Origin of the sequence: Solimonas marina (genome assembly GCF_012241385.1) — a bacterium.
GTDB lineage: Bacteria > Pseudomonadota > Gammaproteobacteria > Nevskiales > Nevskiaceae > Solimonas > Solimonas marina.
The window spans coordinates 287,457-344,290 of record NZ_JAAVXB010000004.1; the positions used below are offsets into that span (position 1 = coordinate 287,457).

53 protein-coding genes (2 of these 53 cut by a window edge) are annotated in these 56,834 nt (G+C 66.2%); 23 read left to right on the top strand and 30 right to left on the bottom strand.

Going from position 1 to position 56,834, the window contains the following annotated elements; translation table 11 throughout:
* On the bottom strand, positions 1–168 hold the 5' portion of the coding sequence (locus G7Y82_RS09630) for an efflux RND transporter periplasmic adaptor subunit (RefSeq protein WP_168147826.1). 987 nt of this gene lie to the left of the window's left edge; the window shows 168 of its 1,155 coding nt (coding positions 1–168); its start codon is at positions 166–168; the stop codon falls past the left edge of the window.
* Positions 165–1,514 (bottom strand): TolC family protein, encoded by a 1,350-nt coding sequence (locus G7Y82_RS09635; protein ID WP_168147827.1) that lies wholly within the window; start codon positions 1,512–1,514, stop codon positions 165–167. The genes G7Y82_RS09630 and G7Y82_RS09635 overlap by 4 nt, the downstream gene beginning before the upstream one ends.
* Positions 1,515–1,754: 240 nt before the next feature.
* Between G7Y82_RS09635 and dnaX the strand changes: the two genes are divergently transcribed.
* On the top strand, positions 1,755–3,482 hold the full coding sequence (gene dnaX, locus G7Y82_RS09640) for a DNA polymerase III subunit gamma/tau (RefSeq protein ID WP_168147828.1): 1,728 nt from the start codon (positions 1,755–1,757) through the stop codon (positions 3,480–3,482).
* A gap of 56 nt (positions 3,483–3,538) precedes the next feature.
* Entirely contained in the window at positions 3,539–3,865 is a 327-nt protein-coding gene (locus G7Y82_RS09645; protein WP_168147829.1) for a YbaB/EbfC family nucleoid-associated protein, read from the top strand.
* Between the two features lie 34 nt (positions 3,866–3,899).
* On the opposite strand, the gene G7Y82_RS09650 is transcribed toward G7Y82_RS09645, so the two are convergent.
* From G7Y82_RS09650 to G7Y82_RS09670, 5 genes are read right to left on the bottom strand one after another with little or no spacing between them, the layout of a single operon-like run.
* Positions 3,900–4,832, bottom strand: coding sequence for a two-component system response regulator (locus G7Y82_RS09650; protein ID WP_206370525.1), 933 nt, complete (start codon positions 4,830–4,832; stop codon positions 3,900–3,902).
* Positions 4,829–5,413, bottom strand: coding sequence for a chemotaxis protein CheB (locus G7Y82_RS09655; RefSeq protein WP_168147830.1), 585 nt, complete (start codon positions 5,411–5,413; stop codon positions 4,829–4,831). Before G7Y82_RS09655 ends, G7Y82_RS09650 begins: the two co-directional genes overlap by 4 nt.
* A complete protein-coding gene (locus G7Y82_RS09660) occupies positions 5,397–6,236 on the bottom strand; it encodes a CheR family methyltransferase (RefSeq protein ID WP_168147831.1) in 840 nt (279 codons plus the stop codon). The genes G7Y82_RS09655 and G7Y82_RS09660 overlap by 17 nt, the downstream gene beginning before the upstream one ends.
* Positions 6,237–6,250: 14 nt before the next feature.
* Complete coding sequence (locus G7Y82_RS09665) at positions 6,251–9,940, bottom strand: response regulator (protein WP_168147832.1); 3,690 nt, start codon at positions 9,938–9,940, stop codon at positions 6,251–6,253.
* A 10-nt stretch (positions 9,941–9,950) separates the two neighbouring features.
* Entirely contained in the window at positions 9,951–11,582 is a 1,632-nt protein-coding gene (locus G7Y82_RS09670; RefSeq protein ID WP_168147833.1) for an alpha-D-glucose phosphate-specific phosphoglucomutase, read from the bottom strand.
* A 55-nt stretch (positions 11,583–11,637) separates the two neighbouring features.
* Here G7Y82_RS09670 and G7Y82_RS09675 point away from each other — a divergent pair, with 55 nt between their 5' ends.
* A complete protein-coding gene (locus G7Y82_RS09675) occupies positions 11,638–12,120 on the top strand; it encodes a DUF1249 domain-containing protein (RefSeq protein ID WP_240954200.1) in 483 nt (160 codons plus the stop codon).
* A gap of 28 nt (positions 12,121–12,148) precedes the next feature.
* Here G7Y82_RS09675 and G7Y82_RS09680 read toward each other — a convergent pair whose 3' ends face one another.
* From G7Y82_RS09680 to G7Y82_RS09705, 6 genes are all read right to left on the bottom strand, one after another.
* Complete coding sequence (locus tag G7Y82_RS09680; RefSeq protein ID WP_168147834.1) at positions 12,149–12,646, bottom strand: SixA phosphatase family protein; 498 nt, start codon at positions 12,644–12,646, stop codon at positions 12,149–12,151.
* 94 nt (positions 12,647–12,740) lie between these two features.
* Entirely contained in the window at positions 12,741–13,448 is a 708-nt protein-coding gene (locus G7Y82_RS09685) for a class I SAM-dependent methyltransferase (RefSeq protein WP_168147835.1), read from the bottom strand.
* Positions 13,432–13,746 carry an SCP2 sterol-binding domain-containing protein gene (locus tag G7Y82_RS09690; protein ID WP_168147836.1) on the bottom strand — a complete coding sequence of 105 codons (315 nt, stop codon included), beginning with the start codon at positions 13,744–13,746 and terminating at the stop codon, positions 13,432–13,434. Before G7Y82_RS09690 ends, G7Y82_RS09685 begins: the two co-directional genes overlap by 17 nt.
* An 89-nt stretch (positions 13,747–13,835) precedes the next feature.
* Positions 13,836–14,111: a hypothetical protein gene (locus tag G7Y82_RS09695; protein WP_168147837.1), complete on the bottom strand. Its 276-nt coding sequence runs from the start codon at positions 14,109–14,111 to the stop codon at positions 13,836–13,838.
* Positions 14,108–14,551, bottom strand: a complete 444-nt coding sequence (locus G7Y82_RS09700) for a PaaI family thioesterase (protein ID WP_168147838.1) — start codon at positions 14,549–14,551, stop codon at positions 14,108–14,110. Before G7Y82_RS09700 ends, G7Y82_RS09695 begins: the two co-directional genes overlap by 4 nt.
* On the bottom strand, positions 14,548–15,024 hold the full coding sequence (locus G7Y82_RS09705; protein WP_168147839.1) for a PaaI family thioesterase: 477 nt from the start codon (positions 15,022–15,024) through the stop codon (positions 14,548–14,550). Before G7Y82_RS09705 ends, G7Y82_RS09700 begins: the two co-directional genes overlap by 4 nt.
* A 48-nt stretch (positions 15,025–15,072) precedes the next feature.
* Here G7Y82_RS09705 and G7Y82_RS09710 point away from each other — a divergent pair, with 48 nt between their 5' ends.
* From G7Y82_RS09710 to G7Y82_RS09730, 5 genes are all read left to right on the top strand, one after another.
* Positions 15,073–15,738, top strand: coding sequence for a CoA pyrophosphatase (locus G7Y82_RS09710; protein ID WP_168147840.1), 666 nt, complete (start codon positions 15,073–15,075; stop codon positions 15,736–15,738).
* On the top strand, positions 15,735–16,115 hold the full coding sequence (locus G7Y82_RS09715; protein WP_168147841.1) for a MazG nucleotide pyrophosphohydrolase domain-containing protein: 381 nt from the start codon (positions 15,735–15,737) through the stop codon (positions 16,113–16,115). Before G7Y82_RS09710 ends, G7Y82_RS09715 begins: the two co-directional genes overlap by 4 nt.
* A 54-nt stretch (positions 16,116–16,169) precedes the next feature.
* Entirely contained in the window at positions 16,170–17,114 is a 945-nt protein-coding gene (locus G7Y82_RS09720) for a DegV family protein (RefSeq protein WP_168147972.1), read from the top strand.
* Between the two features lie 100 nt (positions 17,115–17,214).
* A complete protein-coding gene (gene dapB / locus G7Y82_RS09725) occupies positions 17,215–18,006 on the top strand; it encodes a 4-hydroxy-tetrahydrodipicolinate reductase (protein WP_168147842.1) in 792 nt (263 codons plus the stop codon).
* Positions 18,003–18,488, top strand: coding sequence for a GNAT family N-acetyltransferase (locus G7Y82_RS09730; protein ID WP_168147843.1), 486 nt, complete (start codon positions 18,003–18,005; stop codon positions 18,486–18,488). The genes dapB and G7Y82_RS09730 overlap by 4 nt, the downstream gene beginning before the upstream one ends.
* Positions 18,489–18,501: 13 nt before the next feature.
* Here G7Y82_RS09730 and G7Y82_RS09735 read toward each other — a convergent pair whose 3' ends face one another.
* The gene (locus G7Y82_RS09735; protein ID WP_168147844.1) at positions 18,502–19,815 is read right to left on the bottom strand and encodes a cytosine permease; all 1,314 of its coding nucleotides are present in this window, start codon (positions 19,813–19,815) and stop codon (positions 18,502–18,504) included.
* Positions 19,816–20,137: 322 nt separating this feature from the next.
* Between G7Y82_RS09735 and G7Y82_RS09740 the strand changes: the two genes are divergently transcribed.
* From G7Y82_RS09740 to G7Y82_RS09785, 10 genes are all read left to right on the top strand, one after another.
* Complete coding sequence (locus G7Y82_RS09740) at positions 20,138–22,282, top strand: TonB-dependent receptor (RefSeq protein WP_168147845.1); 2,145 nt, start codon at positions 20,138–20,140, stop codon at positions 22,280–22,282.
* A gap of 112 nt (positions 22,283–22,394) precedes the next feature.
* Complete coding sequence (locus G7Y82_RS09745; protein ID WP_168147846.1) at positions 22,395–24,434, top strand: hydantoinase/oxoprolinase family protein; 2,040 nt, start codon at positions 22,395–22,397, stop codon at positions 24,432–24,434.
* Entirely contained in the window at positions 24,431–26,140 is a 1,710-nt protein-coding gene (locus tag G7Y82_RS09750) for a hydantoinase B/oxoprolinase family protein (RefSeq protein ID WP_168147847.1), read from the top strand. The genes G7Y82_RS09745 and G7Y82_RS09750 overlap by 4 nt, the downstream gene beginning before the upstream one ends.
* Positions 26,137–27,303, top strand: a complete 1,167-nt coding sequence (locus G7Y82_RS09755; protein ID WP_168147848.1) for a M14 family metallopeptidase — start codon at positions 26,137–26,139, stop codon at positions 27,301–27,303. The genes G7Y82_RS09750 and G7Y82_RS09755 overlap by 4 nt, the downstream gene beginning before the upstream one ends.
* Positions 27,304–27,313: 10 nt before the next feature.
* Complete coding sequence (locus tag G7Y82_RS09760; protein WP_168147849.1) at positions 27,314–28,006, top strand: cysteine hydrolase family protein; 693 nt, start codon at positions 27,314–27,316, stop codon at positions 28,004–28,006.
* A 27-nt stretch (positions 28,007–28,033) separates the two neighbouring features.
* Positions 28,034–29,533 carry a peptide MFS transporter gene (locus tag G7Y82_RS09765; protein WP_168147850.1) on the top strand — a complete coding sequence of 500 codons (1,500 nt, stop codon included), beginning with the start codon at positions 28,034–28,036 and terminating at the stop codon, positions 29,531–29,533.
* A gap of 338 nt (positions 29,534–29,871) precedes the next feature.
* Positions 29,872–31,197 carry an amidohydrolase family protein gene (locus G7Y82_RS09770; RefSeq protein WP_206370528.1) on the top strand — a complete coding sequence of 442 codons (1,326 nt, stop codon included), beginning with the start codon at positions 29,872–29,874 and terminating at the stop codon, positions 31,195–31,197.
* Between the two features lie 61 nt (positions 31,198–31,258).
* On the top strand, positions 31,259–31,750 hold the full coding sequence (locus G7Y82_RS09775; protein WP_206370530.1) for a hypothetical protein: 492 nt from the start codon (positions 31,259–31,261) through the stop codon (positions 31,748–31,750).
* A 73-nt stretch (positions 31,751–31,823) separates the two neighbouring features.
* Positions 31,824–34,133, top strand: coding sequence for a TonB-dependent receptor (locus G7Y82_RS09780; protein WP_168147851.1), 2,310 nt, complete (start codon positions 31,824–31,826; stop codon positions 34,131–34,133).
* 90 nt (positions 34,134–34,223) lie between these two features.
* Positions 34,224–36,035, top strand: coding sequence for a DUF885 domain-containing protein (locus G7Y82_RS09785; protein ID WP_168147852.1), 1,812 nt, complete (start codon positions 34,224–34,226; stop codon positions 36,033–36,035).
* A gap of 11 nt (positions 36,036–36,046) precedes the next feature.
* On the opposite strand, the gene G7Y82_RS21705 is transcribed toward G7Y82_RS09785, so the two are convergent.
* The 16 genes from G7Y82_RS21705 to andAc all read right to left on the bottom strand — a co-directional run bounded on the left by G7Y82_RS21705 (position 36,047) and on the right by andAc (position 51,394).
* The gene (locus G7Y82_RS21705) at positions 36,047–36,565 is read right to left on the bottom strand and encodes a GFA family protein (protein ID WP_168147853.1); all 519 of its coding nucleotides are present in this window, start codon (positions 36,563–36,565) and stop codon (positions 36,047–36,049) included.
* Entirely contained in the window at positions 36,562–37,080 is a 519-nt protein-coding gene (locus G7Y82_RS09795) for an arsinothricin resistance N-acetyltransferase ArsN1 family B (RefSeq protein WP_168147854.1), read from the bottom strand. The genes G7Y82_RS21705 and G7Y82_RS09795 overlap by 4 nt, the downstream gene beginning before the upstream one ends.
* Before the next feature lie 5 nt (positions 37,081–37,085).
* On the bottom strand, positions 37,086–38,243 hold the full coding sequence (locus tag G7Y82_RS09800) for a PLP-dependent cysteine synthase family protein (RefSeq protein WP_168147855.1): 1,158 nt from the start codon (positions 38,241–38,243) through the stop codon (positions 37,086–37,088).
* Positions 38,244–38,268: 25 nt separating this feature from the next.
* The gene (locus tag G7Y82_RS09805; protein WP_168147856.1) at positions 38,269–39,063 is read right to left on the bottom strand and encodes a hypothetical protein; all 795 of its coding nucleotides are present in this window, start codon (positions 39,061–39,063) and stop codon (positions 38,269–38,271) included.
* Positions 39,064–39,232: 169 nt separating this feature from the next.
* Complete coding sequence (gene ald, locus G7Y82_RS09810; protein WP_168147857.1) at positions 39,233–40,351, bottom strand: alanine dehydrogenase; 1,119 nt, start codon at positions 40,349–40,351, stop codon at positions 39,233–39,235.
* Between the two features lie 70 nt (positions 40,352–40,421).
* Positions 40,422–41,783 (bottom strand): sodium-dependent transporter, encoded by a 1,362-nt coding sequence (locus G7Y82_RS09815; RefSeq protein ID WP_168147858.1) that lies wholly within the window; start codon positions 41,781–41,783, stop codon positions 40,422–40,424.
* Positions 41,784–41,818: 35 nt separating this feature from the next.
* A complete protein-coding gene (locus G7Y82_RS09820; RefSeq protein ID WP_206370531.1) occupies positions 41,819–43,240 on the bottom strand; it encodes an aldo/keto reductase in 1,422 nt (473 codons plus the stop codon).
* 218 nt (positions 43,241–43,458) lie between these two features.
* On the bottom strand, positions 43,459–44,394 hold the full coding sequence (locus G7Y82_RS09830) for a LysR family transcriptional regulator (RefSeq protein WP_168147859.1): 936 nt from the start codon (positions 44,392–44,394) through the stop codon (positions 43,459–43,461).
* Between the two features lie 141 nt (positions 44,395–44,535).
* Positions 44,536–45,768 carry a kynureninase gene (kynU, locus tag G7Y82_RS09835; RefSeq protein WP_168147860.1) on the bottom strand — a complete coding sequence of 411 codons (1,233 nt, stop codon included), beginning with the start codon at positions 45,766–45,768 and terminating at the stop codon, positions 44,536–44,538.
* A gap of 16 nt (positions 45,769–45,784) precedes the next feature.
* Positions 45,785–46,417 (bottom strand): arylformamidase, encoded by a 633-nt coding sequence (kynB, locus tag G7Y82_RS09840; RefSeq protein WP_168147861.1) that lies wholly within the window; start codon positions 46,415–46,417, stop codon positions 45,785–45,787.
* Positions 46,418–46,430: 13 nt separating this feature from the next.
* Positions 46,431–47,408, bottom strand: coding sequence for a quinone oxidoreductase family protein (locus tag G7Y82_RS09845; RefSeq protein WP_168147862.1), 978 nt, complete (start codon positions 47,406–47,408; stop codon positions 46,431–46,433).
* Positions 47,405–48,253 carry a tryptophan 2,3-dioxygenase gene (gene kynA, locus G7Y82_RS09850; RefSeq protein WP_168147863.1) on the bottom strand — a complete coding sequence of 283 codons (849 nt, stop codon included), beginning with the start codon at positions 48,251–48,253 and terminating at the stop codon, positions 47,405–47,407. The genes G7Y82_RS09845 and kynA overlap by 4 nt, the downstream gene beginning before the upstream one ends.
* Before the next feature lie 15 nt (positions 48,254–48,268).
* Positions 48,269–49,291: a CDP-6-deoxy-delta-3,4-glucoseen reductase gene (locus G7Y82_RS09855; RefSeq protein WP_168147864.1), complete on the bottom strand. Its 1,023-nt coding sequence runs from the start codon at positions 49,289–49,291 to the stop codon at positions 48,269–48,271.
* Positions 49,288–49,602 (bottom strand): anthranilate 1,2-dioxygenase ferredoxin subunit AndAb, encoded by a 315-nt coding sequence (gene andAb, locus G7Y82_RS09860; protein WP_168147865.1) that lies wholly within the window; start codon positions 49,600–49,602, stop codon positions 49,288–49,290. Before andAb ends, G7Y82_RS09855 begins: the two co-directional genes overlap by 4 nt.
* A gap of 6 nt (positions 49,603–49,608) precedes the next feature.
* On the bottom strand, positions 49,609–50,112 hold the full coding sequence (gene andAd, locus G7Y82_RS09865) for an anthranilate 1,2-dioxygenase small subunit AndAd (protein WP_168147866.1): 504 nt from the start codon (positions 50,110–50,112) through the stop codon (positions 49,609–49,611).
* Positions 50,113–50,125: 13 nt separating this feature from the next.
* Positions 50,126–51,394: an anthranilate 1,2-dioxygenase large subunit AndAc gene (andAc, locus tag G7Y82_RS09870; RefSeq protein WP_168147867.1), complete on the bottom strand. Its 1,269-nt coding sequence runs from the start codon at positions 51,392–51,394 to the stop codon at positions 50,126–50,128.
* A gap of 226 nt (positions 51,395–51,620) precedes the next feature.
* Here andAc and G7Y82_RS09875 point away from each other — a divergent pair, with 226 nt between their 5' ends.
* From G7Y82_RS09875 to carB, 5 genes are all read left to right on the top strand, one after another.
* Positions 51,621–52,727, top strand: a complete 1,107-nt coding sequence (locus G7Y82_RS09875) for a PA0069 family radical SAM protein (protein ID WP_168147868.1) — start codon at positions 51,621–51,623, stop codon at positions 52,725–52,727.
* Between the two features lie 43 nt (positions 52,728–52,770).
* Positions 52,771–54,249: a pyridoxal-phosphate dependent enzyme gene (locus G7Y82_RS09880; protein WP_168147869.1), complete on the top strand. Its 1,479-nt coding sequence runs from the start codon at positions 52,771–52,773 to the stop codon at positions 54,247–54,249.
* 116 nt (positions 54,250–54,365) lie between these two features.
* Positions 54,366–55,502, top strand: coding sequence for a glutamine-hydrolyzing carbamoyl-phosphate synthase small subunit (gene carA, locus G7Y82_RS09885; protein ID WP_168147870.1), 1,137 nt, complete (start codon positions 54,366–54,368; stop codon positions 55,500–55,502).
* Between the two features lie 4 nt (positions 55,503–55,506).
* Positions 55,507–56,154, top strand: a complete 648-nt coding sequence (gene leuE, locus G7Y82_RS09890) for a leucine efflux protein LeuE (RefSeq protein ID WP_168147871.1) — start codon at positions 55,507–55,509, stop codon at positions 56,152–56,154.
* A 15-nt stretch (positions 56,155–56,169) separates the two neighbouring features.
* Positions 56,170–56,834, top strand: the beginning of a protein-coding gene (gene carB, locus G7Y82_RS09895) for a carbamoyl-phosphate synthase large subunit (protein WP_168147872.1). It continues 2,566 nt past the right edge of the window; only the first 665 of its 3,231 coding nucleotides appear in the window; its start codon is at positions 56,170–56,172; its stop codon lies beyond the right edge, outside the window.

Consider the following 56,834-nt stretch of genomic DNA (forward strand, 5'->3'; position numbering starts at 1 on the left):
GACCGCCGACAGTTCGACCGGTGCCGGGCCGGCGCGAACCTGGGTCAGCTCGACCGGCGTCGGGCGACGACCGATGTCGGTCTTCGGTTGGTTGTCATGCTTGCGCCAGGCGATGAACGCGATGACGAGCACGAAAGCGGCAATCAGTGCCAGTCGGCGAACGCTCACGGGGTAACTCCGGGGGTAGCGGGTGGGGCGGTGGGGCCGTCGGGGTTCGCGCCGGGCAGACCGCCGGCATCGTGGGCAAGGGTAGCGAGCGCCAGATACCAGTTCAGGTAAGACTGAATGCGGGCGACACGGGCCTGGGCCAGCGCCGATTCGGTGGTCAGCACCTCGAGGATGCTCGACAGACCGCTCTTGTAGCGTGCGCGGATCGCGTCGGCGGCGCGCTGCGCCGATTCGAGCTGGACCTGGCTGGCGTCGACGTTGCCGTAGGCGGTCTGCAGATTCTGATAGGCGGTCCAGACCTGCTGCTCGACGTCGAGGCGCAGGCTGTCGGTGCTGGCGTGAGCGTTGTCGAGCGCGGCACGGGCGCCCTGGATCGCCGAGCGCAGGGCAAAACCCTGGAACAGTGGCATGCTCAGCGTCGCGCCGAGGCTGAACGGGTCGCCCGTGCCCCGCGAGGCAACGGTCGTTCGACCGATCGAGCCGGTCATCGTCAGCGCCGGCAAGGCTTTGCCGCGCGCTTCGCGCACCGCGCCGGCCGCTGCCTGCTCGCTGGCCTGTGCGGCCAGCAGCTCGGGGCGTGCCTCACGGGCGCGCGCCAACAGCTGGTCGAGCGACAGTGTCGGCATCTCGATCTCGCTGGCCTGCGGGTCCCAGTCGGCCAGCTGCAGCTTCATGTCCGGCTGGTAGCCGGCCGAGGTCGCCAGCGCCCCGCGGGCGACACGCAGCTGACCCTGCGATTGCTGCAGCGTCAGTTGTGCCGAGGCCTGGGCACTCTGCGCCTGATAGACGTCGGCAATGGTCGCGAGGCCGGCGGTGTGGCGGATCTGCGCGGCATCGAGATTGGCTTTGGCCTCGTCGAGCGCCTGCTGATTGGCGTCGACCAGCGCCGCGTTGCCGATCACCGTGTAGTAATTCGACTCGACGGTCAGCGCCAGGTCCTGCAGCGTCTGATTGAGGTTGTACTGCGACGCCAGCGTCTGTGCCGCGACCTGGTCGATGGCGCCGCCGCGCGAACCGAAGTCGAGCAGCAGATAGCTGAGACTGAGGCTGGGGCCGTAGCGCTTCTGGATGGTGGTTTCCTGCCCGGACGACGACAGCGAGCGCGAGCGCTGTGCGCTGTAGTTCAGCGTCAGCGTCGGCCACCACGCGGCGCGCGCGATGCGCTCGGCAGCCTGCGACTGTGCGATCGCACTCCAGGCCGCCGTCGTCTGCGGATTGTTGTGCATCGCCAGCGCCGTCAGCTCTGGCAGGGTCATTGGCTGCACAGGCGGCGACGTCGCGGCCCAGGCATGGGAGCCGAGCACGACGCCGGTGATGCCGGCCAGCCATGAAGCAACAGGTTTCACGGTAAGTGGAGCGGAATCCGGAGCGGAAAGTGTGAAGATGTATCTATAAGTATCGTTTGCGCGGACGATAGCATCCCCGTCCATGGGCGCTTTCATGCTGGCAGAAGTTTCATGTAACGCGTGGGCGGCGCCGAACGGAAACGGCGGTCGCGCTGGCATGCAGCGGCGCGATCCCGGACAATCGCCGACAGCGCGCCGCCAGACGGCCCGCTCCATACGTTTTCGCCAGACCCGATCCGCATGAGCTATCTCGCCCTCGCACGAAAATACCGCCCTCGCACGTTCGCCGACGTGATGGGGCAGGGGCATGTGGTCAAGGCGTTGTCGCACGCGCTCGACGGCGACCGCCTGCACCCGGCCATTTTGCTGACCGGCACGCGTGGTGTCGGCAAGACCACGCTGGCGCGCATCGTCGCAAAATGCCTGAACTGCGAGACCGGCGTCAGCGCCAATCCCTGCGGCGTCTGCACGGCCTGCAAGGAAGTCGACGAGGGTCGTTTCGTCGATCTGCTGGAAATCGACGCGGCATCCAATACCGGCGTCGATGACGTCCGTCAGCTGATCGAAAACGCGCAGTACGCGCCGGCGCGCGGACGCTACAAGGTCTATCTGATCGACGAAGTCCACATGCTGTCGAAGAGTGCCTTCAACGCGCTGCTGAAGACGCTCGAAGAGCCGCCGCCGCACGTCAAGTTCATCCTTGCGACCACCGATCCGCAGAAACTGCTGGTGACGGTGTTGTCGCGCTGCCTGCAGTTCAATCTCAAGCGCCTGCCGGTGTCGGTGATCCGCGACCAGCTGGCCAAGGTGCTCGATCACGAGGGCGTCGCCTACGAATTGCCGGCGCTGGCCGAGGTTGCGCGCGCCGCCGATGGGTCGATGCGCGACGGCCTGTCGCTGGTCGACCAGGCCATCGCGTTTTCCGGTGGCGCGCCGCTGGCGCGCGGACCGATCGAGGACATGCTCGGCACCAGCGGCCACGAAGTATTGCTGGAGCTGTTGCGGGCGCTGGCGGTGGCCGATCACGACGCGCTGCTGGTCAGCTTGCAGAAGCTCGAAGCGCAGGCGCCGGACTACGCGGCGCTGCTCAACGATCTGGCCACCGGCCTGCAGCGCATTGCCGTGCTGCAGTTGTTGCCGGGTGCGCGCAGCGACGAGGACGAGGAAGCGCTGGTTGCGCTCAAGGACCAGTTCACGCCGGAAGACGTGCAGCTGTGCTACCAGATCGCCGTGCACGGCCGCCGCGATCTGCCGTGGGCGCCGGAACCGCGCCTGGGGTTCGAGATGACGGTGCTGCGCATGGCCGCGTTCCGGCCCGATGACGGCGCGACGCCGGCGCCGGCGCCCGGTGGCGGCTCGACGCGTGCGCGTGGCACGGCCTCCTCGCCGCCAGCCGCCGCTGCAGCATCGGCCGCGTCGTCGTCGGCAGCACCTGCGGCGCGAAGCGCGCCAAGTGTGAAACCGGTGCCACGCGAGCTGCCGGTGACGGTTGTCCCGACGCCCGAGCCAACGCCAGAGCCGGCACCCGTGTTGACGGCCAGTCCGCCGCCGCCGCCCGCGCCTCCGGCGGTCACGTTCGACGCCAATAGCTGGAGCGAGCTGGTCGAAACGCTGAGCCTGGAAGGCTTCACGCGACAGATTGCGCGCAACAGCGCCTGGCGCGGCCGCGACGGCGAGGTGGTACGCCTGTCGCTCGATGCCAAGGCCAAGCATCTGCTCAGCGACGAGCGCTGCAAGGCGCTCGAACAGGCGCTGGCGGCGCATCTCGATGTGTCGGCGCTGAAGCTCGATATCGAGGTCGGCCTCGACGACAGCGCGCTGTCGCCGGCGCAGCTCGCGCAGCAGCGCGAGGTTCAGCGTCAGCAGGATGCGGAGAGTGCGATCTTTGCCGACCCGGTCGTGCGTGCGTTTCGCGAGCAGTTCGACGCGACGCTGAAACCGGGCTCGATCCATCCGCTCGATTCGTAGTACTTCGCAAGATCCCGGGCGCGCCCGACGTGGCACGCCGTTACCTGGAGACCCCAATGATGAAAGGTGGAATGGGCAATCTGATGCGCCAGGCGCAGCAGATGCAGGAGAACATGCAGCGCGCGCAGGCCGAGATTGCCGCGATGGAAGTGACCGGTGAATCCGGCGCCGGCATGGTCAAGGTGACGCTGACCGGCCAGCATCAGGCGCGCAAGGTCGAGATCAGCGCCGATGCGCTGCAGGAAGACAAGGAATTCGTCGAGGACCTGGTCGCTGCGGCGATCAATGACGCGGCACAGAAGCTCGATGAGGCGTCCAAGGCCAAGATGGCCAAGGTCACGGCCGGCATGCAGCTGCCGCCAGGCATGAACCTCGGTTTTTAGCGAACCGCGGCGGCCGCGTATCGGCGCGCGCCGCTCAGGCGCGCGCTTTTTTTCGCGTATACATCTGCTCGTCGGCCTGCGCGATCAGCGCATCCTCGGTGCCGCCGTCTTCCGGGAACAGCGCGACGCCGACGCTGGCGCCGACCTGCACTTCGATCGGCTGTGGCTGATCCGGCAACTGCAGCGAGAATGGCTGATGCATGGCGATGCGCATCAGTTCCGCCAGCGACTGCGCGTCCTCGCGGCTGGCGACGTTTTCGAGTATCGCCGCGAATTCGTCGCCGCCGAGGCGCGCGACGGTGTCGGATTCGCGCAGCAAACGCTGCAGTCGTCCGGCGATCGCCTTGAGCAGCAAATCGCCGGCGGCGTGACCGTGGCGATCGTTGACCGGCTTGAAGTGATCGACATCGAGATAGACCAGTGCCAGCTTGCTGCTGTCGCGGCGCGCGCGTGACAGGCCGTTGCCGAGCCGGTCGGTGAACAGCAGGCGGTTCGGCAGATCGGTCAGCGCATCGTGCGTTGCGCGGTGGCGGGCTGCGGCTTCGGCCGTTTTCAGCGCTGCGCGGCTACGGTACAGATCGAGGAAGACCTTGACCTTCGACAGCAGGATGAACTCGTTGATCGGTTTGGCGATGTAGTCGACAGCACCGACTTCGTAGCCATTGAGCCGGTTCAGGTCGTCCTTGTACGCGGCGGTGACGAAGATGATCGGCGCGTTCTTGCAGTCTGGGGTTTCGGCCAGCAGCGAGGCGACCTCGAAGCCATCCATCTCGGGCATCTGCACATCGAGCAGGATCAGCGCGAACTCGCGATCGAGGCAGGCCGCCAGCGCGTCGTTGCCGTTGTCGGCTTCGACGATGTCACAGTCCATCTTCGCCAACAGACGGCGCATCGCGACGAGATTGGCCGGCGTGTCGTCGACAACGAGGACCGCGGGGCGCGAGGCCTGCACTTCGAACATGGTCATCTTGCTTTGAAAGTGTTGAATTCGGTCATCAGCCGGGCCGCAATCGCGGCAACCGGCAGCGAGGTGGCGGCGGCTTTGGCCAGCGCTGCCGCCGGCATCGCCGCCTCTTCGGCTTCGCTAGGGTCTTGTACGAGGCATAGACCGCCTTGGATGCCAATCGTTTCGAGTCCGCGTGCACCGTCATCGTTGGTGCCGGTCAGCACCACGCCGATGACGCCGGCGCCATAGGCTTCCGCCGCTGATTCGAACAGCACGTCGGCCGACGGCCGGACATAGCGCACCCGCGCATCGAGCGACAGCGAGAAGCTGTGGTCACGCTCGATCAGCAAATGATAGCCGCCGGGCGCGACATGGACGGCGGACGGCGTGATGTCGCCGCCACTGATCGCTTCGCGCACGGGCAGTCGCGAGGTCGCCTGCAGTACCTCGATCAGGCCCTCGATATTGCTGTCGCCGATATGCAGGACGATGACGATCGGCCAGCTGAAGCGGGTATCGATCCCGGCGAGCAGCGCACGCAGGGCCGCGACGCCGCCCGCCGAGGCACCGACCACGACGATGCGTTCAGTCGTGGGTGCCATGATCGAGCAGGCGGTAAAGCGCATTGCGGCCGCTGACCACCCCGAAGCTTGCCGCGCAGCCGGTGAATGTCAGCGACTCCTTGGTGCCGAGGCACAGGTGGCCGCCGCGCACGAGGCTGGTTCGGAACAACTCGACGGCGCGGCGTTGCAGGTCCGGCTTGAAGTAGATCAGCACATTGCGACACAGGATCAGGTGCGCTTCGCAGAACACGCCGTCGGCAGCGAGATTGTGCTGGGCGAAGACGATATTGCGGTTCAGCGATTCGTCGAGCTTGAGATGGCCGTAGCGCGAATGAAAGTAGTCGGACAAGGTCCGCTGGCCGCCGGCGCGCAGATAGTTGGCCGCCCACTGTTGCAGATGGCGCGCGGCGTAAATGCCGTCCTTGGCCGTTTCCAGTGCCTGGGCGCTGATGTCGGTGGCGTAGATCTGCGCGCGTTCGTAGAGGCCGGCTTCCTGCAGCAGGATCGCCATCGAATAGATTTCCTCGCCGTGCGCGCAGCCCGCATGCCAGATGTTGAAATGCGGATAGCTGGCGAGCACCGGAAAGATGTCGCGGCGCAGGCATTCGAACACTTCCGGGTCACGAAACATCTCCGAGACCGGTACCGACAATTGCGCGATGACTTCGGGGATGAGCGCCGTATCGTGCAGTACGCGTTCGGTCATTTGCGCGATGTTCGCGCAGCCGAAGTGCATGGCCAGGTTCTGCACACGGCGCTTGAACGATGCGTGCGCGTACTGCGAGAAATCGTAGCCGTAGCGCATGCGCAGGGCCTGCACGAACAACTCGATTTCGATTTCCTCGCGACGTGCGGCGTCCATGGCTCGCGATCCGTCTACTTCGGCGGCAACCAGGCTCGCATCATCGACAACAGCTTGTCGACATCGATCGGCTTGGTCAGGTAGTCGTTGGCGCCGGCCGCCAGGCACTTCTCGCGATCGCCCTTCATCGCCTTGGCCGTGACGGCGATGACCGGCAACTCACGCCACTGCGGCTGCTTGCGAATCTCGCGCGTCGCTTCGTAACCATCCATGCCGGGCATCATCACGTCCATCAGCACGCATTCGATTTCCGGATGCTGTTCGAGCTGCAGCAGCGCCTTGTGACCGTCCTGGGCGACGTGCACTTTCAAGCCCTGGCCCCGCAGCGTCTTCGACAATGCGAAGACATTACGCATGTCGTCATCGACGACCAACACCGTGCGCTCGGCCAGATCCGACGGCGTCTGCGCGGTCGACGTCGGACTCGACGGCTTCTTCACGGCGTGCAGGAACAGCGACACCTCGTCGAGCAGGCGCCCCGGCGTCTGCGCGCCCTTGATGACGATGCTGTCGGTGTATTCGCGCAGGCGCAGGTCTTCCTCGCGGGTCAGCTCGCGCGCCGAATAAATCACCACCGGCGGCACCGGGCCGCGCTGCGCCAGGCGCTCGAGGAACTCGAAACCGCTGGCGTCGGGCAGCGTCAGGTCGAGAATGATGCAGTCGTAGGCTTGCGTGCTGATACGGTCCAGCCCGTCGGCGGCGGTGTCCGCTTCGTGCAGGTCGATCGGCTGTTTCGACAGCAGGTGGCTGACGGCGCGGCGCGCGACCGGGTCGTCTTCGACGACCAGCACCTTGCGACGCGTCCCTTCGCTGCTGCCGAGTACGCGCTGGAACGCGGCGTCCAGTGACTCGCGCGTCGCCGGCTTGGTGACGAAACCGACCGCACCCATCGCCATGCCACGCGAGACATCGTCGTTGGCGGAAACGAAGTGCACCGGAATCTGCCGCGTCGCCGCGTCGGCCTTGAGCTGTTCCATCACCGTCCAGCCGCTCATCACGGGCAGGTCGACGTCGAGCAGGATGCCGGTCGGCCGATAATGCCGAGCCAGTGCCAGACCGCTCTGGCCGTCGGTGGCGACGAGCACGCGATAACCCTTGCGCCGTGTCATGTCGGCGAGCACGCGCGCGAACGCGCCGTCGTCCTCGACCACCAGGATGCAGGTATCGCCCGGCTGCAGCTGTTCGCGGTCGTCCGGAATCTGCGCGACGCGCGGCACTTCGGTGGCCGGCACTTCGGCCACGGTTGCGGGCTCGGCAGCCGGCATCGGCACTTCGATGACCGGCAGCGCAGTGGCCAGGGCGGTGTGTGCCGGCGCGACGTCCGTATCGTCGCCGTTGACGGCATGGTCGACCGCGCCGTCGTCGGGCAGCAGCAGCGTGAAGCGCGAGCCCTGTCCTGGCGTACTGCCGACCACGATGTCGCCACCGAGCAGGTGGGCGAGGGCGCGGCTGATCGACAGGCCCAATCCGGTACCGCCGTAGCGACGGCTTGTGGTTCCGTCGCCTTGTTCAAACGGTTGGAACAGGCGCGCGAGCTTTTCCGCGGCAATGCCGATGCCGGAATCCTGCACGGTGAGCGCCACGGTGCGTTCCCGCTGCAGCGCGCCGGGCAATACTGGCAGTGCGTCGTCGTCGGCGCGCGCGATCGTCAGCCGTACTTCGCCTTGATGCGTGAACTTGAATGCATTGCCGAGCAGGTTGGTCAGAATCTGCGCGATGCGCGAGCCGTCGCTGTGAATTTTCGGCGGCAGCCCGGCGGCAATGTCGACCGTGAACCGCAGCCCGCGATCCTGCGCGACGCGGCGAAAGTTGCGCTCGGCGTTGGCGGTGATCGCCTGCAGCTCGACCGTCTCCCACTGCACGTCCATGCGCCCGGCTTCAATCTTCGACAGGTCGAGAATATCGTTGATCAGATTCAGCAGATTGCGGCCGCTGTCGTAGACGATCTGCGCCGATTCGACCTGCTCGCCGGTGAGGTTGCCGGTGCCGTTGTCGGCCAGGTCCTTGGCGAGGATCAGCAGACTGTTGAGCGGCGTGCGCAGCTCATGCGACATATTGGCGAGGAATTCCGATTTGTAGCGGCTCGCCTGTTCAAGGTCGCGGTTCTTGACCTCCAGCTCCTGCTGGAAGGCCAGCAGCCGATCGTTGAATGCATTGAGCTCGCGACTCTTTTCGCCCAGCGATTCGTTGGTGGTGCGCAGCTCTTCGGTCTGTGCGCGCAGTTCCTCCTCGGACGCGCGCAGGCGCAGCCCCTGTTCCTCCAGCGCCTCGTTCTTGGTGTTGAGCGCCTCGTTGGCGGTGCGCAGCTCTTCCTGCTGGACGCGTAGCGCTTCCTCGGACGCCTGCAACTCCTCGGACTGCGCGCGCGACTCCTCCAGCAGTTCGCGCGTGCGCAAGGCGTTGCCGAGCGCTTCGAGCATCAGGCCGAGCATCGCCGTGGCTTCGGTTACCAGCTCCGTGGTGCGCTCGTCGAACTCGGCGAAGCTGGCAAGCTCCAGAACGCCGATGGTGGTCGTCGCCCCGCGCAGCGGCCAGAACTGCACGATGCGCGGCGCTGCATTGCCCAGGCTCGATGTGATGCGCACATAGTCGTCCGGCACTGGCTTCAGGGTGACTGGCTGACCGCGGCGCAGGCACTCGGCGGTCAGGCCGTCGCGCGTCACGCGCGCCTGGCCGCGGCGCTCGGTATAGCCGTAGCCGCCGATCGCCTGCAGGGCGCCGTCCTCGTGGGCGTGCAGCAGCACGCCATAGCCGGCGCCGAGCAGCGGACACAGATAGCTGAGCACGGCTTGGCCGAACTCGTTGTACTCGCGAGGTTTGGAGGCGTGCGCGCCGAGCTGTGTGAGATGGTTCTTCAGCCATTCCCGGTTGCGGACCTGTAGCGCGGCATCTCGAAGCGATTCGATGGCGCGTGCGATTGCCCCGATTTCGTCGCCACGTCGACCGTAGGGCACATCGAGATCGAGGTCGCCGTCGCTGAGGCGGCCGGTCAGCTCGGTCAGGCGACGCATGGGCGTCGCCAGCGTGCGTTCGGCGACGAGCAGCGAGAGCACGCAGAAAACGAAGCCGAGCACCAACGCGGCGATCGCCAGTTCGTGCGTGTTGTCGAGCTGATCGCTGAGCGCGCCGTTGCGGATCTTCAGCAGCGCGCTTTCGGTATCGGCGGCCTGATTGATCTGCATGTGGATGGCGTCGGTCATGGTCCGCCCGCGACCAGTCGCGACCATCGCTCTTGCTTCGTCGCCACGTGGGCTGCTCTGCACGAAGGCGACTTCCGGGTGTGCCACCTCGTCTCGCCACTGCTGCATCATGTCGGCGATGCGGTGATAGCGTGCCTGCTGCTCGGCATTGTCGACCGTCAGTTTCAGCAGCGCCGCGACATCGCTATCGAAGCTCTGCTCGGCCGCCTGGTAGGGCGCCAGAAATGCCTCCTGGTGGGTCAGTAGATACCCGCGCAGATTGCTTTCCTGACGCAGCAGCTGGACGAGCAGATCGGCCGTGCGGTCGAGCACGACATTGGTGTGATCGGCCAGCTGTCGCGCATCGTTGATCTCGCGCTGGTTGCCGAGGAATGACGACGCAGTCAGCACGAACAGGCCCATGGTCAGGCCCAGCATCCAGATCACCTTGGTGCGGATGCTGCTGTTGGCGATCATCGTCCCGGTACCGCTCAAGCTCAGTCGCGAATGCCGTTGTTCGGCCATGTGCCTGGACTCAGGTGACGACGTCGGGGGTTTGGCGACCGGTCAGCTCGGCGATGCGGGCGACGCGCGCGATCGCAGCCGCCAGCGGCGCGACGGCGTCGTCCGTCTTCCAGTGCAGGCTCGAGCTGTCACGCGCGTAGCGCTCCAGATAAACGCGCAGTGTCGCACCCTTGGTGCCGGTGCCTGACAGGCGCAGCACGACGCGAGCGTCGTCGCCGCAGACGATGCGCAGGCCCTGCGCCGTGGCGAGGCTGCCGTCGGTCTTGTCGCGATAGCTGAATTCGTCGGCCAGCGTCACCGCATGGCCCGCAAAGTCCTGGCCCGGCAGCGACGGCAGCGCGCCGGCCACGGCTTGCATGACGGCCTCGGCCTGCGCTGCGCCGAGCTCCTCGTAGTCATGGCGCGCAAAGTAGTGACGGCCGAATTGCGCCCAATGCGCATCGGCGATTTCGCGCACGGACTTGCCGGTGGCGGCCAGGACATTGGCCCAGGCCAGCACCGCCCAGACGCCATCCTTCTCGCGCGTGTGTGCGGAGCTGGTGCCGAAGCTTTCCTCGCCGCAGATCGTTACTTCGCCGGCGTCGAGCAGGTTGCAGAAGAATTTCCAGCCGGTCGGCGTTTCGTACAGCGGTACGTTCAGCGCCTTGGCGACCTGGTCGGCGGCGCGACAGGTCGGCATCGAGCGGGCAATGCCTTTGACGCCGTCGCGATAGCCGGGCAGTCGCTGCAGGTTGGCGGCGAGCATGGCCAGCGAGTCGCCCGGCGAAATGAACAGGCCGCGGCCGAGGATCATGTTGCGATCGCCGTCACCGTCGCTGGCGGCGATCAGGTCCGGCGCGTCTTCCTCGAATGCCAGATCGGCGAGGTGCTTGGCGTAGATCAGATTCGGGTCGGGGTGCCCACCGCCGAAGTCCTCGAGCGGCACGGCGTTCATCACGCTGCCGTCGGCAGCGCCGAGCATCTCGACGAAGATGCGCTGCGCGTACGGGCCGGTGACCGCGTGCATGGCGTCGAAGCGCAGCCGTCCGCCGTGGCGGATCCACTCGCGAATGCGGTCGAAGTCGAACAGCGACTGCATGAGCTTGGCGTAGTCGTCGACGCCGTCGACGATTTCGACGACGGTGTCGCCGATGGTTTGCTCGCCGCGCCGGTCGATGTCAATGCTGCCACCGTCGAACACACGGTAGCGGCTGATGGTCTTGCTATGTTCGTAGAGGCGCGAGGTCAGGCCTTCGGTAGCCTGGCCGCCGCCGGCAACGTTGAACTTGATGCCGAAGTCGCCGTCCGGGCCGGCCGGATTGTGGCTGGCGGTCAACAGCAGCCCGCCGGCGGCATCACGCACGCGGATCAGATTCGACGCCGCCGGCGTCGATAGCAGGCCGCCCTGGCCGATGACGACGCGCGCCACGCCGTTGGCGGCGGCCATCGCCACTGCGGTCTGGATCGCCGCACGGTTGTGATAGCGGCCATCGCCCCCAATAACCAGCGTGCGGCCCTTGAGCTCGGGCACGCAGTCGAAGATCGACTGCAGATAGTTCTCGAGATAGTGCGGCTGCTGGAAGACCGCGACCTTCTTGCGCAGACCGGCGGTGCCGGACTTCTGGTCGAGGTAGGGTTTGGTGGGGAGTTCGCGTATCGTCATCTTGTCGTTATCGACGTCGTTTTGCTGAAGTTGACCGGTATCTTATAGTTCACACATGCAGGCTACTACGGACCTTTGCCCGTGCTGCGGCAAACCGCGGCATATCGCACATCTGCTCGAACTCTACGAGCGGAACTACCGCATGCTGCTGCGCTTGCTGCCGTTGTTGGACCGGCATGCGCCGAAGCAGCGCTCGGTATCGCATACCGAGCATGACTGCCCGCTGCATCTGGAAGTGGTGGAGCGCGATCGCTACACGCAGACCCTGCGTCTGACCTACGAATTCACCGACGACGGCGGCGTGCGGCGCCAGCCGGATCTGTGGGTGCGGCTTTACCAGGACGCCGCCGTCGCCGAAGCGCTGCAATGCAGTCAGCGGCCGCCGTGGGACGCCGCCGACGATGCCGACCCTGCGGCGCATGCGTTTTTGTCGGCACAGTGGCGGCGCAATCTGCTGCTGCACAAGTGGCTGGATTACCTGCTCGATCGCGGTCACGCCTTCGGCGCGGCACCGACGCTGGAAGCGCTGCCGGCCTGACGCCACGTCCCCGGCGCTGCGGTGTCTGTCAGTCGCGCAGCCGTTTCGGAAATTCGTAGCTGAGCAATTCGCCGCGACCGTCGCAGGCGGTCTCCCAGCGCTTGCCCGGCAATTCCAGGTGAACGACCGCGCAGGTCGGCAGGTCGGCGAACGGGCAGTCCGCCAGCGACGCCGCCAGCTCGCTGAGTCCCGGGTTGTGGCCGAACAGCATCACGTGCGGGCTACGGTCGTCGAAATCGCGAATCAGCCGCAGCAGCGCCGCCAGCGTCGCTTCATAGATGCGTGGCTGGATGGCGATCTGTTCGTGTTCGATGCCGAGCCGATCGGCGAATGCCTGAGCGGTTGTCAGCGCACGCACGGCCGGGCTGCTGACGATGCGGTCAGGGACGCCGGTGGCATTGCGCGCCCACGCCGCCATCAGCGGCGCATCGCGCTGACCACGCTCATTGAGCGGACGTTCGAAATCGCTGAGGTCGGGGTGGTCCCAGGAAGACTTGGCGTGACGGACGATGGTGAGCAGGCGCATGTGTGCAGTATTCCGCATTCGTCGTCACTCGGCATCCCCGTCATGACGATCGGCAGCGCCGGCAACGCTGGACGCGACGTGGTGTGTGACGAATTCAGGTCGGCAGATAGATGTCGTAGCGCGCCTGACTGCCGTCGAGCTGGAAATTCGGTGGCCGGCCGGCCAGGAACGGCGCATGCGACGGCCGTTTGACGACGACGCGGCGCTGCGCGACGGCCAGCGCCGGCGCCAGCAGTGCATCGGCATCCGGATCGCCATCGGTCAGCTCACGCAGGATCTGCATTTCCTTTTGCGGCAGCGCCTGCTTGCCGCGGTGCGGGTACATCGGATCGAGGTGGACGACGTCCCAACGGCGCGTGGTATCGCGCATGAAGCTCGCGGCGTCGCCGGCCACGACCTCGATGCGTGCGGCGACCGCGGCGTGGTCGGCCTGATCGGCGGCGCGCGCGTGGGCGTCGGCCAGCAGTGCGGCGAACAGCGGCTGACGTTCGAGCATGGTCACGCTGGCGCCGAGCGCGGCCAGCACGTAGCCGTCGCGGCCGAGGCCGGCCGTGGCATCGAGCACGCTCAGGTCGGCCTGCTTGTGCAGGCCGATGGCGCGTGCCAGCAACTGCCGTCGGCCGCCGGCCACGCGGCGGCGGATGTCGGGCGCGGTCCAGTCGCAGCGGATCGGCCGGAAATCCGGGTGGTGGTGAGCGTGCAGGGTCAGGCCGTCGGCGCCGGATTCGAGCGCAAACGAAAAGCCCCGGGCAGTGCCCGGGGCCGGAGTCGAACGTACGTCTGGGTCAGAGCTTGCTGGCATCGAAGATCGACGCGATGCGCTGGGCGAGCATCAGGTCGCCGTCGACCTGCAGCTTGCCGGTCATGAACGCGGTCATGCCGTTGAGGTCGCCTTTGAGCAGCGCGACCATGTCGTCGTCTTCCATGGTGATGGCAACGTCGGCGTCGGCCGCCGTGCCGTCGACGAGCTGGCAGCTGCCGTCCTTGATCACGGCGTGCATCGGCGTCGAGCAGTTGAACTGCAGCGTGCAGTCCATGCCGCTGGCTTCGGACGGGTTGAATGCAGCGGGCAGCTTCTTGAGCAGATCGGCGGCGGACATCTGACGCTCTCCAAAATGTAGTGAGTCGGCATCGTACGCGCGGATCGAGGCGCCGGACAAGCCGGGGACGGAGGAGGCGAAAGTGGCGCCTATCGGCTCTGCAAGGCCTGCAGGACGGCCGCGCCAGCCGCCGGTGCCAGCAGGATCGCCTTGACGCTGTGAGGGTAGAGACGCTGGTTCTGGCGCAAGGCGGTGACCGCCGCAGCGTCGTGCTGGCTGTCGAGCACCGCGTAGTCGCGGCCCTCGTGCCAGCTGTCGGCCAGACGCTTGAAGACGCGAAATGCGCTGCCCTTGGGCAGGCAGGCCTCGTCGTCGAGCTCGCGCAGGGTCAGCCAGCCCTGTGCGTCGTCGGGGGCTGCACTCATTCGCTGGTCAGCAGGAAGTGGGCGCGGGCGACGGCAATCGGCTTGCCGATATCGGTTTGCCAGCAGCGGATCACCGTGTGCGCGACACGATGGCCGAGCCGGGTGATCTCGCAATCGGCGTACAGATCGCCGGGGCGGCCGGAGAGCAGATAGTCGATGGCAAAGTCGATGCTTTTCGGCACGCGTTCTTCATCGAGCTCGACCAGCAGCTGCAGCAATGCGGTGTTCTCCATGAACGCGGCGGTGACGCCGCCGTGCCAGGCGCGCACGCTGGGGTTGCCGACCAGGTTCTCGCGAAACGGCAGGTGCACGCGCAGACGCCCTTCGCCGGGTTCGGCGCGCATGCCCAGATAGCGGGCGTACGGAATCAGGGCGATCAGCAACGTGTCGTCGTGCTGTTCGCGCATTGCGCGGCGTGCCTCGCTCCAGCGCGCGCTCATGAGACGAAGTCCTGCACGCCGTGCGTCGGCATGTCCGGCACGCGGCGTGCGCCGGCGCGCATGAACGCCAGCTGGGCGCTGGCGATCGGCTCGTGCGGGTCGTGCTGCCAGACCGTGGCGCGGACGAAGGCGATGCTGCGTGCCATGCGCAGGCATTCGGCGCGGCAGTGCAGGTCGGCGCCGAAGAAGGCCGGGCGCATGTGATCGATGCGCAGGTCCAGCGTCGCGATCGGCTCCGGCTCGCCGGCGCGCGCCAGGGCCGCCAGGCCGCCGGTGCTGTCGACCAGCACGGTGACGATGCCGGGATTCAGGCGGCCGTTCTCGACGTCGCCGATCCAGTCCTCACGCACCGGCAGGCGCACGGTGACGTATTCGGTCGACAGGGCTTCGACCACGAAGCCGCATTCGCGCATGTGCGGCGAATTGTCGATGTAGCGCTCGCGTAGTGCGGCGAAGAATTCGGATTCGTTCATGGCTGGGGAATTCTAGGGCGCCGGGCGTCACTTCGCTAAACTTCGTCTATGGATATCGTCGATACGCGTTCGCAGGACATGGGTCTCGAGCGGCAGCTGCGCGTGGCGCTGGCCGGAACGCATCTGGAAATGCCGCGCCCGCGCGCGCAGCTGGGGCTGCCGTCGGCGGCGGAGCGGATGTTCGACCGCATGCTGGCCGGCACCGGTGTGCTGCGGCCGGCGGCGGTGCTGGTACCGGTGATCCGTCACGCCGATCGGCTGTCGGTGTTGCTGACGGTGCGGGCTGCCGGTTTGCGCGCGCACGGCGGGCAGATCGCGTTTCCGGGCGGTGCGCGTGACGCCGACGATGCGAGCGCCGTCGACAACGCGCTGCGCGAGGCCCAGGAGGAAGTGGGGCTCGACCCGTCCGGCGTCGAGATCGTCGGCTATCTGAACGATTACCCGACGCTGAGCCGCTTTCTGGTGACGCCGGTGGTCGGTCTCATCGACGGTGCGCCAGCGCTGTCGCCGCATGACGGCGAGGTCGCCGAAGTCTTCGAGTTGCCCTTCGAGATGCTCGCGGATCGCCAGCGCTTCGAGCGCAAGATCCTGACGCGCGACGGCCTCAACGTGCCGTTTTTCGAACTGAACTGGCAGCAGTACCGCATCTGGGGCGCGACCGCCGGCATGCTCTGGGAGCTGGCCGGGCGCATGTCCGACAGCGACTGTCTATGAGCGACTCCGAACAGCCGTTGGCTGGCGCGCACCGCCTGCAACGTGAGGCTGCCGCGTTGGGTTTCGACTGGCGGGAGACCGCCGAGCTGTGGGGCAAGCTCGCCGAGGAGATCGGCGAACTGCAGGCGGCCGTGTCCGAGGGGCCGGCGCGCATCGAGGACGAGCTGGGCGACCTGCTATTCATGGCCGTCAATCTGGCGCGGCATCTGGGGGTCGATGCCAGTGCCGCGCTGGCCGGCGCCAACGCCAAGTTCGCACGGCGCTTCGCGCATGTCTGCGCCGAGCTTGAACGGCTGCCGCCGATCGGCGATCCTCGACGGATTGTCGAGATGGAAGCGCGCTGGCAAGACGCCAAGCGCGCCGAAAAATCGCGCTGAAAATCGAATAGGCCGCCAGCATGGGCGGCGGCTCCGGGGGGAGGAACTCACATGATGCGTATCGGCGTCGTCGTCGACTCGGCCTGCGATCTACCGGCGGACTACATCGACCGGCACAACATCCAGATTCTGCCGATCACGATCCATCTCGGCGGCCAGGATCTGGTCGACGCCCGCGATCCGAACGAGACGCTGCGCTTTTATCGCGAGCATCTTGGCGCCAAGGGCGACGCTGGCTCGTCGCCGTTCGCGGTCGAGCAGATTCGCGACGTGTTTCTCGACAAGCTGGTGCTCGACTACGACTTCGTGTTCTGTCTGACGATCGCCAGCAGCCGCAGCCCGATCCACGCCAATGCGACGCAGGCGTCGTTCGCGATTCTGTCCGGCTACAAACCGATCCGCGCGCAGGCCGGCATCGCCGGGCCGTTCTCGTTGCGCGTGATCGATACGCAGAACCTGTTCGTCGCACAGGCGATCAGCACCGCCGAAGTGGTACGCATGATCGAGTCCGGCGTGCAGAACCCGAACAAGATTCGCGAGCGCGCCGAATTCATCGTGCAGAACAGCTATGGCTACATGGTGCCGCGCGATCTGCATTACCTGCGCGTGCGCGGCCAGAAGAAGGGCGACCGCAGCGTCGGCTGGGTCGGCGCGGCGCTCGGCACCATGCTCGACATCAAGCCGATCGTGCGCGGTTACCGCAACGAGACCGGCCCGGTGGCCAAGCTGCGCCACTTCGACGATGCCTGCGCGCGCCTGTTCGCCTACGCCGGACGCCGCGTCATCGCTGGCTTGCTGACGCCGACGCTGGGCCTGTGCTACGGCGGCGAGCTCGACGAAATGCGCGGCCTGCCGGGGTATGCGGCGCTGATCGCGCTGTGTCAGGAGCGCGGCATCGAGGTCATCGAGAGCGTCATGAGCATGACCGGCGGCATCAACGTCGGCGAGGGTGCGCTGGGCCTGGCCTTCGCCGCCGACCCGCACGATCTCGATCTGTAATGGCTGGAAAAGCCTCGCCCGCGTGCGAGGCACAAGGTGCCGTGGCGGCGGATAGGTTCTAAGCTATGCGCCCTTTTTTCCAGCAAGCGACACCACGGTCATGAGTTCTGAGCCCCGCATCGCCATTTTCGGCGCCACCGGCCGCATGGGCCAGGCGATCGCCACCGCCGTTGCCGCGTCGTCGCAGGTCGTGCTGGGCGCCGCCTTCGAGCGCGACGGTCACGCGGCGGTCGGTCGCCCGCTCGGTGAGACCGCCGTCATCGTGTCGCCCGATCCGCGCGCGGCGACCGGCGCGTTCGACGTGCTGATCGACTTCACACGGCCGGAAGGCACGCTGGCGGCGCTCGACATCTGCGTCGCCGAGCGCAAGTGCATGGTGATCGGCACGACCGGCTTCAGCGCCGAGCAGAAGATGCGGATCGAGGCGGCCGCACGGCAGATTCCCATCGTTATGGCCGGCAACTTCAGCATCGGCGTCAATCTGTGCCTGAAGCTGCTCGAGGACGCGGCGCGCGCGCTTGGCGAGGACTTCGACGTCGAGATCGTCGAGGCACACCACAAGCACAAGGTCGACGCGCCGAGCGGCACGGCGCTGATGATGGGCGAGGCGGTGGCGCGCGGCGTCGGGCGCACGCTCGACGACGTCGCGGTGTTCGAGCGCCACGGCCACACCGGCGCGCGGCCGCGCGGGGCGATCGGCTTTCAGGCTATTCGTGGCGGCGACGTGGTCGGCGATCACACGGTGATGTTCCTTGGCGACGGCGAGCGGGTCGAGATCACGCACAAGGCGTCGAACCGCATGAACTTCGCCAACGGCGCCGTGCGTGCCGCGGCCTGGCTGGCGGGGCGCCCGGCCGGGCTCTACAGCATGCGCGATGTACTGGGCGGATGAGCGCCATTGTCCTGCGCCCGGCGGCGCCGGCCGACGCGCCGCTCCTGCTGTCGCTGATCCGCGCGCTGGCCGACTACGAAAAGCTCACGCACGAGGTCGTCGCCACCGAGGATGCGCTGCGCGAGCACCTGTTCGGTGCGCGGCCCTATGCCGAGGCGCTGATCGCCGAGCATGACGGCGAAGCGGCCGGTTTCGCGCTGTTCTTTCACAACTACTCGACCTTTCTCGCGCAGCCGGGCCTGTATCTCGAAGACCTGTTCGTCAAACCCGAGCATCGCGGCCGCGGCATCGGCAAGCGCCTGTTGATCGAACTGGCGCGGCTCGCCACCGAGCGCGGCTGCGGCCGCTTCGAGTGGACCGTGCTGGACTGGAACGAGCCGGCGATCCGCTTCTACGAAAGCCTCGGCGCCGAACTCAAGCGCGAATGGATCATCAATCGCGTCAGCGGCGCGGCGCTGCGCGCGCTCGCCGGCCGCGAGTAGTCGCGCTGCCCGCTCACGCGTTCGCGGCCGCGGCGCGGCGCGATCCGAGCAGCCGGCTGAGCACGATGTGCAGCAGCGCCGCGGCCAGCAGCGCGTCGAGCGTCGGGACCGTGGTCAGCGTCAGCCAGCCGAGGCCGCTCGAATCGGCCGGCAGGGTCATCAGGCCGAACAGCGAACCGCCGGCCCAGGCCACGAACGGCGCAACGCGCAGGCGCTCGATCGGCGCACCGTCGGCATAGCGCGTGCCGCCCATCCAGTAATCGACGAGATAGACACCGGCAACCGGTGCGATCGCCAAGCCCAGCAGCACCAGAAAGCCGATGAAGTGCTGGAAGATGCCGGCGGCGGCGACGGCCGTGCCGATCAGCGCCGCGATCGCGGTCAGCTGCCAACGCTCGATGCGCGGGAACAGGGCCGACAGTGACAGTGCCGATTCGTAGAGATTCTTGTCGTTGCTGGTCCAGGTGGCGAGGATGATGACGATCAGCGCCGGTGCGCCGACGCCGGCCGCGACCATCACCGCGACCAGATCCGAGCTGCCGTAGACGACGGCGAGCAGCGCCGACAGCAGCAACAGCACCGGCAGCGCGACGGCGAAGCTGGCGATCGTGCCGGCGGCGACGTCGCGCGGCGTGCGCAAAAAACGCGTCAGGTCCGGTGAGATCGCGATCGTGCTCATATGACTGCCGACCACGATCGAGACAACCGCGCCGAAGCCGTAGGCCGCTTCAGGCGGCGCTTTCATCAGCAGCGGTGCCAGATCCTGGCGACTCAGCGCGATGGACGCCGGCACCGCGATCACCAGCAGCAGCAGCGGCACGGCGATATAGGTGACCTTGCCGAGCGCGCGCACGCCGATGATGGCGGTCGAGCTCATCAGCGCCCCGGCGGCGAACGTCAGGATCAGGCGCAGGCCGGCCGACGGTTGGACGTGGGCGAGGGCGAAGATACTGTTGACCAGCATCTCGGTCTGTACGCCGAACCAGCCGAACGACGCCAGCGTCAGCACCAGGGCGACGACGTGCGCGCCGCGCTCGCCGAAGGTCTGACGGACGAGGATCGCGGTGGGCACGCGGGCGCGCATGCCGACATAGCCGGTGGCGAACGCCAGCACCACGATCAGCGCTGCGCCGGCCAGCACCGCCCCGACCAGCTCGACGAACGACATATGCCGTCCGAGCTGGCCGCCGAACGCGAACAGCGGTACGCAGATCGATACGCCGACGTGGATGGCGACCAGGAACAGCCAGCTGCGCTGATCGTCGGCACCGACGGCGCGGTAGGGACTGCGTTCGACCAGGCGGGCGAACAGCGATTTCAATGACACGAAAGCATTCCTCGAAAGACGTCGGCCCATTAGAACCGCAGCGCTTTTGCAGCGTCGGTCGGACTCGTTGCGGGGCCTGCAACGGCATCGGCGGGGCCGTCGCGCGCACGCATGGTCTGCACCTTATTTGCGCAAATTCAATGAAATTTTCGACCAAATATGGGCGCCATGCGCCGATATGGCACAATTTCAGGTAATTCCCTGCAAATTGCGTGCGGCGCAAACAGAATAACCCGCGCCGTAATTGATGCGATGGAGGCCCGACTTGAAGAATGGACGACAGCGGGATTGCCCGCGGATCAGTCAGTCCATCGAGGTTTCCATGGCCCCCAACAAGCGCAGCCGTTTTTTTCAACGCCACCTGATTTCCAAGGTCCTCCTGTCGAGCCTCGGCGTCGCCGCCGGCTTCGGTAGCACCCTTGGCGCCGCATGGGCCGATGACAGCGGCAGTGCCGCATCGGCCGATACGAGCGCAGTCGCCAGCAGCGACGCGCTGCCCGAAATCACCGTCACCGCCCAGAAGCGCAGCGAGAAGCTGCAGGATGTGGCCGCTTCGGCTTCGGTGATCACCGCCGACGACATCGAGAACGCTGGCGTGCAAAACATCCAGGACGCGGCCGCGCTGACGCCGAACCTGGTGATCACCGACCAGCTGCGCCCCGGCATCCAGAATGTGTCGTTCCGCGGCTTCACGACGGTGCAGGGTGGTCAGTCGCCGTTTGCGATCGTCATCGACGGCGTCCAGCAGCCGGGTCAGGAATTTCTCAAGCAGCAGCTCGTCGACATTCAGCAGATCGAAGTGCTGCGCGGCCCGCAGGGCACGCTGTACGGCGCCGGCGCCATCGCCGGTGCGCTGAACATCGTCACCAAGCAACCGACCAACGACTTCCATGCGCAGGCCAAACTCGGCTATGCGCAGGGCAACGATGCGACCGGCACGCTGACGGTCAGCGGCCCGATCATCAAGGATCAGCTGTTCTACCGCGCGTCGGTCTACAGCCGTAACTTCGACGGCCTGATCACCAACGACTACGACGGCAGCAAGGTCGACGGCGTCAATGAGCGCAGCTACAACGGTCAGTTGCTCTATACGCCGAACGGTCAGCTGTCGATGGATTTGCGTGCGCATGTCACCGACGGCTCCAACGGCGCGCTGTGGCTGGTCAATGCCGGCGACGGTTCGATCGACAACTACAGCCAGAATCCCAGCGAGGACGTGCACGGCGTCGACCAGCGTCTGCTGCAGAGCTACTCGCTGAAGACCGATTACGATTTCGGGCCGATGACGTTCACGTCGATTTCGGCGTTCAACAAGGCCGGTCAGGACCTGCTCGCCGACGGCGACTTCACCGACACCGTGTCCGGTGTGCAGACCTGGACCAACGACACCAAGTCGTGGAGCGAGGAACTGCGCCTGACGTCGAACGGACATGACCGCCTGCGCTGGAACGTCGGTGCCTGGGGCCAGCGTTACTTCGTCGACGACCGTACGCAGTACGGCTCGATCGAATCCGACGGCAGCTACTCGTTCCCGGAAAGCGGCGACGACTTCAACATCTACCGTTACACCAGCTGGGCGCTGTTCGGTCAGGCCGACTACGACCTCACGCAGAAGCTGACCGCGACGTTGGGCCTGCGCTACGACATGGTCGATGCCAACGGCACCAACCTGGTCACCAGCGAACCGAGCTCGCACAAGTTCCACGAGCCGCAGCCGAAGGTCTCGCTGTCGTATCAGTTCACGCCGCAGACCATGGGCTACGCCACCTACGGCAAGGGCTTCCGCACCGGCGGCTTCAACCCGGATACGCCGCTGACCACCGGCCTGCGCGTCTACAACAACGAGGTCTCGTCGAACTATGAGATCGGCGTCAAGAACGAATTCTTCGACCGTCGCCTGATCCTCAATGCCGATGTCTTCCACACGGACTTCGACAACCAGCAGTACTTCTACTCGGTGGTGACCGACGAAGGCATCTACCGCGTCATCACCAACATTCCGAAGACGCGCGTCAACGGCGCCGAGCTGGAGTTCAACGCCCTGCCGCTGCCGTGGCTGAAGCTCAACGGCTCGGTCGGCTACAACCACACGCGCATCGAGCGCTTCACCGAGAGCGGCACCAGCTACAAGGGCAACGAAGTGCCGCAGGTCTATCCGCTGACCACGCTGCTCGGTGTCGAGGCCTCGCAGCCGCTGGGTGATCGCCTGATGGTGACCGGCCGTGTCGATTGGCAGCATCGCGGCGGGCTGTACTACGACCTCGACAACACCGCCAATCAGCACGTTTCGGCCAAGGACTTCCTCAACGCGCGCGTTGCCCTGCAGCGCGCCGACGACGATGCCTGGACCGTGGCGCTGGTCGGCCGCAACCTGACCGACGAACGCACGGTTGCCGCCGTCGGTGGTTCGCTGCGCAGTTACAACGAACCGCGCCAGCTCGGCGTGGAACTGCAGATCCGCTACTAAGCCGGTTCCCGGGTCGCGCCGCCGGCGGCGCGACCCGGGCTATTCTGACGGCCGGCTGCGGCCGTTTCGCGCGCCGATGCGCGCTTCCCCTGAAACGGACAGACAGAACATCATGAAGCGGTACCGAATTTCCATCGACATCGGCGGCACGTTCGTCGATGCCATCCAGTTCGACCGGGAGACCGGCAGCGTGCAACTGGCCAAGGCGCCGACCACGCCGAAGCGTCCGGTCGAAGGCGTGGTCGAGGCGATCAAGCGTCTCGGCACGCCACTCGAAGAAACCGACGTGTTCGTGCACGGCACGACCCTGGGCCTCAACGCCATTCTCGAACGCCGCGGCGTTTCGACCGGCATCATTACCAATGAAGGCTTCCGCGATCTGTTCGAGATCGGCCGCGCCGACGTGCCGCCGGCGCAGATGTACGACTACGCCTATCAGCGCCCGCAGGCGGTCGTGAAACGCCGGCATCGCTTCGGCGTGGCCGGCCGCCTCGACGCCAAGGGCAACGAGATCACGCCGCTCGACGAAGCCGCGGTGCGCGCCGCGGCGCAGGCGCTCGGCGAGGCGGGCATCGAAGCGCTGGCGATCAGCTTTTTGCACGCTTATCGCAATCCTGAGCACGAGCTACGCGCGGCCGAGATCGTGCGCGAGGCCTTCCCGCAGATCGCGGTGTCGGCATCCAGCGAGATCACCCGCGAATACCGCGAATACGAGCGCACCGCGACCACCGTGCTCGACGCCTACATCCGCCCGATCTTCGAACGCTACATCGGCGAGTTGCAGCAGGCGCTGGCCGACGGCGGCTTCACCGGTCGCTTCCTGGTGATGCGCTCCAGCGGCGGCGCGATGACTGCCGAGATCGCCAAGCGCGCACCGATCTTCACGGTGATGTCCGGTCCGGCCGGCGGCATCATCGGCGCTACGCAGCTGGCACGTTCGCTGGCACGGCCGCGGCTGCTGACGCTGGACTACGGCGGCACCAGCCTCGACGCCAGCGTCATCGAGGACGGCCAGCCGCTGGTCATGCACGAGGCGACGCTCGAACACTTCCCGGTGCTGATGCCGATCTTCGACATCCGCTGCATCGGTACCGGCGGCGGTTCGATCGCTTGGGTGCAGGAAGGCCTGCTGCAGGTCGGTCCGCGCAGCGCCGGCGCCGTGCCGGGGCCGATCGCCTACGGCAAGGGCGGCACCGAACCGACCACCACCGACGCCGCGCTGGTGCTCGGCTACCTCGACGCCGGCGCCTTCCTCGGTGGCAAGCTGTCGCTCGACGCCGACGCGGCACTGGCCGGCCTCAAGGAAAGGGTCGCCGATCCGCTGGGCTGCGATCCGACCACCGCGGCCGCCGGCATCTTCGACGTGCTGACCGCCAAGACCGTCGGCGCCGTGCGCGAGATCACCGTCGAGCGCGGCAAGGATCTGCACGAATTCGCGCTGCTCGCGTTCGGCGGCGCCGGTCCGATGATCGCGCCGATGATCGCGCGCGAAATCGGCGCGACCGAACTGATCGTGCCGAACGTGCCGGCCGCGTTCTCGGCATTCGGCATGATGATGTCCGACATCGTCTCCGATTTCTCGCAGACACAGCTGTCGCCGCTCGATGCGGCGAGCTGGCCGTCGGTCGAGGCCGGCTTCGCCGATCTCGACGTACGTGGCCGCGAGCGCCTCGCTGCGCAGTCAGTCCATGCCGGCAGCCAGTTGCTCGAACGCTTCCTCGAATGCCGCTACTTCGGTCAGGAGCATGCGATCGAAGTGGCGATTGCCGCAGGCGACACCATTGACGCCATCGCCGCACGTTTCAACGCGCTGCACGAACAGCGTTACGGTCATTCGCTCAGCGAGCCGGTACAGATCGTGACGCTGCGCCTGCGTGCCACCGGCCAGCTCGAAAAGCCGACGCTGCGCAAGCTCGACGCCGCCAGCGGGCCGGTCGACGAGGCGCGTGTCGCCACGCGTGATGCATTCTGCTTCGCACGCCGCGCGCGTGCCGAGTTCGGCGTCTATGCGCGCCACAAGCTCGCACCGGGTCACGTCATCGACGGCCCGGCCATCATCGACGAGGGTACGTCGACCACCGTGGTCCATTCCGACCAGCGTGTGACGATCGACGATTACGGCCACCTCATCATCCGGAGTCAGTCGGCATGAGTCTCGACGCCGCCACCACTGAAGTCATTCGCAGCTATCTGCTGTCCGCCGCCGAGGAGATGCGCCGCACGCTGATCCGTACGGCGTTCAATCCGGTCATTTACGAAGTCCTCGATTTCGGCATCTCGGTCTACAACGCCGATCTCGAATTGATCGCCGACGCGCCGAGTCTGGCGCTGTTCCTCGGTGCCAACGACTACGCGATCAAGAAGGGCGTCGAATACATCGGCAAGGAGAATCTGCAGCGCGGCGACATCGTGCTGATGAATTATCCGTACTGGAATTCGGCGCACGCGATGGACGTCACGCTGTTCGCGCCGGTGTTCGCGCCGGGCGCCGACCAGCCGTTCGCGTTCACCTGCATTCGCGCGCACTGGATGGATCTGGGTGCCAAGGACCCGGGCTATGTGCTCGATTCCACCGACATGCATCAGGAAGGCCTGATCATGCCGTGCCTGAAGGTCTACAAGGCCGGCAAGCCGGACCGCGAGATCTTCGAATTGATCCGCTTCAACTCGCGCATGCCGGATCTGGTGATCGGCGACCTGGAAGCGCAGGTCGCGGCGACGCGCATCGGCGAGCGTCGTCTCACCGAGATTCACGAAAAGTTCGGTGCTGAAAAATTCGGCGAAGCCACGCAACAGATCCTCAAGCACGGCGAGGCGATCTCGCGCGCGGCGCTGGCCAAGCTGCCGCGCGGCACCTGGTCGGCCGAAGATCTGGTCGACGACGACGGCATCACCGATACGCCGGTGCCGATCAAGGTCACGGTGACGATCGACGATGACGGCATGCATTGCGATTTCACCGCATCGTCCGGCGCCACGCGTGGGCCGATCAACATGCCGTTCGGTTTGACCGAGACGGTCTGCAAGCTGGTGCTGAAGTCGCTGACGACGCCGAACGTATCGAGCAACGCCGGACATTTCCGTGCGCTCGAAGTGGTGGCGCCGCCGGGCAATCTGTTCCACGCGGTCTATCCGGCGTCGACGTATACGCTGTGGACGGCGCACCTGGCGCTGGAGCTGGTCTACAAGGCGCTCGCGCAGGGCATGCCGGAGACGCTGGCGGCGTCGTCGGGCGGCGACGTGATGGGCTTCATGATGGTTGGTCGCAACGAGGCCGGGCAGCTCTACGCCGTCAGCAACAACGACGCCATCGGTTGGGGTGCGACCGCCAAGCACGACGGCGCCAACGCCACCAATCACATCTCCGGCAGTCTGGTGCGCAACACGCCGGTCGAGGTGATGGAGATGAAGACCGGCATGTTCGTCGAGTCGTTCGAACTGCGCACCGACAGCGGCGGTGCCGGCCGCTACCGCGGCGGCCTCGGCGAGACGCGCCGCATTCGCTTCATGACCGACGGTGAATTCCTGTCGGTGACGAAGAAGACCAAGACCCGGCCGTGGGCGTTGGCCGGCGGTTGCGAGGCCGAGCCGAACGGCATGCTGATCTACGCCGGTACCGACAAGGAGCGTCGCGTCAGCACCTATCGCGCCGCGATCCAGGCCGGCGACATCGCGGTCGCGGTGACGGGCGGCGGCGGCGGGTACGGCAATCCGGTCGAACGCGATCCGGCCGCGGTGCTGGAAGACGTGCTCGAAGGCTATGTGTCGCCGCAGGCGGCGGAGTCGCTGTACCGCGTCGTCATTCGCGACGGTGCCGTCGACATCGACGCGACCACCCATCTGCGGAGCCAGGCATGAGCATTTCGATCAGCGGCAAGATTCCGACCGGCAGCATCGAGGTCGTCGACGAGCACGACGCCGCCAATCTGCAGCTGCGCCTGCTGCGCGATCCGGGTGACGATCATCTGGCGATCGGCTACTACCACTTCCGCGCCAGCGGCATTCGCGGCCAGTCCTGCACCTACCGCATCCTCGACGTCGCCGAGGACGCGTCGGCGCGCCTGGCCGGCCGCGAAGGCTACGAGGACGGCTGGACCAACACCGGTCCGCACGCGTCCTACGATCTCAAGCACTGGTTCCGCATTCCGGCCACGCTGGAAGGGCGCGACTACGTGTTCTCGCACGTGCCCGAGCATGACGTTTGCTATTACGCGCGCTGGGCGCCGTATCCGCCGCAGCGCGAGATGGACTTCATCGCGCGCTGCCAGCGGTCGCCGCGTGTGTCCTTGTCGACCTTCGGCCGCAGCGGCCTCGGCGCCGATCTCGACCTGATGACGATCGGTACGCCGGGCCCCGGCAAGAAGGCTTGCTGGATCATCTCGCGCCAGCATCCGTCGGAAACGATGAGCGGCTACTTCGTCGAAGGTGCCGTCGAGCGCCTGCTCGACGAGCACGACCCTATCGTCACCAGCCTGCTGCAGCGCGCGGTGTTCTACGTGGTGCCGAACATCAATCCGGACGGCACCCAGCTCGGCCACACGCGCGCCAATGGGCTCGGTTACAACCTCAACCGTGAATGGGTGGCGCCGAGTCTGGAACGCAGCCCCGAGGTCTTCCATACGCAGGCGCTGATGAAGAAGCTCGGCGTCGACTTCTGCATCGACTGCCACGGTGACGAGGAACTGCGCTGCGTGTTCCTGGGCGGCCCGCTGGAAATCCCGTCGCGCTCCGAGCACCTCGACACGCTGTTCAAGACCTTCGAGCGGGCGTGGAATGCCGCGTCGCCGGACTACGAACTCGGCCATCCGTATCCGGGCGGCTCGCCGGCCGAGGCCGATCTGCGCATGGCCTGGAACTGGATCGCCGAGGAGTACAACTGCCTGTCGGTGCTGCTCGAGCAGCCGTTCAAGGACACCTCCTGGTGGCAGGATCCGATCCAGGGCTGGTCGCCGGAACGTGCGACGCGCCTCGGCCGCGAACTGCCGACCGCCGTGCACGGCGTGCTCGATCAGCTGCGCTGAAGGTCCGACCATGTCCATCAAGGAACCGTCGTTGCCGGCGGAGCTGGTCGATCGCGCCATCTACAGACGCGGCACCCTGGCGGTCTACGACAGGATCGTGCCGCAACGCACCGCGCTGCTCGCGCTCGACATGCAGAACGTCTGGCTGCGGCCCGGCGCGCCGTTCCATACGCCGAACACGATCGACACCCTGGTGCCGATCAATCGCCTGGCACGGGCGCTGCGCGCCAAGGGCGGCACGGTCTGCTGGTTTCAGCAGACCACCGGTGCGCCGGGCACGCCCGAATACTGGGCGCAGTATTTCGACAACTTCGTCGGCGACCAGTACCGCGGTGAAGCGGTTGCAGCGCTGACGCCCGGCAACGCGCTGCACGCGCTGCACGATGCACTCGATCGTGCGCCGCAGGATCTGGTGTTGCCGAAGTACCGCTTCAGCGCGTTCATCCGCAATCCCAGCGACCCGGAGCGCATGCTGCGCGAGCGCGGCATCGACACGGTGATCGTCGCCGGCACGGCGACCAACATCGGCTGCGAGTCGACGGTGCGCGACGCGATGATGCTCGACTTCAACACCTTCATGCCGCACGACGCGACCATCGCGCCGTACTACGACGGCCACCTGGCCGGCATGCGCTCGGTGATGCAAGCATTCGCCGACGTGCGCGGGGTCGACGAGATCGTGACGCTGATCAACGCCGGCTGACACGCCGGCTCAAGCACGGGGGTGCGCATGTCGCAGGGACGTGAATCGAACGGTTTCGCCGGCCATCCGCGCGGTCTGGCGACGCTGTTTCTGACCGAAATGTGGGAACGGTTCACGTTCTACGGCATGCGCAGCCTGCTGGTGCTGTTCATGACCGCCGCGGTCATCGACGGTGGTCTCGGCCTCGACGACAAGGCCGCCACGTCGATCTACGGTCTGTATATCGGCTGCGTCTACCTGTTTTCGTGGCCGGGCGGCTGGATCGCCGATCGTCTGCTCGGCGCGCAGCGCGCGGTGATCGCCGGGGCGCTGCTGATGGCGGCGGGCAACTTCATGCTGGCGCTGCAGAGCGTGACGTTCTTCTATCTGGGCCTGATCGTCATCGTGCTCGGCGTCGGCCTGCTCAAGCCCAACGTCAGCGTCATGGTCGGCCAGCTTTACAGCGGCCAGAGCAGTGCGCGGCGCGATGCCGGCTTTCTGCTGTTCTACATCGGCATCAATCTCGGCGCGGTACTGGCGCCGCTGGTGATCGGCACGATCGGCGAGAAGTTGTCCTGGCGCGCCGGGTTCGCCGTCGCCGGTCTGTGCATGCTCGGCGGCCTGCTGCAGTTCGTGGCACAGCGGCGCCACCTGCCGCCGGCACTGCCGACCGCCACGACGCCGGCCGAACGGCGCCGCGGTCTGCAGATTTTGTTCGGTGCCGGCGCGGCGTTGACGGCGCTGATCGCGCTGATGTTCGCCGGCATCATCCCGGCTGCCCCGGTGACGCTGGCGCGCTATACCGGCCTGGCGATGGTGCTGATGGCGGCCGGCTTCTTCGGCTACGTTTTCCTGTTCGGCCGCCTCAGCGGCGACGAAGCCAAGCGCGTCGCCGTGATTCTGATCCTGTTCTGCAGCGTCGCGATCTTCATCCTCGGCTACGAGCTGGCCGGTTCGACGTTCAATCTGTTCGCGCGCGATTACACCGATCGCTCGTTTCTCGGCTCGTGGTTTGCCGACGGCGAGCATCCGGCGAGCTGGTATCAGGCGCTGGGGCCGTTCTACATCGTCGTTTTCGCGCCGCTGTTCGGTGCCATGTGGGTGCGCCTGGCGCGGCGCAATCTCGAACCGTCGCTGCCGGCCAAGTTCGGTATCGGCCTGATCCAGGTCGGCCTGGGCTTCGTCGTCATGGCCTGGGCGAGCTGGCTGGTCGTGCAGGGCGGGGCCGGGACGCGCGTCGCGCCGACCTGGTTGCTGCTGACCTACATGCTGCACACCTTCGGCGAACTGTGCGTCTCGCCGATCGGCCTGTCGGCGATTACCGCGCTGTCGCCCAAACGCTACACCGGGCAGATGATGGGCACCTGGTTCGCCGGCGTCGCGCTCGGCAACCTGCTGTCCGGCATCGTCGCCGGCTATTTCGGCGAGGACACCCTGGCGACCGCGCCGACGCGCTTTCTGATGATCTGCGCGATGGACGTGGTGGCCGGCTGTGTGCTGTTGCTGCTGGCGCGCTCGATCACCCGAATGATCGGCGACGCGCGCTGATCCGGACGCTCTCCGCGGCGGTGCACACGCACCGCCGCGGCCGTCGCTTGCCCGCCGCACTCTCGCAGCTGCCCGTTTGCGTGCACGGCGTGCTGCACGCACGCGTTGCCTTGGCGTATCGCTTTTCCGTTGCGGACAGTGCAACAAACTCACGGCGCATCGTTATCGAACTTTCGCCGCCGGCATCAAAGAATCAAGCCGTCGGTGACGCTGTCATGACAGGATTTCGCGGGTGATCCGGGCGGACTGCACGATGCGGGTCGCATCACTCATTGAAGGTTGAAGGTCGCTTTCGTCATTGCGCGCAACGCAACGACGGGGCATGCAAGGGAGACAACATGAATTTCGGGCTGCGCCGCACGGCGCTCACACTCGCGCTGGCCAGTGGTCTCGCGGCAATGGCGCCGGCGTCGGCAGAGCCGACCGCGGTGTTCACGCAGGTTCACCCACCGGAGGGCCGCTTCGTGGCGCTGACCGGTGCAACGGTCATCGACGTGCTGTCCGGCAAGCCGATCGAGCATGCCACCGTGCTGATCGACAGCGACCGCATCGCGGCGGTCGGTCCGGCGGATCAGGTCGAGATTCCGGCCGACGCCAAGCGTATCGACATGAGCGGCCAGTACCTGATTCCGGGTCTGCTCAACTGCCATGTGCATCTCGGTCTGAAGCTGCCCGGCGCCGCCGGCGCGGCGCTGATCAACGAAAGCGATGCCGACCAGGTGTTGCGCATGGCGGAAAATGCGCGCAAGTCGCTGTATTCGGGCGTGACCACGGTGCGTCTGGTCGGTGAGGAGCACGGCAACGATTTCGCGCTCAAGCGCGCGATCGACGGCGGCCGCACGATCGGGCCGCGTATCCAGAGCGCCGGCGAGATCATCGCGCCGACCGGTGGCCACGGGTTCCTCGAAGCCGACGGCCCTTACGGCTTTGCCAAGGCCGAGCGTGAACAGATCAAGGCTGGCGCAACCTGGATCAAGCTGGCGATCTCGGGCGGCATCGCCGACAGCCACGGCGCGATCAGCGCCGCGCCGATGACCGACGAGGAAATGAAGGTGGCGATCGACGTTGCGCACCGCAACGGCGTGCAGATTACCGCGCACAACGGTTCGTCCGAAGCGGCGCTGCAGGCGCTCAAGTACGGCATCGACGGCTTCGAGCACGGCTATCACTTCACCGACGAGGTGCTGCGCAAGATGAAGGCGCAGGGCACGTGGCTGACACCGACCATCGTTGTCGACCAGCCGGGCGTGTTCGAGTTCTTCAAGAAGATCGGTACGCCCGACTGGTATCTCGATCGCGTGCGCAGCACGGGCAAGGACCATTGGCGGATGCTGCAGGATGCGATCCACATTGGCGTGAAGATTTCGCTCGGCACCGACCAGCTGCCGTACGAGCCGAACAGCGGCACGACTGCGACCATTCACGAAGCCGAGCTCTATCAGAAGGCCGGCATGAGCCCGCTGCAGGCGCTGCGCGCGGCGACCGATGTGCCGGCACACATGCTCAAGCTGGAGCACGACGTCGGCGCGATCGCGCCGGGCCGCTATGCGGACATCGTCGCGCTGCGCAAGAACCCGCTCGACGACATCGGCGCGCTGCGCACGATCGACTTCGTCATGAAGGGCGGTGACGTCGTGCGTGACGACAACGCGCCGTCGCTCTGACGCCGCATCTTCTTTCGTTTACGAGAACCATCAAATGAGCTTTCATTCGACCGCAGCATCCATGATCCGCCGCCTCGCGGCGCGTACCGCACTGGCCGCCGTCATCGCAGTGCCGCTGGCCGCCCAGGCAGCGACCGCGCCGGCCGGCAGCGATGAAGTCAGCCAGATGTTCAAGTGGTGGAACGGCGCGTTCAAGGTCAAGGGATCGTTCACGCCGGACGCCTTTCGTCAGTACTTCACCGACGATGCGACGCTGACGCTCGATGGCCGCGTCGCCATCCGTGGTGTCGGCGAATGGGCCGAGCACTTCCAGAAGATCCAGGCCAACGTTGACGAAGTGGAAATCGTGCTGCCGTTCATGGAGGAGTTCCAGTCCGGCAACAAGATCTACACCTACCACATCATCCGTGCCCGCGATCACGGCAAGCCGTCGTGCGAGATCGCCGCCGGCCACGCGATCCTGCGTGGCGGCAAGATCGCGTCGCTGGCACTGGTGCGTACCGACCTGACGCCCGAGCAGGCCGACAAGATGCCGGGCTGCTGGCACAGCTGAGCTGTCGTCTTACCGGCGGCAGGCCCGGGAGCTGCCGCCGTCATCCTTCACGCCTTTTCTTTGGGGATCGACCATGCGTCGTCATAGCGTCCGCGGTAATTCATCGTCCGATCAATCGTCGGTCCTGCGCGCACTGCCGCGCCTCAATCTGATCGCGGCCGGCGTACTGGCGTCCGGTTTCGTCGCCGTGCCGGCCTATGCGCAAAGCGCCGACGCCGACACATCGGCGACGGCGAGCGACAGCGCGGCACTGGCCGAAGTCGTCGTCACCGCCGAGCGCCGCAAGCAGTCGCTGCAGGATGTGCCGGTCAGTGTCACGGCGATCAACGCCGAGACCATCGAAAAAGCCAACGTCAAAGGCATCGAGGATGTCTTTGCGATGACGCCGAACGTCTCGTTCATTTCCAGCGGTTCGCGTGACCGCAAGGATTTGAGCATTCGCGGCATCAACAACCAGATCAACGCCTATGACGACGTGCGCTCGTCGTCGTACGCGTTCTATATCGACGATTTCAATGTCAGCGCCGGCACCAGCAATCCGGAAGTGCTGGACATGCAGCAGATCGAAGTGTTGCGCGGTCCGCAGGGCACGTACTTCGGTCGCAATGCGCTCGGCGGCGCGATCAACATCACGACCAACAAGCCGACCAATGATTGGCTGGTGAAGGGCGGGCTCGGCTATTCGAGCTATGACACGCGGCATGCCGAAGCCATCGTCAACGTGCCGGTCATCAAGGACATCTTCGCGATCCGTGCCGCCGGCCAGATCGACAAGTCCGACGGCTGGATCAAGAACATCAACCCGATTGGCGGCGGCAACGATTCGGACTACAAGTCCGGTCGCGTCATCGGTCGCTTCACGCCGAATTCGCGTCTGACGTCGGATCTGACGTACAGCTATTCGAACGAGGAAACCGGCATGCGCGCCGGCGTGCCGACGGGCTTTCTGACCCGCACCTGGGCAGCGGTCTATTACGGCGGCAGCCCTGGCTACGGTCTGGCCGACCCCGACGGCGTTGGCTTCTATCCGGACAACCGCGATGAAGTGAATTACGACCGGCCGCAGAAGGTCGGCACCAAGTTCCATTACTTCGACAGCCGCACGACCTACGACTTCGACACCGCACAGCTGACGGCGGTAATCGGTCATCTGAACACGACGATCTTCAACTACGGCGACGTCGACGGCGGCAGCTACGACTACTACTACGAGAACTTCGCGCTCGATCGCGATTCGACCAGTGGCGAGTTGCGCCTGCAGTCGACCGGCAGCGGCCCGCTCGAATGGAGCTTCGGTGCGATGTACGGCCGCGACAGCGGCGAGAAGAATCAGGTCACGTACAACGGCGCCGATGCGCAGTCCGGTGACGAAGGGACCGAAATCACCGGCACCTACAGCAACGCGAGCATCAACTATGCGGCGGCGTTCGCGCAGGCGACCTGGCACTTCAACGAGCAGTGGGCGCTGACCGGCGGCGGTCGTTACTCGCACGACGATATCCACCGCCACATCATCGACACGTCCAGCGGCACGACCAACAACGACGACACCCGCCAGGTGACGTTCAACGATTTCTCGCCGCGTCTGACGCTGAACTATGCGGTCAGCAAGGACTGGATGAATTACGCGACGATCTCCAAGGGCTACAAGGCCGGCGGCGTGCAGACCTCGCAGCTGTCGCTGAAGAACGACTACGCGCCGGAGAAGTTGTGGAACTACGAGCTCGGCACCAAGCTCGAGCTGTTCGATCATCGCTTGCGTCTCGACGCCGCCGTGTTCTACATGGATTGGCAGAACGTGCAGCAGTCGTCCAACTTCCAGTACTTCGACGACAACGGCGACCTGGTCAGCGTCAGCGGCATCAGCAATGCGTCGAGCGCCAGCAGCACCGGCGTCGAGCTGAGCGCCGATGCGGCGATCACGCGCCACTTGCGCCTCAGCGTACAGGCCGGTTATCTCGACTCGAAGTTCGACAGCTACAAGAACGCGCTGGTCGATGGTCAGACCTTCGACGCCAGCGGCATGCAGATGATCGCCGCGCCGCGCTGGACCGGCGGTGCCCAGGCGCAGTACACGGTGCCGGTGTTCGATGCCTACGATGCGTTCATCCGCGGCGAGTGGAGTGTGCGCAGCTCGATGCTGTCGAACAACTACGCGCTGCTGTACAACGAAAAGCCGTTCATCTCGCCGGGCTACAACAACATCAACCTGCGCGTCGGGTTCGAAGGCGAGAAGTTCAGCGTGGTGGCGTATGCGCAGAACCTGTTCGACAACAACTACTACAACAACGCCTACGAGAAGGCGTTCTATAGTGGCGTGCAGGTCGAGCCGTCGTATCGCAGCTTCGGCGTGTCGCTGAAGTACACGTTCGTCGGCAAGTGATCGTAGCGGCCCGCCCCGACCCGGGGCGGGCCGTTTCATTGGCGGGCTTCATGCTCGCGTCTACGTATCAGCAGAGCGACAATCGTCATCATGCAAAGACGTCATTTTCTGCAGGCCGTCTCGGCCTCTGCCGCATTCGGCCTGCTGTCGCCGTTCTCCCGTGCATTCGCCGCCGATGCGGATGCGCATCTCGAAGCCATGCTGCAGCGGCATACCGAACGCTTCCTGCAGCGTTCGCCGGAAACGGCGACCAATTACAACTACGACACCGGCGCGCATGCTGCATTGCGCAGCCAGCTCGACGACCGCTCGCTGGCGGCCATCGCGCGTGACCGCGGCGCGGTTGCCCAGGCGATCGCCGAGCTGTCGACGATAGACCGGCGCGCCCTGTCGCCGTCGGCCGCGCTCGACTATGACGTCGCGCGCTTTGTCTACGAGGACATGCGCGAGACGCTGGACTGGTACGGCTATGTCGACATCGATCTGCGACCCAGCCCGTATGTCGTCAGTCAGATGAACGGTACGTATTACTGGCTGCCGGACTTCATCGGTTCACGGCATCCACTCGAATCGAAGGCTGACGTCGACGCCTATCTGGCGCGACTGTCGGCGCTGGGCACCGCCCTCGATCAAGAGACCGAGCGGATTCGTCACGATGCGGCGCTCGGCGTGATTCCGCCGGACTTCATCATCGCCAAAACGCTCGCGCAGCTCACCGACCTGCGCGACTCGGCACCGGCGACGACGCCCTTGATCGGTCCGGCGCTGAAGCGTGCGGCCGCCAACCAGCTCGGTGGTTTCGAAGCGCCGGCCGACAAGATCTTCCGCGAGCGGGTCGCGCCGGCCCTGTCGCGGCAGATCGACGCGTTCAAGGGCTTGCAGCCCAAGGCGGTATCCGACGCTGGCGTTTGGCGCCTGCCGAACGGCGACGCCTATTACGAAACCGCGGTGCGTTCGAACACGACGGCCGACATCAAGCCGGCCGCCCTGCACGAAAGCGGGCAGGCACAGGTCCAGGAACTGCTGGCGGAGATCGACCGCAGCCTGCGCGCGCAGGGCATGACCCAGGGCAGCGTCGGCGCCCGCATCAGCGCGCTCAATCACGATCCGCGCTTTCAGGTGCCGGACAACGATCAGGGCCGCGAGCAGTTGCTGGCCCAGGCGCGACACCTGCTCGACGACATTCGTGCGCGCCTGCCGCGTGCGTTCGGCAAGGTCGTTGTCGACCCCTTGATCGTGCGCCGCACGCCGGTCGCGATCGAGGGCAGTGCGCCGGGCGCGTACTACGATCCGGGCGCCGGCGATCAGCCGGGCATCTTCTCACTGAACCTCAAACGGCCGAGCGATCTGGCCGTGTGGCGTCTGCCGACCTTGGCCTATCACGAAGGTATTCCGGGCCATCATTTCCAGGGCTCGGTGCTCAAGCACGCCGGCGCGCTGCCGTTGTTCCGCAAGGTCGTGCGCTTTTCGGCCTACTCGGAAGGCTGGGGGCTCTACGCCGAGCAGGTGGCCGACGAGCTGGGCGTCTACGAGAACGATCCGTTCGGCCGTATCGGTTACCTGCAGTCCGAGCTGTTCCGCGCGGCACGCATCGTCGTCGACACCGGCATTCACTACAAGCGCTGGACGCGCCAGCAGGCGATCGACTGGATGGTGACGACGATCGGCGATCCGGTCGTCGCGACCACGCGTGAAGTCGAGCGCTATTGCGTGTATCCGGGTCAGGCTTGCAGCTTCAAGGTCGGCGCCAATTCGATCGTCGCGGCGCGCGAAGCCGCCCGCGCGAAGATGGGCAAGCGCTTCGACGTCCGGCAGTTCCACGACCTGGTGCTGAATTCCGGGCCGATGCCGATGAACGTCTTGACCCAGCTCGCCGCGCAGTGGAGCGCGCAGAGCACCTGAGCGGCCGTGATCTAGCGCTGTGCGGCGTCGCGCTGTGCCAGCCAGGTGTCGATCTTCGGCTGTAGCGCGCGACGCCGTTCCAGACTCGCGGCCGGCCACAGCTGATCGCGGTCGTAGTACGCACTGACCGCCGGTGTGTCCGGCGGCAGAATCACCCACGGCTGCTTCGATGCAGTGAAGATGTGGACGTCCGGTGGCAGCCGGTCCGGCTCGTCAAGGGTGCCGACGCGAACGAAGCGCACGCAGGGCCCGGAGCCGGCGTAGTGGCTCCACAGTGCGAGCTGGCAGTGCGGACAGCGCGCGATGTGCTGGCCGAGGCCGCTCAGCGACGGCGTGTGGATGGTCTGCGGTGTGCCGGTCATCACGGTGACGCGATCGGCTTCGATCATCGCATTGAGCGCGAAGGCGCTACCGGTTTCGCGTTGGCACCAGCGGCAATGACAGCAGTGCACGAACAGCGGCGCGCTGTCGAGGCGATAACGAACGGCGCGACAGGTGCAGCCGCCTTCAAGCGCGGACCACGGCGTCACGCGGGCGCCTCCGGGGCGGCCGGCGCTGCGCGCAGCGCCTGATGATACCAGGCGACGTCGTGCCAGCGGCCAAGTTTGTACCCGACCGACGGAAATGCGCCGATGGCACGAAAGCCGACCGATTCGTGCAGGCCGATGCTTGCGGCGTTCGGCAGGGCGATGCCGGCGTAGGCGTTGCAGTAGCCGCGCTGGGCAAGCCGCGCGAGCAGTGCGCGATACAGCTGCTGGCCGACGCCGCGGCCGCGTGCCGCCGCGGCGACATAGGCCGACGTTTCGACCGACCAGCGATATGCCGCGCGTTCGCGATGCGGCGATCCATAGGCATAGCCGAGCAGTTCGCCGCCGTCCTCGGCGACCAGCCATGCCCAGCCGTTGCCGTACTTGTCGACGCGCGCTGCGAATTCACCCGGTGACGGTGCGGATGCTTCGAACGAGATGGCCGTGGTCTCGACGATCGGCGCGTAGATCGCGAGCATCGCCGCGACGTCAGCGGAGCGTGCGTCACGAATGATCATCGCGCTTATCCCGGCGTGTTCGGTGTTCCGGCCCACGGCAGCGTCGGCAGTGCGGCACCTTCGCCCGCGGCCGTGATCAGCGCGTCGCTGTGCTCGGTCTCGATGCCGCGCGCGGCATACCAGTCGGCGCTGTAATAGCTGTGCGCGTAGCGCGCGCCGGAGTCGCAGAGGATGCTGACGATCGATCCGCTCCGGCCCGCGGCGCGCATGCGCTCGGCAACGGCGAGCACGCCGACGAAATTGGTGCCGGTCGAGCCGCCGACGCGGCGGCCAAGCGCCGCGCTGACCCAGCGCATCGCGGCCAGCGCCAGGGCATCCGGCACCTTGATCATGGCGTCGATGCAACTGGGGATGAAGCTCGGTTCGACACGTGGCCGGCCGATGCCCTCGATGCGTGAGCCGCCGCAGGGCGTCGGCGCCGCGCTGGCCGTGCCGGCCAGGTTGCGCTCGTAGTGTTCGAAGAACACCGAATGCTCGGGGTCGGCGCAAAGCACGCGCGTGTCGTGACGGCTGTAGCGCACGTAGCGGCCGAGCGTGGCGCTGGTGCCGCCGGTGCCGGCACTGCAGACGATCCAGGTTGGCACCGGGTGCGGCTCCAGCGCCATCTGTTTGAAGATCGACTCGGCGATGTTGTTGTTGGCGCGCCAGTCCGTGGCCCTTTCGGCATAGGTGAACTGGTCCATGAAATGGCCGCCGGTTTCACGCGCCAGACGTTCGGATTCGCTGTTGAGATCGCGCGCATGCTCGATCAGGTGGCAGCGACCGCCGTGAAATTCGATCGCGGCGATCTTCTCCGGCGAGGTGTCGCGCGGCATGACGGCAATGAACGGCAGGCCGAGCAGGCGCGCGAAATGCGCCTCGGAGACCGCTGTCGAGCCGCTCGATGCCTCGATCACCGGGCGACCGTCGCGTAGCCAGCCGTTCGACAACGCATACAGAAACAGCGAACGCGCGAGGCGGTGTTTGAGACTGCCGGTCGGGTGGCTGGACTCGTCCTTGAGGTAAACGTCGATGTCCGCGTAACCGGGCAGGCGCATCGGGATCAGGTGCGTGTCGGCCGAGCGATTGAAGTCGGCCTCGATACGCGCGATCGCCGCAGCGGTCCAGGCGCGGCGGTCGGCGTCCGCGGGACGGGAGGCGGAGGGCGAGGCGGGCTTGCTCATGATCAGCCTGGGCGACGTGCGGATTTCAGGCGGTCGGCACCGCGCGGGCCGATGCCTTCATCAGCTCCATCATCAGATTGCGGACATTACCGGCCGGTCCGTAGAAGTCGAAATGGCAATCGTTGAAGGCATTGGACTCGCCGAACACCGCGAACTCGCCACTGGTCAGGCGCAGCTTGCAGCCATTGAACTGTGCGTTGTGAACGATGGCGCCGTCGAGTGTGAACGCCTGCTGCGTGATCGAGCCTCTGATGACCTGATGGGTGGCGCCGCGCGTCATCATCATCAGGCGTGCGACCACCGCGGCGTCTTCCGACAGCTGACGCGACAGCCCGAAATTGCCATCGAAGCCGAATGCGGCAGGCAGCGTCTCGTCAATGAATTCGTCGGCGCCGGCCAGCGACAGCTGCGCGACCTGCTTGCCCTGACGGTCGTGGAAGCGACCGGACAACACCATCACGAAAGCCGGGTCGTCAGCGCCGGCGTTGGCATCTCGACGCGTGCGCACGGCGAAGATCGTGTTGCCGTCACGGTCGTGAATCTCGTAGCCGATCTGCTCGTCGAACACCTTGCGGCACTGCCCCGGATTGGCGGTGATCATGTTGCGTACGAGGCGGCACAGCACCTTGCCGTCGGCGCCGAGCAGATTGGCGGTGATCATCGGCTCGTGGGTCTCGCCGGGTTGTTCGACGCCGAGCAGGAAGAAGTCCTCGGCGGTGCCGAGCGCACCGATCGCGAAGGTGTTGCAGAGCTTGCCGTCGACCAGATAGTTGGCGATGCGATGGCGCTGAAAGATTTGCGGGGCCTGCTGTGAAGTCATGCGGTCTCTCTAGGTGATCGATGCTCGCCGCGTCGATACGGTGTGCGGCGAATCCCCGGAGTATTAGCACAGTTCGGGCCGACTTCGCGTGATGAGCTTCCCGGGGGCGCCAACGTAAACGCCCCGTCAGGCGGTGTGCCGTGACGGGGCGTTGTGCGGCGCGCAATGCTCAGGCGGCGAGTACGGTTTGTGTGTCGGCGAACGGCAGCTTCAGTGCGTCGGCGACTGCTGCATACGTCAGCTTGTGGTCAACGACATTGAGACCGGCGCGCAGGTGCGCATCGTCGCGCAGCGCCTGCTTCCAGCCCTTGTCGGCCAGCGCCAGCACATAGGGCAACGTCGCGTTGGTCAGCGCGAAGGTCGAGGTGCGCGCGACGCCGCCCGGCATGTTGGCGACGCAATAGTGGACGATACCTTCGACGACGTACGTCGGCTCGGTATGCGTGGTCGGTCGCGAGGTTTCGAAGCAGCCGCCCTGATCGATGGCGACGTCGACGATCACCGCGCCGGGCTTCATCTGCCCCAGCATGGCCCGCGTGACCAGCTTCGGCGCCGCCGCGCCCGGGATCAGCACCGCACCGATGACGAGGTCGGCCTGGTTGACGGCGCGTTCCAGCGCGTCGGCGGTCGAGAACAGGGTCGTTGCACGGCCTTCGAAGCGCGCGTCGAGTTCGGCGAGGCGCGCCGTCGAGCGGTCGAAAATGGTGACGCGCGCGCCCATGCCGACCGCGACGCGCGCGGCGTTGTAGCCGACCACGCCGCCGCCGATGACGACGACGTCGGCCGGCGTCACGCCGGGTACGCCGCCGAGCAGCGTGCCGTTGCCGCCCTGCGCCTTTTCCAGCGCATGCGCGCCAGCCTGGACCGACATGCGACCGGCGACTTCGCTCATCGGCGCCAGCAACGGCAGGCCGCCCCGTGCGTCGGTCACGGTTTCATAAGCGATTGCCACGCAGCCGCAGTCGATCAAGCCCTGCGCCTGCGCCGGATCGGGCGCCAGATGCAGGTAGGTGAACAGGATCTGGCCAGCACGCAGCTGCCGGTATTCGGACGGCTGCGGTTCCTTGACCTTCACGATCATGTCGGCGCGCGCGAAGATTTCCTCGGGCGTGTCGGCCAGCTCGGCACCGGCCGCCAGATACAGCTCGTCGGCGAGGCCGATCGCGGCGCCAGCGGCGCGCTGAACCAGAATCTGGTGGCCCCGCGTCTTGAGTTCGCGAACGCCGGCCGGCGTGAGGCCGACGCGGTATTCGTGGATTTTGATTTCCTTGGGTACGCCAATGAGCATGGGAGGGCTCCTTGCAAACACGGCGGCGCCGGCCGGCCTCACGTGAGCCCGGCGGGGGACGGCAGTCGCCTTACGATGATTGAATCGAGATGAAGATGACCAGTACGGCGACCGGCACGACGTAACGAACCGAGACGTACCAGAGGCGGAACGCCGGGCCGTTGCCGAGCCGCAGTTCGCGGCAGACGACGTCACGGCTCAGCGCCCAGCCGGCCATCAGCGCGACGAGCAGACCGCCGAGCGGCATCATCAGATTCGACGTCAGGTAGTCGAGCACGTCGAAGAAGGTCTTGTCCGACGACAGGCCGATCCAACGCAGCGGATGCACGCCCTGCCAGCGGTTGAACGAGAACACCGTCAGCATGCCGGCCAGCCACAGTGCCAGGCCGGTCAGCCAGGCCAGCAGCGGCCGCGAGCGCGTCGAGTACTCCTCGAGAAACGCGACGATGGTTTCGAGCATGACGATGGTCGCCGTCAGCGCTGCGAACGACAGCAGCATGAACAGCAGCGCGCCGAACACCGCGCCGCCCGGCATTTGCGCGAACGCCACCGGCAGCGTGACGAAGATCAGGCCCGGCCCCTGCGCCGGTTCCAGGCCGTACTGGAAGACCAGCGGGAAGATCGACAGGCCGGAGACCAGCGCCACCAGGCCCTGAGCGACGGCGACGGTGATGACGGCGCGCGGGATCGAATATTCGGCGCGCATGTAGGCGCCCATCGTCATCATCGTGCCGACGCCGATGCCGAGCGAGAAGAACGCCTGGCCGACGGCGACGATGACGATATGCCAGTTCAGCTTGCTGAAGTCGATGGTGAACAAAAAGCGTGCCGCGGCGCCGACGTCGGCAAAGCACAGCGCGTAGACGAACAGGCCGATCAGGATCGCGAAGCGCAACGGTGTCAGCACGCCGGCGACGCGCTCGATGCCGCGATTGACCCCCTGGGCGACGACGAAGCAGGTGGCGATCACGAAGGCGCCGGAGCACGCCAGCATCGCGCCGGGGCTGGCCAGCATCCTGGCGTTCATCGCCTCGGCGCTGGCGGCCGTGGTGCCGGCGAAGCCGTGCACGATCGACAGCACGAAGTAGTAGAGCATCCAGCCACAGATCACGAGGTAGTAACTCAGGATCAGGAAGATGCAGACCAGCGCCAGCGCGCCGAATGCGCGCCAGCCGCGCGAGATGCCGTGGCGCTGTGCCAGCGCGCGCATGTTGCCCATCACGCTCTGGCCGCCGAGGCGGCCGATCAACATCTCCGCCATCAGTGCCGGCGCGGCGATCACGATCAACGCAATGAAGTACAGCGCCACGAACAGCCCGCCGCCGTTGGCGCCGGCCAGGTAGCTGAACTTCCAGACGTTGGCGATGCCGGCTTCAGTGCCGATCGCCGCGATCAGGAACAAAAGGTTGGAGGACCAGGTCTTGCCGTGCATCGTCGCGGACTCGGGTTACGGGCCGTGTTGCTTACTTACTTGTGCAGGTCGTACTTCATGATCCGGCCGTGCGTGCCGGTGATGTCGCGCTCGAGTTGATAGACGTCGCCGGCCGGGCCGCTGCGATGACGGGTCACCGTCTCGATCAGCGCCAGGTCATTGGCGTCGAGGTGCACGGTGCCGATGCGGCGGTGCGACGGCAGATGCTTGGTGTTGGTCGCACCGACGATGGCAGCGGCGACGTTGTCGCGGCGCAGGATGGCGGCGGTGGCGATGGTGGCGATGTCACAGCCATGCTTGGCGGCGATGCCGGACAGCACGCGCAGCAAGGTCTGGAACAGCTCCCAGCCGCCGAAGTCGTCGATGATCAGCTTGTATTTGACCAGCGAGCGGTTGGCGAACGCGCCGCTCGGCTCCGGCTGATTGAGCCAGCGTTCCGACAGGAAACCGCCGGCCACCGTGCCGTAGCACAGCAGGCCGATATTGTGCTCGGCGCAGAACTGCACCATGCCACCGGATTCCGGACGATTGTCGAGCAGCGAGTACTGCAACTGATGGGTGAACACCGGCACGCCGGCGTCGAGCAGTTCCTTGAGGTGCGCGATGTCGAAGTTGGTGACGCTGATGCGGTCGATCTTGCCCTTGTCCTGCAGGCGCTTGAGCTGCAGCGCGGCTTCGACGTAGCCCGGTCGTTCGAAGTTCCACCAGTGGAACTGCACGGCGTCGAGGCGTTCCAGGCCGAGGCGCTTGATCGAGCGGTCGATGCTGAATTCGACGAGCTTGGCATCGACCCGGTCGAGATCGGCGAGGTCGGGCACGAACTTGGTGTGCACGCGCAGGTTGTGGGTCAAGGCCGGATAGGCCGCGCGGAAATCGCCGATCATCTGCTCGACATTGGTGTAGATGTCGGCGCAGTCGAAAGTGGTGATGCCGGCTTCGACGAACTCGGCCATATCGCGCAGCGCCTGGCCGCGGTCGATCTCGCCGTGGTCGCCGGCCAGATGCCAGCTGCCCTTGATCAGGCGTGAGATTTCGTAGTCCGGCGCCAGGCGGTAGCGCGGGATCGGCGGCAGCGCGTCGTCGGCCGGGACCGTCGGCAGCGTCGCCGGCAGCGGCACGGCGGTGGTCTCGCTGCGCGTGAAGCGGCGCTTGGCCAGACGCGTGATGCGGAAGCGGCTCGGGCAGTGCGGATCGGGGCAGGCGACCTCGGCGTCCGACGTCATCCAGTCGTTGGCGTCGGTCTCGCGCTGCTTGGCCGGCAGCAGCGGCAGGATCGCCGCCAGCGAGTAGATCGAGAACGCCTGACCCGGCGGCAGATGCAGCATCTCGCCGTGCAGCTCGAACCAGTCACCGACCTGGGCGCCGCAATAAAGCTTGGCGCCCGGTGGTGCAACGACTTCGACGCGAAGGTCGTACAGCTCGAAGGATGGGGATTCCGGTCGGTCGGCCGAATGCACGCGAGATTCTCCTGGGTTTCGTACGAAGCCCGGCGCCTGCAATCAGATCGAGCAGGCTCCGGGCACGTGCAGAGAATCGGCTATTCGCATTGGCATCGGGAAACGAGTTCGTTGCAGGTCCGGCAACGAGCCCCGGGGCGCTGGTCATGATTTCAAGCGGTGTCGCCTGCGCGTGGGGCAGGCGACACGCGCGATGCCGCAGATCGGTGCGCAGGGCCTCAGGCGGCGACGCGCGACGGGTGCAGCTGTTCCAGGCTCGGCAGGCTGCGCAGATAGCTGTCGAGCATGAACAGCAGCTGCGTCGGGCCCGGCGACAGGCGCCGGCCGAGGCGGCTGATCAGCGTCACCGGCGCGGTCTCGAAGGCCGGGTTGGCGATCGGCACGGCGACGAATTCGCCACGCAACAGCTCGCGCGACATCGCCAGCACCGAGATCAGCGTGACGAATTCACCGGCATGCAACAGATCGCGCAGTAGGCCGATCGAATTCGACGTCACGCAGGGGTCGAGGGTCACGCCCTCGGCAGCCTCGGCTTCCTTGAGCATCTGCCGCGTGCGCAGCGCCGATTCGAGCAGGCAGACGCGATACGACATCAGGTCCGCGAGCTGCACGCTTTCACGGCTGGCCAGCGGATGCGTCGGCTTGACGATCATGCACAGCGGCTGGCAGGTCGAAATCTGCGTGCGAATCCGCGGGTCGGTGCTGTTGTCGAACGCCAGGCCCAGATGGGCCTCATCCTCGGCGACCATGCGCACCACGTCGTTCGACGAACCGACGCTTTGCACGGACAGCGACACGCCGGCGTGCTTGGCGATGAAGCGGCTCAGCACGCTCGACAGGGCTTCGCCCATGAAGCCTTCGCCGACGGCCAGTGTCACGTGGCCGGCGCGCAGCGAGCGCAGATCGCCCAGACGCGATTCGAAATCTTCGCGATGCGTGAGTTGCTCGCCGTAATAGCGGATCGTCAATTCACCGGCTTCGGTCAGCTGTACGCTACGGCGGCCGTGCTCGATCAGGGGCATGCCGATTTCGGCTTCCAGTTGTGCGATCTGGCGGCTGATCGACGACACGGCGACGCCCAGCTTGTCGGCGGCGGCGCGCATGGAGCCCAGCTTGGCGGCTTCGTACAGGTATTTGAAGTTCGGATTCTGCATCGGTCCCGGCGGTCAGAAGTGCGAGATTTCTTACGCAATTGTTATACCGGATGCGGCCGAATTCAGGGAATCTTCAGATATTTGCAAGCTCGGTGGCGAAACGGTTCGGGATATCGGAATCCGCGCGGGCGACGACGCGGCTCAGGTGACCTTGGATTTGGCCTGATACGCGTCCTGGCGCCATTCGCCGGTGACCATGATGTGGCGCAGGATGCGCACCGCTTTCCAGATATCGGCGTAGCCGACATACAGCGGCGTGAAGCCGAAGCGCAGGATGTCGGGCGCGCGGAAATCGCCGATGACGCCGCGCGCAATCAGCGCCTGCATGATCGGCCATGCATCAGGATGGCGCAGGCAAACCTGACTGCCGCGCCGCAGCGGATCGGACGGCGAAGCGAGGCTGCCGCGCAGCTCCGGAATTTCCTGATCGACGAGCTCGATGAACAGCTCGGTCTGGCGGATGGACTTGTCGCGAATCGCCGAGATCGGCGCATCGAGCATCAGGTCGACGCCGATTTCGAGCGCCGCGAGGCTGATCACCGGCGGCGTGCCGACGGCCAGACGCATGATGTCGCCGGCCGGCCGGTAATCGCCTTCGAACGCGAACGGTGCGGCGTGGCCGAACCAGCCGCTGATCGCCGGCTGCAGCTGCGCCTGATGGCGCTCGGCGACGTACAGAAACGCCGGCGCACCGGGGCCGCCGTTGAGATACTTGTAGCCGCAGCCGACCGCGAGGTCGGCGCCGGCCGCATTCAGCTCGACCGGCACCGCGCCGGCCGAATGCGCCAGATCCCAGAGCATCAGCGCGCCGACGTCGTGCGCGCGCTCGGTGATCTGCGCCATGTCGTACATCGCGCCGGTGCCGTAGTTGACGTGCGTCAGCATCAGCACCGCGACGCGCTCGTCGAGCACGCTCTCCACGTCCTCGGGCTTGACGGCGATGACTTCGATGCCGTCGCCGAGCAGTGCCGCCAGGCCCTGGGCGATGTAGAGGTCGGTCGGGAAGTTGCCGATCTCGGAGATGATGCGCGTGCGGCCCGGGCGCAGCTTGACGGCGCCGGCGAGCAGCTTGAACAGATTCACCGACGTCGAGTCGGCGACCAGCGTCTCGCCGGGTTCGGCACCGATGATGCGACCGATCTTGTCGCCGATACGGCGCTGCAGATCGATCCAGCCACGCGTGTTCCAACTGCGAATCAACTGCTGACCCCATTCCTCCTCGACGACTTCGCGCACCCGTGCCGGCGTTGCCTTCGGCAGCGCGCCGAGCGAGTTACCGTCGAGATAGACGACGTCGGCCGGCAGGTCGAAGTACTGCCGGAACGCGCGCAGCGGATCCTTCTGGTCGAGCGTCGTGAAAGCGTCGGGGGTCATCATGGTCTTGTGGGTTTTAGTTCCAGGTTCGCAGCACCGCGCGCAACGGCGCGGCGTCTAGCCCGGCCAGCTTCAGCGGCAGGGCAATCAATTCGTAGTCGCCGGCCGGCACGTCGTCGAGGACCAGGCCTTCGAGAATGCCCATCGCATGGCGGTGGATCGTCAGGTGCGCATCCATCGTCTTCGACGTTTCGGGGTCGATCGACGGCGTGTCGATGCCGATCAACTGCACGCCGAGTCCGGTGAGCTGTTCGATGGCGGCGGCGTCGACGGCGGAAAAATCATGGTCCCAGCGTTGCAGCGGCACGCGCTCGTAGGTGCGCAGCAGCACGCGCGGCGGCAGCTCGTGCAGGGCATGCGCGATGTGTTGCGGCTGCACCAGCGCGCCGCAGCCGCGCACGTCGATGACGCGGCACGGGCCGAGATAGCGCTGCAGATCGAAGGCGTCGGCGGCGGCGCCGTCGGCGGCATAGTGCAGCGGTGCGTCGGCATGAGCGCCGCTGTGCGTCGACAGCGTGATACGCGAGACATTGACCGGGCATTGTTCGTCGATGTGCCAGATGCGCTCGCCGTGAAACGTGGTGTCGCCCGGCCACATCGGCAGGCTGGCCTGCAGCGTCGGCGAAATGTCGTAGATCTTGCGGCTCATGTGCGGCTCCGGTTCACGGCGTCAACACGATTTTGCCGGTGCTGCGCCGGCTTTCCATCAGCGCCTGTGCGTCGGCGGCCTGCGCCAGCGCATAGCGATGGCCGATCTGCGGCCGCAGCGCGCCGCGCGCATACAGCGCCAGCAGCGCTTGCCACGACGGGGCGATCAGCGCGGCGCATCGCGCGAAGATCACACTGAGGTTCAGCGTCGCGTAGCTCGCCGACTGTGCCAGCAGCGTGCCGACGTCGGGTTGCGGGCCGTCACCGCCGGCAACGCCGACGGTGACCAGCCTCGCCAGTGGCGCCAGGGCCTGCTGCACGGCAGCGAAGACACGGCCGCCGACGGTTTCGATGGCGATATCGACGCCGCGGCCACCGGTGATGTCGGCAAGGCGGGCGCGCAGGTCTTCGCGCTCATAGTTGACGACATGTGCGCAGCCTGCGGCGCGCAGCGCGTCGGCCTTGGCGTCGCTGCCGACGCCGGCGATGATCTGCAGGCCGAAGGCGTCGGCCAGCTGGCGCACGGCGCCGCCGAGACCGCCGGCCGCGGCACTGACGAACAGCCAGTCGCCGGGCGTCGCGCGGCCCTGGGTGCGCAAGGCGTGCCAGGCGGTCAGATAGACATGGGTGAATGCGGCGGCTTCGTCCCAGGCCATCGCCGCCGGCAGCGGCAATGCGTAACGCTCGGGGACGACCAATTCGTCGGCATAGGCGCCGCCGAACGGCGAGTAGACGCCGACCCGCTCTCCGACCCGATGCTGTGTCACGTCCGGCCCGCAGGCGACGACCTCGCCGGCGCCTTCGCAACCGACGATGATCGGCGGCTGGCGCATGCTCGGATGCGCGCCGCGCCGGCACAGCACATCGGCGTAATTGACACCGATCGCGTGCAGACGCACGCGCACTTCGTCGGCGCGCGGCACGGGCAGCGGCGCGTCGATCAGACGCAGGACCTCGGGGCCGCCGGGATGGGTGACCTCGATCGCCCTCATAGCTCGGTGCGCAAATCCCAGAGTTCGGGGAACAGTGTGATGTCGGTCGCCTTCTTCAGGTAGGACACGCCGGCGGTGCCACCGGTGCCCCGCTTGAAGCCGATGATGCGCTTGACGGTGGTCATGTGGCGGAAGCGCCACTGCTGGAACCAGTCGTCGACGTCGACCAGCTTTTCGGCGAGCTGATAGAGATCCCACCAGCGCTGCGGGTCGCGGTAGATCGTCAGCCAGGCCTCGCGCACGCTGTCGTTGCCGGCGTGCGACTCGCGGAAGTCGCGGTCGAGCACGTCGGCATCGATCGCAAAGCCACGCCGCGCGAGCAGGCGGATCGCCTCGTCGTAAAGACTCGGCGCGGCCAGCGCCTCGTCGAGCATGGCGCTGACCGCCGGGTCGTGGCGGTGCGGTTCGATCATCGACGCCTGCTTGTTGCCGAGCAGGAATTCGATGCGGCGATTCTGGAACGACTGAAAGCCCGACGAACGGCCGAGGCTGTCACGAAACGCCGAGTACTCGGACGGTGTCATCGTCGACAGCACGTCCCAGGACTGGATCATCTGCGCCTGGATGCGGCCGACGCGGGCGAGGTTCTTCAGCGCCGGTTGCAGGCGGTCCGCGCGCACCCCGGCGATCGCCAGGTCGAGCTCGTGCAGGACCAGCTTCATCCACAGCTCGGTCGACTGGTGAATGATGATGAACAGCAGCTCGTCGCTTTGCGTGCTGAGCGGCTTCTGCGCCGACAGCAGCGTCGGCAACTGCAGGTAATCGCCATAGCTCATCGCCTTGGCGAAATCGGTGTAGGCGCCGTTGGCGGTCTTGGCGTCGCTCGGTGTGTCTTGCTGGGCCATGAAGGTCTCTTCTGATCAGGCGGAGGCGATGAACGCGTCCGCGAAAAAGGCGGATGTCGGCAGGCCGCGCTCGCTGCACAGCGTGCTGCGCGCGGCGTCGATCATGGCCGAAGACCCGCAAGCATAGACCTCATGACCGGTCAGGTCGGGGTGATCGTCGAGCACTGCCTGCTGGACGCGACCGCGGCGGCCGTCCCAGTTGTCCGGCGCGTCGCCGGACAGCACCGGCACGTAGCGCAGTCCGGGGCGTTCGGCGGCCCAGCGCCGGCAATCGGCGTCGCGGTAGAGATCGGCGGGCGTGCGCCCGCCCCAGTACAGCGTGATCGGCCGCTGCAGGTTCTGCTGCCAGGCTTCCTCGAGGATGGCCTGCACCGGCGCGAAGCCGGTGCCGGTAGCGAGCAGCAGGATCGGCTTGTCGGAGCGATCGTCGAGGCAAAAGGTGCCGAACGGACCTTCGATGCGCAGCATCTCGCGCACTTTCAGCTTGCCGAACACATGATCGGTGAACGTGCCGCCGGGGCGGTGACGCACATGCAGTTCGAGCCGTCGCGTGCCGCCCGTGACGGCGGCGGTGGCCATGGAATAGCTGCGGCGGCTGCGATCGCGCAGGATCACTTCGAGATACTGGCCGGCGCGATATTCGAGCGCCTGGCCGTCGGGTAGTTCGAGCGACAACACCGCGATGTCGTCGGCGGCGCGTTCGATGGCGGTGACGCGCGCGGTCGCGCGGCGCAGCGGAATGCCGGCGATGCCGTCGACCTCGCGGCATTCGAGGGTGACGGTGCCGCTGGCAGTTGCGCAACACAGCAGCCGCGCGCCGCCGGTGATGTCGTCGGCCGTCAGCGCGGTCGGCGTGCTGCCGGGGCGGTGTTCGAGCTGGCCAGCGACGCACTGCGAGCGGCAGTTGCCGCATTCGCCGCTCCGACATTGATAGGGTAGGGCGATGCCGGCGCGCAGGGCCGCGTCGAGCACGGTTTCGCCGTCGGCGACGACGAACTGGCGCCCGCTCGGCAGCAGCGTGACGGCCGCGCCGCTCACGTGACGCCGACCTCGACGCGACCGGTGTCGGTGATGCGCACGGGATAGCTGCGCACCGCCTCGGTCAGCGGCGCGCTGCGCACGGCGCCGGTGCGCAGATCGAACAGGCCTTGATGCAGCGGGCATTCGACGCAGCCGTCCTCGACAAAGCCGTCGGACAGGCGCGCCGCGCCGTGCGTGCACAGGTCGTGTAGCGCGAACAGCTCGTGTTCGACGCGGAAGATCGCAACCGGCTTGCCGCCGGCCTCGACGGCTGCTGGGCAGCCGTCTTCGAAGTCGGCTTCGGCGCCGACGTCATGCCAGGTGGTCATGGCGTCTCAGATCGGCGTCGCGAGCAGGGTTTGCACGCGCGAGGTGTCGTAGATTGCGCGCTTGCTGCGGTAGCGCCAGCCGTCGGCCGTGCGCACCACTTCGTCTTCGTAGCGGCCGGCCTGGTAGACGAATGACTCGCCGTTCTGGCGGGTCTGCACGACGATGTAGCTGCTGCGCATCTTCGCGGTGTCGGCGTCGATGCGTTCGATGATCAGGCCCGACAGTGCGTGGCGATAGGCGTGCGCTTCGTAGATGTTGGCGTTGCGCAACGACACCACGCGGTCTTCCATCATGCCGCGGCTATCACAGAAGATGACACCGATCGGCAGGCCGGCGTCGGCGTTCTCGGCCGGCACGATCTCGTAGCGCGCGTCCTCGGTAAACAGCGGCGGCCAGTCTTCGAGGCGATCCTGGTCCAGCGTCGCGACATAGCGTTCCTGCAACTGGCTCAGCTCGAACCAGAGCAGCAGATCGTCGAGCGACGTCGTTGGCGTAGCGGTGGCGGTCATGGCGGCGTGATTCTCAAAGTCCCATCAGCTTCTGGTAGCCCGCCCAGAAACGGCGGATCAGGCTTTCGGTGATGATCGTGTCGGTCTGCGTCGGGTTGTCGCGCGACATTTCGATGACCGAGGTCGCCGTGCCGTCGCGCACCGTGCCGCGCTGCACCAGCTCGGTGGCCTCGGTGTCTTCCATCGAGATGTAGCCGGCCGGGCCGACCAGATTGGCCTGCTTGATGCGCAGCGCGCGCAGCTCCGGCGTGTCGTCCTCGTAACCGAAGAAATGGAAGATCAGCTCGAAATTGTTCGGGCCCTTCGGCAGCAGCTGGCGCGCAACCAGAGTGTTGTGAATCTGCTGGATGACCAGCTGCGGGAAGATCGGCTGAATGTGGTTGGTGCAGTCTTCGTCGTACTCGGAGACCATCGCCAGCACCGAGTCGTCCTTGAGGCTGAAGCCGTCGTCCATCGAGCGGATCTTCTGCTCGCGGTAGGCGCTGGCGGTTTCGTCAGTGTTCTTGGTCGCGGTGATGATGCTGTGCAGGCCATGCGCCTCGTCGGCGATCGAGCGCGCCTTCATGCCGACGCGGAAGATGTTGAACGTGGTGTGGAACAGGTGCAGCAGGCTGGCGTGGTACGGATCCTTGACGTTTTCCAGGTACAGCTTCCAGTTCGAGCGCGAGTACTGGCGCGTGCAGCCCAGGTATTCGACCGGCTTGTGGAAGATGCGGTCGACCCACGGCAGCATCTGCGGGCCGATGTAGTCGGTCAGCGGCTGCACGCTGTCGCTGAAGGTGGCGAAGATCAGGCCGCGATAGTTCTCAACGCGCAGCTTGCGCAGATTGTGCTGCTTGGGATCGAAATCCTTGGGCATGCCGCTCATCTGCTTCTGGCCGCGCCGGAACGGCACGCCCTGCAGATCGCCTTCGCTGGAGAAGCTCCACTGGTGATAGACGCAGGTATGCGACGTCGCATTGCCGCGTAGCTGACGGCAGACCATGGCGCCGCGATGCGCGCAGCGGTTGACCCAGGCGGCGAAGCCGGACTCGGTGCGCGTCACGACCACCGGCGTGTCGCCGACGAAGGTGCTCTTGAAGTCGCCGACGTTCTTCAGCTCGGCCTCGAGCGCGACGAAATTCCAGGTCGGACCACGATAGATCCGCTCCTGTTCGAGATCGTAGATCTCCTGGGAACTGAACACCGCATACGGCACCCGGGAGCCATCGTCGCGGGGAAAGTGAACGAGCGGCGGGGCACCACTTGGGAAGGGGGAGGTAGCCTGCTGTGTAGTGCTCATGTCACGAATCTCCGGCGCCTAGGGCGGGGCGCGCTGCGACCATGGTGGGAAGGGGTGCCGCAGCGGTGTGGGATAAGCCTATCCACGCAGGCTCTTGATTCAATTACGACCGGCGCGAGCTTCGTTGCGTTTTGAGCAAGAATCCGGCGCGGCCGGCGGGTTTTCAGGCTCAAGTGCTGAGCCGGCCGCGGCGCATAATGAGCGGCGGACAACAGGCGGCGGGACGATGGCAGTGGGTGGACGCGACGACAGAGCGGTGACCAGGGGGCGCGGTGCAGCGTCGAACCCGCAAGGCCGCTTCGAGAGCCGCAGCCGAGAGGCTTTCGACGACGGCTACGACCGGCCGGACGACGAGATCGGCACGCCGCCTCTGAAGACGACGCTGCACGTCGAGCGCGCACGGACCATCATCGCCCGCAACGAGTCGCCGGACATTCCGTTCACGCAATCGATCAATCCATACCGTGGTTGTGAGCACGGCTGCATCTACTGCTATGCGCGCCCCAGCCACGCCTATCTGAACCTGTCGCCGGGCCTGGATTTCGAAACGCAGCTGTTTTACAAGCCGAATGCGGCGGCCTTGCTCGAAGCCGAGCTGCGCAAGCCCGGCTATCGCTGCTCGGTGATCTCGCTCGGCGCCAATACCGACCCCTATCAGCCGATCGAGCGCGAGCTGGGCATCACGCGCAGCCTGTTGGAGGTGATGGCCCGCTTTCGCCAGCCGGTCGGCATCGTCACCAAGGCGGCGGCGCTGATCGAGCGCGACATCGACCTGCTACAGGATCTGGCGCGCGACGATCTGGTCAATGTGGCGCTGTCGATCACCACTTTGCGCCCCGAGCTCAAGCGCACGCTGGAGCCGCGCGCCGCGTCCGGTGCTGCGCGCCTGCGCACGCTGCGGCGGCTGGCGGACGCCGGCATTCCGACCATGGTGATGTTTTCGCCGGTCATCCCATTCGTGAACGATGCCGAGCTGGAGGCCGTGCTCGGTGCCGCGCGCGATGCCGGCGCAAGACGCGCCAGCTACATCATGATGCGCCTGCCCTATGAGGTGAAGGACTTGTTCCGCGAGTGGCTGGAGCTGCACTTTCCGCAGCGCGCCGCGCATGTCATGAGCCTGGTCCGGCAGATGCGCGGCGGCCGCGACAACGACCCGCAATTCGGCCAGCGCATGACCGGGGAGGGCGAGTACGCGGCGGTGATCGCGCAGCGCTTCCGCCTCGCGGCGAAACGCTTCGGCTTGATCGAGCGCGACGGCTTCGGTACGCCGCTGCGTTGTGACGCCTTTCGAGTGCCGCCACAGGCCGGTGATCAGCTGAGCCTGACGCTGTGAACACGGCAGCGTCCTATACTGCGTGCCTCGACGATTCAGGGACATGATCATGGTTGCTGATGTGGCCGCAGCGAGCCCCGAAGGCGGGGTTTTCTACGAGGATCTGGAAAAGCTGTTGCTGGAGCAGATCGCACGTGAACCGCAGCAGCTCGATGCGCGCCTGCGGCTGGCCGAGTTGTATTACGAGATGCGCAAGACCGACGCCTTTCTGTTTCAGGCGCGCTACGTGCACCAGCAGATTCCCGGCGGCGAGCAATCGACCGAGTGGCGCAAGATCATCAGCATGGGGCGCATGATTGCGCCTCGGGATCCGCTGTTCGTCGACGCCGAAATTGGCGACCGTATCGAATTCGTCTCGGCGCGGCCGACGGCGGCGCCGTCGCCGGCGGCACCGGCGCACGGCTACACGCGCATCGGCGAGGAAGAGCGCTTCCGCAAGCCGCTCGCGGAGGTCGCCGCGGCCTACGAGGTGATCCGCCGCGATCCGCGCTTCATCTCCGAACTGGACATGGAGCTGATCCAGAGTGCTGGGCACCCGACCTCGCTGCAATTTGCCGAGCGGCTCAGCCGCCATGTCGGTGGGGCCCGCATCTACCTCAAGCGTGATGACATCGGCAGTCAGCCGGCGCACCTGCTGGCGGCGGTGCTCGGCCAGGCGATGCTGGCCAAGCGCATGGGCAAGAAGACCCTGGTGTCATTCAGCCCGACCGGCCGCAGCGGCGTGGTGGTGGCATCGATTGCCGCACGTCTGGGCTTGCAGGCCATCGTCTACATGGACAGCGAGCAGATGCAGCTGCATGCCGGCAACGTGTTCCGCATGTGGCTGGCCGGCGCCAGCGTCACCGAGTCCGGCACCGGTGAGGGGCGCAAGAAGGCGGTCGATATCCGTCAGGCGGCCTGGGACCACTGGGCGGCGCACAGCGCCGACTGCTTCCTGGTCATGGGCCTGGAGGCTGCGCCGCATCCGTACCCGATGGTGACGCTGGACTTCGCGGCGGTGGCCGGTCGCGAATGCCGTCGTCAGCTCTATGTCGTTAACAAGCAGGTGCCGAGCCTGCTCGTCGCCCGCGCCGGCGACAATGCCGATGCGATCGGCTTGTTTCCGCCGTTTCTCAAGGCAATGAGTACGCGCCTGGTCTGTGTCGAGGGCTCGGACTATCTCGATCGTGCGACGCGCGACCAGCAAGAGCAGGCCGCCGGGCTGACGCTGCAGGAGCAGCGTCGCGCGGCGCTGATCATGGAAGGCATGGACTATCCGCGCACCACGCGTGAGCACGCCTGGCTCAAGGCCAGCGGCCGCGTCGAGTACGTCAAGGGCGCGTCCTCGTCGGCCAAACGCGCCGTTTACGATCTGAGCCGCCACGAGGGCGTGATTCCGGCCATTCAGACCGCCTACGCGCTAGGCTGGGCCTGCGACGAGGCGGCGAAGATGTCGGCCGAGCAGATCGTCGTCGTGATGATGTCCGAGAATGTCGACAAGAATATCTGGGAAATCGGCAAGGCGATGGGGGTTCCGCTTTAATTCGGTGCACGAAGTGGTGTTGCAGCGCCGCAAGATCGTATAAAATCAGTCACCAGACTCGGCACGGGGGCTCAGCGCCCCCGTTTTCGTGTCCGTCACTTCGAATTAGAACGCTTATGACCGACTTCAAACCGGCCCTGCTGGCCCTCGCCGATGGTTCCATCTTCCGAGGCGTTTCCATTGGCAGTGACGGTCAAACAGTCGGCGAGGTCGTATTCAATACCGCGATGACCGGTTACCAGGAGATCCTCACGGATCCCTCGTATCGCGAGCAGATCGTGACGCTGACCTACCCGCATATCGGCAATGTCGGCACCAATGTCGAGGATATGGAGTCCGGCCAGGTGCACATCGCCGGGCTGGTGCTGCGCGAGGTGCCGCGCAAACACAGCAACTTCCGCTCGACGCAGGACTTTCGCGAATACCTGAAGGCCAACAAGACGGTCGCCATCGCCGGTATCGACACCCGCCGCCTGACGCGCATCCTGCGCGACAAGGGCGCGCAGAACGGCTGCATCCTCGCTGGCGGCCGCATCACCGAGAAGAAGGCGCTGGAAGCGGCGCGCGGCTTCCCCGGCCTGAAGGGCATGGATCTGGCCAAGGTCGTGACCACCGCCAAGGCGTATCCGTGGACCACCGGGTCGTGGACGATCGAGACCAACCGCGAGGTCGAAAAGAAGGATGGCCGCTTCCACGTCGTCGCCTACGACTTCGGCGTCAAGCGCAACATCCTGCGCCTGCTGATCGACCGCGACTGCCGCGTGACCGTGGTACCGGCCAAGACCACCGCCGCCGAAGTGCTCAAGCTCAAGCCGGATGGCGTGATGCTGACCAACGGTCCTGGTGATCCGGAGCCCTGCGACTACGCGATCACCGCGACGCGTACGCTGCTGGCGAAGAAAATCCCGATCTTCGGCATCTGTCTCGGCCACCAGATCCTCGGCCTGGCGCTCGGCGCGCAGACGATGAAGATGAAGCTCGGCCATCACGGTGCCAACCATCCGGTGCAGGATCTCGAGACCGGCCGTGTGATGATCACCAGCCAGAACCACGGCTTCGCGGTCGACGAGGCGACGCTGCCGGCCAATGTCGTGGCCACGCACCGCTCGCTGTTCGACGGGTCGAACCAGGGATTGCGCGTCACCGACGCGCCGGCGTTCAGTTTCCAGGGCCACCCCGAGGCGAGCCCCGGTCCGCACGACGTGAGCGAACTGTTCGATCGCTTCGTGCAGCTGATGGCGGATCGCCGCTAAGACCATGTTGGGAATCACCGACATCACCACGTACTTGCTCGGCGTGGTGGTCATCGTTCTGCTGCCCGGCCCGAACTCGATGTTCGTGCTCAGCGTCGCCGCCCGCAGCGGCGTGCGCCGCGGTTACCGTGCCGCGCTCGGCGTGTTCATTGGCGATGCGCTGCTGATGGTGCTGGCGGCGGCCGGCGTCGCCTCGCTGTTGCGCGCCTACCCGGAGCTGTTCTTCGGCCTCAAGTGGGCCGGCGCCGCGTACCTGGCGTGGCTGGGTGCCAACATGTTGATTGCCGCCTGGCGCGGCTGGCGCCGCGATCCGGCCGAGGTTGTCGCCAGCCTGCCGGCGGCGCCGGTGCGTGATCCGCTGCGCCGGGCGCTGACGATCAGCCTGCTGAATCCGAAGGCGATCCTGTTCTTTTTGTCTTTTTTCATCCAGTTCGTCGACCGCCAGTACGCCCATCCGGCGTTGTCGTTCTTCGTGCTGGGCCTGATCGCACAGTGCGTCAGCTTCGTGTACCTGAGCACGCTGATCCTGTTCGGTCACCGCCTCGCCGCGACGTTCCGCGCGCGCCGCCGTCTCAGCGCCGGCGCGACGGGCGGGGTCGGGGCCTTGTTCCTCAGCTTTAGCGCGCGGCTGGCGACAGCCGCCGTGACCTAACACTTAGAGTCGAAGATGCCGAAACGTACAGACATCAACAGCATCCTGATCATCGGCGCCGGTCCGATCGTCATCGGCCAGGCCTGCGAGTTCGACTACTCCGGTGCGCAGGCCTGCAAGGCGCTGCGCCAGGAAGGTTACCGGGTGGTCCTCGTCAACTCGAATCCGGCGACGATCATGACCGACCCGGAGATGGCCGATGCGACCTACATCGAGCCGATCCGCTGGCAGTCGGTGGCCAAGATCATCGAACAGGAACGTCCCGATGCGCTGCTGCCGACCATGGGCGGCCAGACTGCGCTGAACTGCGCGCTGGACCTGGCGCGCAACGGCGTGCTGAAGAAGTTCGGTTGCGAGCTGATCGGCGCCAACGAGGAAGCCATCGACCTTGCCGAGGATCGCCTCAAGTTCCGCGACGCGATGACCGAGATCGGTCTGGGTTCGGCCAAGTCCGGCGTCGCGCATTCGATGGACGAGGCACGCAAGATCCAGCAGGAGATCGGCTACCCGGTGATCATCCGTCCGAGCTTCACGCTCGGCGGCTCCGGCGGCGGCGTCGCGTACAACATCGAGGAGTTCGAAGAGATCGTCATGCGCGGTCTCGACCTGTCGCCGACCACCGAAGTCCTGATCGAGGAGTCGCTGCTCGGCTGGAAGGAATTCGAGATGGAGGTGGTGCG

Coding starts and splice junctions, on each gene's coding strand:
- dnaX (WP_168147828.1), top strand. CDS start 1,755: ATGAGCTATCTCGCCCTCGCACGAAAATACCGCCCTCGCACGTTCGCC.
- G7Y82_RS09645 (WP_168147829.1), top strand. CDS start 3,539: ATGATGAAAGGTGGAATGGGCAATCTGATGCGCCAGGCGCAGCAGATG.
- G7Y82_RS09650 (WP_206370525.1), bottom strand. CDS start 4,832: ATGACCATGTTCGAAGTGCAGGCCTCGCGCCCCGCGGTCCTCGTTGTC.
- G7Y82_RS09655 (WP_168147830.1), bottom strand. CDS start 5,413: ATGGCACCCACGACTGAACGCATCGTCGTGGTCGGTGCCTCGGCGGGC.
- G7Y82_RS09660 (WP_168147831.1), bottom strand. CDS start 6,236: ATGGACGCCGCACGTCGCGAGGAAATCGAAATCGAGTTGTTCGTGCAG.
- G7Y82_RS09665 (WP_168147832.1), bottom strand. CDS start 9,940: ATGGCCGAACAACGGCATTCGCGACTGAGCTTGAGCGGTACCGGGACG.
- G7Y82_RS09670 (WP_168147833.1), bottom strand. CDS start 11,582: ATGACGATACGCGAACTCCCCACCAAACCCTACCTCGACCAGAAGTCC.
- G7Y82_RS09675 (WP_240954200.1), top strand. CDS start 11,638: ATGCAGGCTACTACGGACCTTTGCCCGTGCTGCGGCAAACCGCGGCAT.
- G7Y82_RS09680 (WP_168147834.1), bottom strand. CDS start 12,646: ATGCGCCTGCTCACCATCGTCCGTCACGCCAAGTCTTCCTGGGACCAC.
- G7Y82_RS09685 (WP_168147835.1), bottom strand. CDS start 13,448: ATGCCAGCAAGCTCTGACCCAGACGTACGTTCGACTCCGGCCCCGGGC.
- G7Y82_RS09690 (WP_168147836.1), bottom strand. CDS start 13,746: ATGTCCGCCGCCGATCTGCTCAAGAAGCTGCCCGCTGCATTCAACCCG.
- G7Y82_RS09695 (WP_168147837.1), bottom strand. CDS start 14,111: ATGAGTGCAGCCCCCGACGACGCACAGGGCTGGCTGACCCTGCGCGAG.
- G7Y82_RS09700 (WP_168147838.1), bottom strand. CDS start 14,551: ATGAGCGCGCGCTGGAGCGAGGCACGCCGCGCAATGCGCGAACAGCAC.
- G7Y82_RS09705 (WP_168147839.1), bottom strand. CDS start 15,024: ATGAACGAATCCGAATTCTTCGCCGCACTACGCGAGCGCTACATCGAC.
- G7Y82_RS09710 (WP_168147840.1), top strand. CDS start 15,073: ATGGATATCGTCGATACGCGTTCGCAGGACATGGGTCTCGAGCGGCAG.
- G7Y82_RS09715 (WP_168147841.1), top strand. CDS start 15,735: ATGAGCGACTCCGAACAGCCGTTGGCTGGCGCGCACCGCCTGCAACGT.
- G7Y82_RS09720 (WP_168147972.1), top strand. CDS start 16,170: ATGCGTATCGGCGTCGTCGTCGACTCGGCCTGCGATCTACCGGCGGAC.
- dapB (WP_168147842.1), top strand. CDS start 17,215: ATGAGTTCTGAGCCCCGCATCGCCATTTTCGGCGCCACCGGCCGCATG.
- G7Y82_RS09730 (WP_168147843.1), top strand. CDS start 18,003: ATGAGCGCCATTGTCCTGCGCCCGGCGGCGCCGGCCGACGCGCCGCTC.
- G7Y82_RS09740 (WP_168147845.1), top strand. CDS start 20,138: ATGGCCCCCAACAAGCGCAGCCGTTTTTTTCAACGCCACCTGATTTCC.
- G7Y82_RS09745 (WP_168147846.1), top strand. CDS start 22,395: ATGAAGCGGTACCGAATTTCCATCGACATCGGCGGCACGTTCGTCGAT.
- G7Y82_RS09750 (WP_168147847.1), top strand. CDS start 24,431: ATGAGTCTCGACGCCGCCACCACTGAAGTCATTCGCAGCTATCTGCTG.
- G7Y82_RS09755 (WP_168147848.1), top strand. CDS start 26,137: ATGAGCATTTCGATCAGCGGCAAGATTCCGACCGGCAGCATCGAGGTC.
- G7Y82_RS09760 (WP_168147849.1), top strand. CDS start 27,314: ATGTCCATCAAGGAACCGTCGTTGCCGGCGGAGCTGGTCGATCGCGCC.
- G7Y82_RS09765 (WP_168147850.1), top strand. CDS start 28,034: ATGTCGCAGGGACGTGAATCGAACGGTTTCGCCGGCCATCCGCGCGGT.
- G7Y82_RS09770 (WP_206370528.1), top strand. CDS start 29,872: ATGAATTTCGGGCTGCGCCGCACGGCGCTCACACTCGCGCTGGCCAGT.
- G7Y82_RS09775 (WP_206370530.1), top strand. CDS start 31,259: ATGATCCGCCGCCTCGCGGCGCGTACCGCACTGGCCGCCGTCATCGCA.
- G7Y82_RS09780 (WP_168147851.1), top strand. CDS start 31,824: ATGCGTCGTCATAGCGTCCGCGGTAATTCATCGTCCGATCAATCGTCG.
- G7Y82_RS09785 (WP_168147852.1), top strand. CDS start 34,224: ATGCAAAGACGTCATTTTCTGCAGGCCGTCTCGGCCTCTGCCGCATTC.
- G7Y82_RS09795 (WP_168147854.1), bottom strand. CDS start 37,080: ATGATCATTCGTGACGCACGCTCCGCTGACGTCGCGGCGATGCTCGCG.
- G7Y82_RS09800 (WP_168147855.1), bottom strand. CDS start 38,243: ATGAGCAAGCCCGCCTCGCCCTCCGCCTCCCGTCCCGCGGACGCCGAC.
- G7Y82_RS09805 (WP_168147856.1), bottom strand. CDS start 39,063: ATGACTTCACAGCAGGCCCCGCAAATCTTTCAGCGCCATCGCATCGCC.
- ald (WP_168147857.1), bottom strand. CDS start 40,351: ATGCTCATTGGCGTACCCAAGGAAATCAAAATCCACGAATACCGCGTC.
- G7Y82_RS09815 (WP_168147858.1), bottom strand. CDS start 41,783: ATGCACGGCAAGACCTGGTCCTCCAACCTTTTGTTCCTGATCGCGGCG.
- G7Y82_RS09830 (WP_168147859.1), bottom strand. CDS start 44,394: ATGCAGAATCCGAACTTCAAATACCTGTACGAAGCCGCCAAGCTGGGC.
- kynU (WP_168147860.1), bottom strand. CDS start 45,768: ATGACCCCCGACGCTTTCACGACGCTCGACCAGAAGGATCCGCTGCGC.
- kynB (WP_168147861.1), bottom strand. CDS start 46,417: ATGAGCCGCAAGATCTACGACATTTCGCCGACGCTGCAGGCCAGCCTG.
- G7Y82_RS09845 (WP_168147862.1), bottom strand. CDS start 47,408: ATGAGGGCGATCGAGGTCACCCATCCCGGCGGCCCCGAGGTCCTGCGT.
- kynA (WP_168147863.1), bottom strand. CDS start 48,253: ATGGCCCAGCAAGACACACCGAGCGACGCCAAGACCGCCAACGGCGCC.
- andAb (WP_168147865.1), bottom strand. CDS start 49,602: ATGACCACCTGGCATGACGTCGGCGCCGAAGCCGACTTCGAAGACGGC.
- andAd (WP_168147866.1), bottom strand. CDS start 50,112: ATGACCGCCACCGCTACGCCAACGACGTCGCTCGACGATCTGCTGCTC.
- andAc (WP_168147867.1), bottom strand. CDS start 51,394: ATGAGCACTACACAGCAGGCTACCTCCCCCTTCCCAAGTGGTGCCCCG.
- G7Y82_RS09875 (WP_168147868.1), top strand. CDS start 51,621: ATGGCAGTGGGTGGACGCGACGACAGAGCGGTGACCAGGGGGCGCGGT.
- G7Y82_RS09880 (WP_168147869.1), top strand. CDS start 52,771: ATGATCATGGTTGCTGATGTGGCCGCAGCGAGCCCCGAAGGCGGGGTT.
- carA (WP_168147870.1), top strand. CDS start 54,366: ATGACCGACTTCAAACCGGCCCTGCTGGCCCTCGCCGATGGTTCCATC.
- leuE (WP_168147871.1), top strand. CDS start 55,507: ATGTTGGGAATCACCGACATCACCACGTACTTGCTCGGCGTGGTGGTC.